This window comes from Xanthomonas sp. LMG 12460 (genome assembly GCF_009192895.1).
In the GTDB taxonomy this organism is placed as follows: domain Bacteria; phylum Pseudomonadota; class Gammaproteobacteria; order Xanthomonadales; family Xanthomonadaceae; genus Xanthomonas_A; species Xanthomonas_A sontii.
The window spans coordinates 1-50655 of record NZ_NKUH01000088.1 but is presented as its reverse complement, the minus strand read 5'-3'; the positions used below and the strand labels follow the sequence as shown (position 1 = coordinate 50655).

Annotated in this window: 44 protein-coding genes and 2 tRNA genes; 15 read left to right on the top strand and 31 right to left on the bottom strand. The window is 70.7% G+C overall.

Annotation, left to right across the window (positions count from 1 at the left end; translation table 11 throughout):
• Positions 1-158: 158 nt before the first annotated feature.
• The 4 genes from rlmB to CEK66_RS16740 form a co-directional block, all read right to left on the bottom strand.
• Positions 159-905: a 23S rRNA (guanosine(2251)-2'-O)-methyltransferase RlmB gene (gene rlmB / locus CEK66_RS16755; protein ID WP_017913459.1), complete on the bottom strand. Its 747-nt coding sequence runs from the start codon at positions 903-905 to the stop codon at positions 159-161.
• Positions 906-1246: 341 nt separating this feature from the next.
• On the bottom strand, positions 1247-1714 hold the full coding sequence (locus CEK66_RS16750) for a GFA family protein (protein WP_043092435.1): 468 nt from the start codon (positions 1712-1714) through the stop codon (positions 1247-1249).
• Between the two features lie 102 nt (positions 1715-1816).
• Positions 1817-4243, bottom strand: coding sequence for a ribonuclease R (gene rnr, locus CEK66_RS16745; RefSeq protein WP_152237647.1), 2427 nt, complete (start codon positions 4241-4243; stop codon positions 1817-1819).
• A gap of 138 nt (positions 4244-4381) precedes the next feature.
• A tRNA-Leu gene (locus tag CEK66_RS16740) sits at positions 4382-4466 on the bottom strand.
• Between the two features lie 352 nt (positions 4467-4818).
• Between CEK66_RS16740 and CEK66_RS16735 the strand changes: the two genes are divergently transcribed.
• Positions 4819-5268, top strand: coding sequence for a VirK family protein (locus CEK66_RS16735; protein ID WP_152237646.1), 450 nt, complete (start codon positions 4819-4821; stop codon positions 5266-5268).
• Between the two features lie 96 nt (positions 5269-5364).
• Positions 5365-5449, top strand: a tRNA-Leu gene (locus tag CEK66_RS16730).
• Between the two features lie 74 nt (positions 5450-5523).
• On the opposite strand, the gene CEK66_RS16725 is transcribed toward CEK66_RS16730, so the two are convergent.
• Positions 5524-5721 carry a hypothetical protein gene (locus CEK66_RS16725; RefSeq protein WP_010343993.1) on the bottom strand — a complete coding sequence of 66 codons (198 nt, stop codon included), beginning with the start codon at positions 5719-5721 and terminating at the stop codon, positions 5524-5526.
• 251 nt (positions 5722-5972) lie between these two features.
• Here CEK66_RS16725 and CEK66_RS16720 point away from each other — a divergent pair, with 251 nt between their 5' ends.
• Positions 5973-6320, top strand: a complete 348-nt coding sequence (locus tag CEK66_RS16720; RefSeq protein ID WP_017910998.1) for a helix-turn-helix transcriptional regulator — start codon at positions 5973-5975, stop codon at positions 6318-6320.
• 179 nt (positions 6321-6499) lie between these two features.
• Here CEK66_RS16720 and CEK66_RS16715 read toward each other — a convergent pair whose 3' ends face one another.
• The 5 genes from CEK66_RS16715 to CEK66_RS16695 form a co-directional block, all read right to left on the bottom strand.
• Entirely contained in the window at positions 6500-8032 is a 1533-nt protein-coding gene (locus CEK66_RS16715) for a GDSL-type esterase/lipase family protein (protein WP_152237645.1), read from the bottom strand.
• A gap of 244 nt (positions 8033-8276) precedes the next feature.
• The gene (locus CEK66_RS16710) at positions 8277-9854 is read right to left on the bottom strand and encodes a DHA2 family efflux MFS transporter permease subunit (protein WP_026144761.1); all 1578 of its coding nucleotides are present in this window, start codon (positions 9852-9854) and stop codon (positions 8277-8279) included.
• 8 nt (positions 9855-9862) lie between these two features.
• Entirely contained in the window at positions 9863-11044 is a 1182-nt protein-coding gene (locus CEK66_RS16705) for an efflux RND transporter periplasmic adaptor subunit (RefSeq protein WP_150410789.1), read from the bottom strand.
• Between the two features lie 10 nt (positions 11045-11054).
• Positions 11055-12542, bottom strand: a complete 1488-nt coding sequence (locus CEK66_RS16700; RefSeq protein ID WP_017910993.1) for an efflux transporter outer membrane subunit — start codon at positions 12540-12542, stop codon at positions 11055-11057.
• A gap of 10 nt (positions 12543-12552) precedes the next feature.
• Positions 12553-13002 carry a MarR family transcriptional regulator gene (locus CEK66_RS16695; RefSeq protein ID WP_026144760.1) on the bottom strand — a complete coding sequence of 150 codons (450 nt, stop codon included), beginning with the start codon at positions 13000-13002 and terminating at the stop codon, positions 12553-12555.
• 141 nt (positions 13003-13143) lie between these two features.
• On the opposite strand from CEK66_RS16695, the gene CEK66_RS16690 reads away from it, so the two are divergent.
• Both CEK66_RS16690 and parC read left to right on the top strand, forming a co-directional pair.
• A complete protein-coding gene (locus tag CEK66_RS16690) occupies positions 13144-14028 on the top strand; it encodes a helix-turn-helix transcriptional regulator (RefSeq protein WP_152237644.1) in 885 nt (294 codons plus the stop codon).
• Between the two features lie 57 nt (positions 14029-14085).
• Positions 14086-16329: a DNA topoisomerase IV subunit A gene (parC, locus tag CEK66_RS16685; RefSeq protein WP_017910990.1), complete on the top strand. Its 2244-nt coding sequence runs from the start codon at positions 14086-14088 to the stop codon at positions 16327-16329.
• Positions 16330-16660: 331 nt separating this feature from the next.
• Here the strand turns inward: parC and CEK66_RS16680 are convergent, their stop codons facing one another.
• From CEK66_RS16680 to bfr, 11 genes are all read right to left on the bottom strand, one after another.
• Positions 16661-17332 carry a TetR/AcrR family transcriptional regulator gene (locus CEK66_RS16680; RefSeq protein WP_152237643.1) on the bottom strand — a complete coding sequence of 224 codons (672 nt, stop codon included), beginning with the start codon at positions 17330-17332 and terminating at the stop codon, positions 16661-16663.
• 165 nt (positions 17333-17497) lie between these two features.
• Entirely contained in the window at positions 17498-18940 is a 1443-nt protein-coding gene (locus tag CEK66_RS16675) for an aldehyde dehydrogenase family protein (RefSeq protein ID WP_193312692.1), read from the bottom strand.
• Positions 18941-19065: 125 nt separating this feature from the next.
• On the bottom strand, positions 19066-20217 hold the full coding sequence (locus CEK66_RS16670; protein WP_152237642.1) for an MFS transporter: 1152 nt from the start codon (positions 20215-20217) through the stop codon (positions 19066-19068).
• 84 nt (positions 20218-20301) lie between these two features.
• Entirely contained in the window at positions 20302-20940 is a 639-nt protein-coding gene (locus CEK66_RS16665) for a hypothetical protein (RefSeq protein ID WP_152237641.1), read from the bottom strand.
• A gap of 3 nt (positions 20941-20943) precedes the next feature.
• A complete protein-coding gene (locus tag CEK66_RS16660; protein ID WP_152237640.1) occupies positions 20944-22392 on the bottom strand; it encodes an aminotransferase class III-fold pyridoxal phosphate-dependent enzyme in 1449 nt (482 codons plus the stop codon).
• A 49-nt stretch (positions 22393-22441) separates the two neighbouring features.
• On the bottom strand, positions 22442-23083 hold the full coding sequence (locus tag CEK66_RS16655; protein ID WP_152237639.1) for a class II aldolase/adducin family protein: 642 nt from the start codon (positions 23081-23083) through the stop codon (positions 22442-22444).
• Positions 23070-24713, bottom strand: a complete 1644-nt coding sequence (locus CEK66_RS16650) for an FGGY-family carbohydrate kinase (protein ID WP_152237638.1) — start codon at positions 24711-24713, stop codon at positions 23070-23072. Before CEK66_RS16650 ends, CEK66_RS16655 begins: the two co-directional genes overlap by 14 nt.
• A gap of 3 nt (positions 24714-24716) precedes the next feature.
• Positions 24717-25610: a TorF family putative porin gene (locus CEK66_RS16645; RefSeq protein WP_017910982.1), complete on the bottom strand. Its 894-nt coding sequence runs from the start codon at positions 25608-25610 to the stop codon at positions 24717-24719.
• Positions 25611-25727: 117 nt separating this feature from the next.
• The gene (locus CEK66_RS16640; protein WP_152237637.1) at positions 25728-26153 is read right to left on the bottom strand and encodes a DUF2147 domain-containing protein; all 426 of its coding nucleotides are present in this window, start codon (positions 26151-26153) and stop codon (positions 25728-25730) included.
• A 74-nt stretch (positions 26154-26227) separates the two neighbouring features.
• Positions 26228-26548 carry a hypothetical protein gene (locus tag CEK66_RS16635; RefSeq protein WP_152237636.1) on the bottom strand — a complete coding sequence of 107 codons (321 nt, stop codon included), beginning with the start codon at positions 26546-26548 and terminating at the stop codon, positions 26228-26230.
• A 188-nt stretch (positions 26549-26736) separates the two neighbouring features.
• A complete protein-coding gene (gene bfr, locus CEK66_RS16630; protein WP_043092467.1) occupies positions 26737-27228 on the bottom strand; it encodes a bacterioferritin in 492 nt (163 codons plus the stop codon).
• A gap of 192 nt (positions 27229-27420) precedes the next feature.
• Here bfr and CEK66_RS16625 point away from each other — a divergent pair, with 192 nt between their 5' ends.
• From CEK66_RS16625 to CEK66_RS16610, 4 genes are all read left to right on the top strand, one after another.
• Positions 27421-29805: a penicillin acylase family protein gene (locus CEK66_RS16625; protein WP_152237635.1), complete on the top strand. Its 2385-nt coding sequence runs from the start codon at positions 27421-27423 to the stop codon at positions 29803-29805.
• Between the two features lie 82 nt (positions 29806-29887).
• Positions 29888-30934, top strand: coding sequence for a right-handed parallel beta-helix repeat-containing protein (locus CEK66_RS16620; RefSeq protein WP_017910788.1), 1047 nt, complete (start codon positions 29888-29890; stop codon positions 30932-30934).
• A 290-nt stretch (positions 30935-31224) separates the two neighbouring features.
• Positions 31225-32301, top strand: a complete 1077-nt coding sequence (locus tag CEK66_RS16615) for a GGDEF domain-containing protein (protein ID WP_152237634.1) — start codon at positions 31225-31227, stop codon at positions 32299-32301.
• A gap of 275 nt (positions 32302-32576) precedes the next feature.
• Positions 32577-33662: a GGDEF domain-containing protein gene (locus CEK66_RS16610; RefSeq protein ID WP_152237633.1), complete on the top strand. Its 1086-nt coding sequence runs from the start codon at positions 32577-32579 to the stop codon at positions 33660-33662.
• Positions 33663-33739: 77 nt separating this feature from the next.
• Here CEK66_RS16610 and CEK66_RS16605 read toward each other — a convergent pair whose 3' ends face one another.
• From CEK66_RS16605 to map, 10 genes are all read right to left on the bottom strand, one after another.
• Positions 33740-34303: a LysE family transporter gene (locus CEK66_RS16605; protein WP_193312691.1), complete on the bottom strand. Its 564-nt coding sequence runs from the start codon at positions 34301-34303 to the stop codon at positions 33740-33742.
• Positions 34300-35991: an asparagine synthase B gene (gene asnB / locus CEK66_RS16600; RefSeq protein ID WP_152237631.1), complete on the bottom strand. Its 1692-nt coding sequence runs from the start codon at positions 35989-35991 to the stop codon at positions 34300-34302. Before asnB ends, CEK66_RS16605 begins: the two co-directional genes overlap by 4 nt.
• Positions 35992-36240: 249 nt before the next feature.
• On the bottom strand, positions 36241-37371 hold the full coding sequence (gene dapE, locus CEK66_RS16595) for a succinyl-diaminopimelate desuccinylase (protein ID WP_152237630.1): 1131 nt from the start codon (positions 37369-37371) through the stop codon (positions 36241-36243).
• A 162-nt stretch (positions 37372-37533) separates the two neighbouring features.
• Positions 37534-37992 carry a GNAT family N-acetyltransferase gene (locus CEK66_RS16590; protein ID WP_152237629.1) on the bottom strand — a complete coding sequence of 153 codons (459 nt, stop codon included), beginning with the start codon at positions 37990-37992 and terminating at the stop codon, positions 37534-37536.
• Positions 37989-38345 (bottom strand): arsenate reductase, encoded by a 357-nt coding sequence (locus tag CEK66_RS16585; protein WP_152237628.1) that lies wholly within the window; start codon positions 38343-38345, stop codon positions 37989-37991. Before CEK66_RS16585 ends, CEK66_RS16590 begins: the two co-directional genes overlap by 4 nt.
• A gap of 231 nt (positions 38346-38576) precedes the next feature.
• The gene (locus tag CEK66_RS16580) at positions 38577-39353 is read right to left on the bottom strand and encodes a hypothetical protein (protein ID WP_226978648.1); all 777 of its coding nucleotides are present in this window, start codon (positions 39351-39353) and stop codon (positions 38577-38579) included.
• A 337-nt stretch (positions 39354-39690) separates the two neighbouring features.
• A complete protein-coding gene (locus CEK66_RS16575; protein ID WP_152237627.1) occupies positions 39691-40560 on the bottom strand; it encodes a hypothetical protein in 870 nt (289 codons plus the stop codon).
• A gap of 1 nt (position 40561) precedes the next feature.
• Positions 40562-41557 carry a 2,3,4,5-tetrahydropyridine-2,6-dicarboxylate N-succinyltransferase gene (gene dapD / locus CEK66_RS16570; RefSeq protein WP_017917099.1) on the bottom strand — a complete coding sequence of 332 codons (996 nt, stop codon included), beginning with the start codon at positions 41555-41557 and terminating at the stop codon, positions 40562-40564.
• Positions 41557-44157: a [protein-PII] uridylyltransferase gene (locus tag CEK66_RS16565; protein WP_152237648.1), complete on the bottom strand. Its 2601-nt coding sequence runs from the start codon at positions 44155-44157 to the stop codon at positions 41557-41559. Before CEK66_RS16565 ends, dapD begins: the two co-directional genes overlap by 1 nt.
• 29 nt (positions 44158-44186) lie before the next feature.
• Positions 44187-44963: a type I methionyl aminopeptidase gene (map, locus tag CEK66_RS16560; protein WP_017911155.1), complete on the bottom strand. Its 777-nt coding sequence runs from the start codon at positions 44961-44963 to the stop codon at positions 44187-44189.
• A 226-nt stretch (positions 44964-45189) separates the two neighbouring features.
• Here map and CEK66_RS16555 point away from each other — a divergent pair, with 226 nt between their 5' ends.
• The 6 genes from CEK66_RS16555 to CEK66_RS16530 all read left to right on the top strand — a co-directional run.
• Positions 45190-45693: a spore coat U domain-containing protein gene (locus CEK66_RS16555; RefSeq protein ID WP_017912102.1), complete on the top strand. Its 504-nt coding sequence runs from the start codon at positions 45190-45192 to the stop codon at positions 45691-45693.
• Between the two features lie 14 nt (positions 45694-45707).
• The gene (locus tag CEK66_RS16550; protein WP_152237626.1) at positions 45708-46448 is read left to right on the top strand and encodes a fimbria/pilus periplasmic chaperone; all 741 of its coding nucleotides are present in this window, start codon (positions 45708-45710) and stop codon (positions 46446-46448) included.
• Positions 46399-48768 carry a fimbria/pilus outer membrane usher protein gene (locus tag CEK66_RS16545; RefSeq protein ID WP_152237625.1) on the top strand — a complete coding sequence of 790 codons (2370 nt, stop codon included), beginning with the start codon at positions 46399-46401 and terminating at the stop codon, positions 48766-48768. Before CEK66_RS16550 ends, CEK66_RS16545 begins: the two co-directional genes overlap by 50 nt.
• Positions 48765-49787: a spore coat U domain-containing protein gene (locus CEK66_RS16540; RefSeq protein ID WP_152237624.1), complete on the top strand. Its 1023-nt coding sequence runs from the start codon at positions 48765-48767 to the stop codon at positions 49785-49787. Before CEK66_RS16545 ends, CEK66_RS16540 begins: the two co-directional genes overlap by 4 nt.
• An 81-nt stretch (positions 49788-49868) precedes the next feature.
• The gene (locus CEK66_RS16535) at positions 49869-50189 is read left to right on the top strand and encodes a hypothetical protein (RefSeq protein ID WP_152237623.1); all 321 of its coding nucleotides are present in this window, start codon (positions 49869-49871) and stop codon (positions 50187-50189) included.
• Between the two features lie 29 nt (positions 50190-50218).
• A partial coding sequence (locus tag CEK66_RS16530; protein WP_226978647.1) for a fimbria/pilus periplasmic chaperone occupies positions 50219-50655 on the top strand: 437 nt, incomplete at its 3' end.

Sequence of the window (50655 nt, the reverse complement as noted above, 5' to 3'; positions counted from 1 at the left end):
ATGAGGGTACGGGCGAAGCCTGGGGAAACGTCGATTGCAGCGCCGGTTGAGGGTGAAGCGCGAAAGCTTGGTGTCGCACTGATGCGGCGAGGGGCTTCGCCCCCGGACCCTCACCCCAACCCCTCTCCCGGAGGGAGAGGGGCTTTTCGAAGGGGCGCTCAGCCCAGGCGCTGCCGTACCGCTTCGAACAGGGTCACGCCGGCGGCGACCGAGACATTGAGGCTCTCGATCTCGCCCGGCATCGGGATCCGCACCAGGCCATCGCAATGCTCGCGGGTCAGCCGGCGCAGGCCGTCGGACTCGCCGCCCAGCACCAGCGCCACGTTGCCGCGCAGGTCCTGCGCGTACAGCGAGGTCTCGGCCTCGCCGGCCAGGCCGTAGATCCACACGCCCTGCTTCTGCAGCTCGCGCAGGCAGCGCGCCAGGTTGGTCACCGCCACGATCGGCAGGCGGTCGGCGGCGCCGGCCGAGGTCTTGCGCACGGTGGCGTTGACCGGCGCCGATTTGTCCTTGGGAATCACCACCGCGGTCACCCCGGCCGCGGCGGCACTGCGCAGGCAGGCGCCGAGGTTGTGCGGATCCTGCACACCGTCCAGCACCAGCAGCAGCGCGCGGCCCTCGGCGGCGCTGACCAGGCCTTCCAGTTCGCTCTCGGCCCAGGTCCGCGCCGCGGCATAACGCGCGGCCACGCCCTGGTGCCGCACCGAGCCGCCGACGCCGTCCAGCGCCTGCGTGTTCACCCGCCGCACGTCGATGCCCTTGCGCCGCGCGTTCTCCTCGATCTCCTGCAGGCGCGGATTCTTGCTGCCCGCTTCCACCAGCACCTCGCGCACGTTGTCCGCGTCGTTCTCGATCGACGAGGCCACGGCATTGACGCCGACGATCCACTGGTTCTGCTTGCTCATGAGACGGGACTACGCGTAAGGAAAGCGGGCATGGTAGGGGTTGTGGCCGCTGGCGTCATGCCTTGGGGGCCGGGATTGGGGATTCGGGATTGGGGATTGGTAGAAGCGGCTTGGCCGTGACGTCGCACTTTCCTGCGATGCCCGGGGCCTGCGTGTCGCGACAGCAAGACCAACGACGCAGCGCCATCCAGACAAGGCGCGGCGCAGCCTTGTGGGAGGGACTTCAGTCCCGACGCGATGACGTCGGGAACACCGGCCAGCTGCCTGGCGCGACCGATTCCCGAGGTCGCCAGCGATCTCCCGACAACGCGCCGCGCGAGGTCGGCACTGTCAGTCACGGCTCAAGCCGGCCAGCGCTCGGTGTCGTGGTCCGGATGCTGGCGCGAGACGATATCGGCCAGAAAGGGCGCGGCGACCAGATCGCCCTCGGTGCGGACCGCCGACAGCCGATGCAGCGCATCCACGAACGGCAGCTTCGCTTCGATGCCGTACTGGATGGTCGGCGGCACGGCCTCCGGATGGTCGAAAGCGCCGGCCGCGATGGCGACACCATCCGGGGCCTCGTAGGTCAGAGGCGTGCCGCAGTCGGCGCAGAAGCCGCGCTGCACCAGATTGGACGAGGCGAAGCGCCTGGGCGTGCCGCGGGTCCAGGTCAGGTCCGCGCCACGGGTGGAGACCAGCGGCGCGTAGTAGGCGCCGAACGCCTTCTGACACATCCGGCAATGGCAGATCGAGGCGTCGTGCAGCCGCCCGCGCACGCGGAAACGCACCGCACCGCACTGGCAACCGCCGCTGTACTCCTGCTCCATATCCGCTCTCCGCTGCGAACCGCATCGCGCAGGTGGCTCCCGCACGACGCACGGGAAGCGCGATCGCGGCGGCCGCCGTTCGGTCGCCGCGACGCTGCGCCGTCAGTACTTCTTTTTCTTGCGCTTGGCCGGCTGCCCACGCGGCGGCGGCGGCGGCAACTCGTCGTGTACCGATTCGCCTTCTTCGACCAGGCGGAAGTCGATCTTGCGCTCTTCCATGCTCGCCTTCAGCACCAGGATGCGTACGCGGTCGCCCAGGCGGAACTCGCGCCCGCGGCGCTCGCCGGTCAGGGTCTTGCGGGTGGCGTCGAACTGGTAATAGTCCTGCGGCAACTGGGTCACGTGGATCAGGCCGTTGACCTTGGACTGGTCCAGTTCGACGAACAGGCCGAAGCTGGTGACGCCGCTGACCACGCCGTCGAACTGCCCGCCGACGTGCTTCTCCATCCACGCGGCGCGGTAGCGCTCGTCGACCTCGCGCTCGGCCTCGTCGGCGCGGCGCTCGCGCTCGGAGCACTGCAGCGCCAGCGCCGCCATCGCGCGCGGCGCGTACAGGTACTTGTCCGGCGCGCCGCGGGTCAGCGCGTACTTGATCGCGCGGTGCACCAGCAGGTCCGGATAGCGGCGGATCGGCGAGGTGAAGTGCGCGTACGCCTCCAGCGCCAGGCCGAAGTGGCCGGCGTTGTCGGGCGAGTACACCGCCATGCTCTGGCTGCGCAGCAGCACCGATTCCAGCAGCGCCGCGTCCGAGCGCTCGCGCACCTTCTTCAGCAGCTTGGTGTAGTCGCCCGGCACCACCTTGCTCCACGCCGGCAGGCTCAGCTTGAACTCCTTGAGGAACTCCAGCAGGTCGGCGTACTTGGATTCCGGCGGGCGCTCGTGCACGCGGAACGGCGCCGGAATGTGCGTTTCCAGCAGGTAGCGCGCCGCGGCCACGTTGGCGGCGATCATGCATTCCTCGATCAGCTTGTGCGCGTCGTTGCGCACCAGCATGCCGGCCTGGGTCACCTCGCCGGTGTTGTCGAGCACGAAGCGCACTTCCGCGGTCTCGAACTCGATCGCGCCGCGGCGCGCGCGCGCCTTGGCCAGGATCTGGTACAGCTGATGCAGCCGCTCCAGCTGCGGCAGCACCGCCGCCACGTCCTTGCGCACCTGCTCGTCTTTCTCGCCGACCGCCTGCCACACCTGTTCGTAGGTGAGCCGCGCGTGCGAGTTCATCACCGCCTCGTAGAAGCGCGCACCGGCCACCTCGCCCTGGCGGTCGATCTGCATGTCGCAGACGAAGCACATGCGGTCGACCTTGGGGTTGAGCGAGCAGATGCCGTTGGACAGCGTCTCCGGCAGCATCGGCACCACGAAACCGGGGAAATACACCGAGGTCGCGCGCTTGACCGCCTCGGTGTCCAGCGGCGTGCCCGGACGCACGTAGTGCGACACGTCGGCGATCGCCACCACCAGGCGGAACCCGTCGGCGTTGGACTCGCAGAACACCGCGTCGTCGAAGTCCTTGGCGTCGGCGCCGTCGATGGTCACCAGCGGCGTCTGCCGCAGGTCCACGCGGCCCTTGATCGCCGCCGGCTCCACCGTCAGCGGCACCGCCGCGGCTTCGTCCAGCACCTCTTGCGGGAACTCGTAGGGCAGCTCGTGGCCGTGGATCGCCGCTTCCACCAGCAGCGACGGGGTCAGCTTGTCGCCCAGCACGGCGATGATCTTGCCGATCGGCGGGCGCCGCGCGTCCGGCGCGGAGGTGAGTTCGCACACCACCAGTTGCCCGTCGCGGGCCTCGCCGACGGCTTCGGCGGGGATCTGCACGTTGCGCTGGATGCGCTTGTCGTCGGGCACCACGAAGGCGATGCCGGCTTCCAGGCTGAAGCGGCCGATCATCCGAGTCAGGCCGCGCTCGAGCACGCGCGCGATGCTGCCTTCGCGGCGGCCGCGGCGGTCGATGCCGGTGACGTTGGCCAGCGCGCGGTCGCCATGCAGCACCTTGCGCATTTCGTACGGCGGCAGGAACAGGTCGTCGCCGCCCTCGTCCGGGCGCAGGAAGCCGAATCCGTCCGGATTGGCGATCACCACGCCGGGGATCAGGTTGGTCTGCTGCAGCGGCGCGTAGCCGCCGCGGCGGTTCTGCACGACCTGGGCCTCGCGCAGCATCGCACCCAGGCGCTTGCTCAGCGCTTCCTTGCGGGTCGGCTCGGTCAGACCGAGCTGTTCGGCCAGTTCGTCCAGGGTCTGCGGACCGTCGCAGCGTTCGAGCAGTTGCAGGATCGCCTCGCGGCTGGCGATCGGCTGCGCATAGCGCTCGGCCTCGCGCGCGGCATACGGATCCTGGATCGGCGCGGCAGTGTCGGGCGCGGCCGCCGGCGGTGGCGACGGAGGGTGCAGCGGTTGCAGCGGCGGCTTGGGGCCACGGCGCAGGAAGCTGGGCATCCAGGCGGGCAGACGCGATTTCTTCGGCGTATCGGAGGTGGGCGCGTCGCCGGACGCGGATTTGCCGGGCTTGCCGGACTTGCTTTTGCGAGTTGTCATCCGCGCATGGTACTCCCATGCAGGTGGCGTCACCCGAACCGGGCGGCGCGCTGCGGCGAACGTGCGCCCCAGAAACGACGAAGCCCGCGTCAGCGGGCCGGTCGGTGCGAGAGTTCAGCGCTCTCGCGATCTTGCATGTGGTGCCCAGGAGAGGACTCGAACCTCCACGGTTTTACCCGCTAGTACCTGAAACTAGTGCGTCTACCAATTCCGCCACCTGGGCGCTGAAGGCCGCGAATTCTGCGGTGCCGCCGCGACCTTGTCAACGCCTATTTTTGCGCCGCTCTCGATTGCCGGCATCGATGACGCGATCCGACCGCGGCACGCAGCGGTGCGGCGCACGTGCCAACCGCCGCGCGGCTGTGCGCGCGCGCACGCTTCGGCGGTGCGCGGATTCGGCGGAAAACCGCATGCGCGATGCCGATTCCGACACAGCGTTGTCACAAGCGGACCCGCTTCGAAGATCCGGCGTGACCGCGGCGGGAGTTCGCGATTTTGTCGGTTGACCCGGATCGGCGCCTCGCTAGTTTGCATCCGGCAATCCGTCGCCCTCCCCCACGCTCCGGAGCATCCCCATGCACAGCCTGTCCGCTTCCCTGCTCGCCGCCGCCCTGTTCGCCAGCGCCACCAGCGCCTCCGCCGCCGGCGCCGACGACGCCACGCTCAATTCCCTCACCGAGATCCAGCGCGCCCTGGACAGCGGCGCCTCGGTCGCCGTGGCGATCGACCTGAGCCAGTGCACGCCCACCTCCGGCGGCGCCACGCCCAGCCAGACCCGCGGCGGCCTGCGCATCGGCGCCTACCGCGTCACCGCCGACGGCACCCTGTCCTTCGCCGACGAGCACGTGACCGTCGGCCGCGACGGCAAGCCGATCCAGCAGTTCCTGCGCTACCAGGTACATCCGGACAACAGCATCGACTTCACCATGTTCGTGTTCGCCCTGCCCAGCTACCAGCAGACCGGCAGCACCCTCGGCTACCGCTGCGCGATCAACCAGGGCCTGCGCTTCAACGTCGCCTACTGAGGTCGCCACCGACGCGTCCGCGACGGCGCTGCACTGCCGCCGTCGCAAAGCGCTTGACAGGGTCTGCTGCCACGCGCAGAATTCTCGTTCTGAGTTGCCCAGGTGGCGGAATTGGTAGACGCACTAGTTTCAGGTACTAGCGGGTAAAACCGTGGAGGTTCGAGTCCTCTCCTGGGCACCACGACCGACAGGTCGAGCAAGATCTCAAAACCCGCTTCGGCGGGTTTTTTGTTGGCTGCGCGCAGGCCGCGGCGCTCAGCGCTGCGGCGGACGCAACGGACCGATGTCCACGCGCACGCCCTTCACCCACACCGCCACCTTGTAGGCACGGTAGCCCGGGTTGTGGCGTTCGGCCGCACGCGCGGCCAGGTAGGCATTGGCGGCATGCACCAGCACCTGCAAGGACGGCTCCAGTTGCGCGACGCGCCGGAGTCTCACTTCGTAGGTGGCCATGCGCCCTCCCCCATGTACCGGCAGGCGCCGCGTCGTGCCGCGATCGGCCAATGCATGGCGGCGGCGCACCGCGGCGCCGACACCCTCGTGTCCACAACATCCATGTCCTGCATGCGCATCCTCGCGCGTCCGTGCATTCCGCACCGCACGAGTATTGAATCTCCGAACAATTGGAGTCAAGCGTGACTGTACGACAAGCCGGCGGATGCTCCATATCTTGGTAGGCCCGCCGTCCCCCAAGGCCCACCGCGATGAATAGCTTCGGCGAGCGTTTGCGCGAAGCCAGAAAAGCCGCCGGGCTCACCCAGGAGCAGTTGGGCTTCGCGCTGGACGTCACCAAGTCCTCGGTGTCGGCCTGGGAGAACGACCGCGAAACGCCGAGCTTCCGCCTGCTGCCGACGCTGCGCAGCGTGCTGAACCGCTCGCTCGACGAACTGGTGTGCGGCGTCGGTCCCGGCAAGCGTGTGCAGGACCTGCCCGCCGACTATCCGTTGCTGGCGCAGGACGCGCAGGAGCGCGCCCTGCTCGCGCGCTATCGCAACGCCTCGGTGCGGCGCCGCGAAGCCGTGCTGGAATTGCTCAAGCCGGACAACGGCTGAGTCACACTGGCGGCGCGTGTGGCGTTCGGGCATCGCCAGTAACGACGGGATGTCGTTCGCAGAAGCGGCTTCAGCCGCGACCAAACCCTACCGGCATGCCCGTCGCGGCTGAAGCCGCTCTTACGAGGACGACCACGCTTCTCGCTGAGGCGCGGCACGCGTGATGTTCGAGACGCTCTTCAGCCGCCGACGCCGAGCGTGCGCAGCGCCTCGCCCCAGATCGCGTAGCCCGCTTCGCTGGGATGGGTGCCATCGGGCATCAGCGCCACCGGCAGCGTGCCGTCCGGCTGCAGGAAGCGCGCGCCGATGTCGAGCCAGCGCACCTGCGGGTCGTGGGCGAAGCGCGCGGCCAGCAGGCGGTTGGTCTCCAGGATCGGCGCACGCTGCGGCGCATCGGCGGCGAAGCCGCGCGGGAAGATGCCCATCAGCACGATCCGGCTGCGCGGCAGGCGCCGCCGGATCTCGGCGACCACCGCCGCCACGCCGTCGGCGGTCTCCTGCGGCGTGTTGGTGCGCGCATGCTCGGTGCCGGCGAGGTTGTTGGTGCCGAGGTTGATCACCACCCAGCGCGGCGCCAGACCGTCGACCTCGCCCTGGCGCAGCCGCCACAGCACGTTCTGGGTGCGGTCCCAGCCGAAGCCCAGGTTCAGCACCCGCGCGTCGCCGAAGGCGCGCTGCCAGGCCTGCGCGCCGTTCACCCGGATCGCCTGCGGCGCGCCTGCCCAGAAATGGGTGATCGAGTCGCCGAGCATCACCACCTGCGGCTGCAACTGCCGCGCGGCGTCCAGCGCGGCATGGTGGCGGCCGTACCAGTCGTAGGAATCCTGCTCCAGCCAGGGCACCGCGATGCGCGCGGTGTCGACGTCGGTCATCGCGTCCAGCGGCACCCGCGGCGCCTCGTCGAGCAGCCGCGCCAGGGTCGGCTCGATGGCCTCGGCCATGCGCCGCTGCCCACGCGTGTCCGGATGCAGCGCGCCACTGCCGGGACGCTGCCGCGGATCGTAGAACAGGCTCGGGTCCAGCGTGCCGTCGACGCGCTGGAACACGGTGCCGATGTCCAGGTAGGCCACACGCGGATTGTCGCCGTAGCGCACCGCCAGCGCGCGGTTGACCTCGGCGTCGCGCGCACTCTTCTGCGCCGACAGTGCGCTGGGCAGCAGGCCGAGCAACAGGATGTGCGTGCGCGGCAGGCGCTGCTCCAGCGTGGCGACCACCGCATCGATCCCGCGCACCGTGTCCGCCGCGCTGTGCCCTTGGTGGCCGGTGTTGTTGGTGCCGATCAGCAGGACCGCGACCATGGGCCGCAGGCCGTCGATCTCGCCGTGCTGCAGACGCCACAGCACGTGTTCGGTGGCGTCGCCGCTGAAGCCGAGGTTGAGCGCGCCGCGGCTGCCGTAGAAGGTCTGCCAGGTCGACTGGAAGTCTTCGTCCGGTGCCTGCGCCTTCTCGTAGTTCTGGGTGATCGAATCGCCGATCAGCAGCAGCGGCGCATCCGGGTGCGCGCGTACTTGCGCCAACACCTGTTGGTGGCGCTCGGCCCACCAGGCTTCGTGCAGGCGATCGGCCGGGGTCACCGGCACTGGCGACGGCGCCGGCAGCGGCGCGGCCTGGACGTTGCCTGGGTGCGCACCGAGGCATAGCAGTACGAGGACGGCCGCGCGCGGAAGCGATGCGGCGAAGCGGGCGCCGAAGGCGCGGAGAAAGCGCTGCATGTGCGGGGCTGCCGAAGCCTGCGAAGAGCGGCATTCTGGTGCGCAGGCCGCGGCAGCGGCAAGTGTCCCCGCGCCTGAGCGCGACGCCGGACACGCATGCCACTTGGCATGCCCGGGTGCGGCGCGCCGGACGGCACGCCATCAGGCAATGGCGCGTGCAAGCGCTGCTATCGCACCACCATTGCAGCGGCACGGAACGGCACAGGGCGTGGTGCCGTCCGTGCCGACGTGCCGCCGTCGAGGCTCAGTGGCCGCCAGCCGCCGCCGCGCCACCGCCGCCGCCGAACGGCGGCTTGGCCAGCCACAGGAAGAAGATGATCCCGAGGAAGGTCCAGCCCAGCAGGTAGAAGATGTCGTTGAAGCCCATCTGCGAGGCCTGGTGGTTGATGGTGTTGTTGAGCAGCGCCGCGCCGTTCTGCAGGCTGCCGTTGCCCATCATCTGCACCTGTTCCTGCATGCCCGGCGTGTAGGTGGAGATGTGCTCGGTCAGGTGCGCATGGTGCAGCTGCGTGCGCTTGGCCCACAGGTAGGTGGTCAGCGACGCGGCGAAGCTGCCGCCCAGCGTGCGCAGGAACGTGGCCAGGCCGGAACCGGCGGCGATCTCGCGCCCGTCCAGGTCCGACAGCAGGATCTGCAGCACCGGCATGAAGAACAGCGCCACGCCCACGCCCATCAGCAACTGCACCCCGGCCACGTGCGGGAAATCCACCTGCAGGTTGAAGTCCGAGCGCATGAAGCTGGTGGTGGCCATGAAGATGAAGGCGATGCTGGCCAGCAGCCGCAGATCGAAGCGCGAGGCGTACTTGCCGACGAACGGGGTCATGATCACCGGCAGGATGCCGATCGGCGCGGTGGCCAGGCCGGCCCAGATCGCGGTGTAGCCCATGTCGCGCTGCAGCCACTGCGGGATCAGCAGCGACACGCTGAAGAACGCCGCATAGGCCACGATCAGCGCCATGGTGCCGGCGCGGAAGTTGCGGTGGCGGAACAGCCGCAGGTCGACGATCGGATCCTTGTCGGTCAGCTCCCAGATCAGGAACACCGCCAGCGCCACCGCCGAGATCGCGGCCAGCACGACGATCTTGGTCGAACTGAACCAGTCCTCGTCGTTGCCCAGGTCCAGCACCACCTGCAGGCAGCCGACGCCGATGATCAGGGTGATCAGGCCGACGTAGTCCATGCGCGGACGCTCGATCGGCTCGGGACGGTCGCGCAGCTGCGAGCCGACCACGGTCGCGGCGATGATGCCCAGCGGCACGTTGATCAGGAAGATCCATTCCCAGCTGTAGTTGTCGGTGATCCAGCCGCCGAGGATCGGCCCGGCGATGGGCGCGACCACGGTGATCATCGCCAGCAAGGCCAGCGCCTGGCCGCGCTTTTCGCGCGGGTAGATCGACACCAGCAGGCTCTGGGTGATCGGGTACATCGGGCCGCAGACGAAACCCTGCAGCGCGCGCGATACCACCAGCATGCCCATGCTCTGGGCCAGGCCGCACAGCAGCGAGGCCGCGGTGAAGGCCAGCGTGGCCCACACGAACAGCTTGGTCTCGCCGAAACGGCGGCTGAGGAAGCCGGTCAGCGGCAGCGCGATGGCGTTGCTGACCGCGAACGAGGTGATGACCCAGGTCGCCTGCTGCGAACTGGCGCCGAGGTTGCCGGCGATAGTGGGCAGCGAGACGTTGGCGATGGTGGTGTCGAGCACCTGCATGAACGAGGCCATCGCCAGGCCCACCGTGCACAACGCCACACTGGCCGGGCGGAACCCGGCGGCCGGTGCGCCCGGAACCCCGGGCGCGGCGGGAGCGGCAGCTTGGTTGGACATGACCGGGCTCAGTTCGCCTTGGCGGCGTCGGGCAGATTGGCGTGGATGATCTGCTTCACGGCCGCATCGGCCTGCTGCAGCTGCTGCGCATACACATCGGTATCCAGCAGCGTGCCGCTGGCCGGCTTGGTCGGCAGCACCGCGCCGTTCTGGTCATGCAGGTTGACGTCGGCCTTCATCGACAGACCGATGCGCAGCGGATGCTGCTCCAGTTGCTTGGCGTCGATGGCGATGCGCACCGGCACGCGCTGCACGATCTTGATCCAGTTGCCGCTGGCGTTCTGCGCCGGCAGCAGCGAGAACGCACTGCCGGTGCCGATGCCCAGGCTCTGCACGGTGCCGTGGTAGGTCACCGCGCTGCCGTACACGTCCGACTCCAGTTCCACCGGCTGGCCCAGGCGCATGTGCTTGAGCTGGGTTTCCTTGAAATTGGCGTCCACCCACACCTGGTTCAGCGGCACCACCGCCATCAACGCGGTGCCGGGCTGCACGCGCTGGCCGACCTGCACCGAGCGCCGTGCCACGTAGCCGGACACCGGCGCGACGATGGCGCTGCGGGCGTTGTTGAGGAAGGCCTGGCGCACCTGCGCGGCGGCGCCCTGCACGTCGGGCTGGTCGGCCACGCCGTTCTCGTCGATCAACGCGCGGTTGCGCGCCAGGGTCTCGCGCGAGCCGCTGACCGCGGCCTCGGCGGCGGCCAGCTGATCGCGGGCATGCGCCAGCTCTTCGGCGGAGATCGCACCGGTGGCGACCAGACTGGCGCGGCGGGCGACGTCGGCGCGGGCGCGCTGCAGGGTCACCTGCTGCGCGGACAGCTCGGCCTGGGCGCCCTCGACCGAGCGGTACAGACCGCGCACCTGGCGCACGGTACGCGCCAGATTGGCCTCGGCCTGCTGCAGGGCGACCTCGGTGTCGGCCGGGTCGAGCTTGACCAGCGGCTGGCCGCGCTCCACGCGCATGCCGTCGTCGGCGTCGATGCGCACCACGGTGCCGGCCACCATCGGGGTGATCTGCACCAGGTTGCCCTGCACGTAGGCGTCGTCGGTGTCCTCGTGCCAGCGGCCGACCAGGAAATACCAGATCGCCAGCGCGATCAGCACCAGCACCACTACCACGGCCAGGCCGCGCAGCAGCTTGCCGCGCCGGCTGGGAGCGGGAGCGGAGGAAGCGGGGGTCGTTGTCTGATTCATTGCAGCGATCTCAGGAATGCGAAGGTGCGGAAGAAGAAGAGCTCGGCGCATCGGCGGCGGAGGTGGCGTCGTAGCCGCCGCCCAGCGCCTGATTCAGGCGCACCGAGACCAGGATCTGATTGGATTGCAGCGACGCCAGGCGCTGCTGCGCGTCCAGCAACTGCTGTTGCGCGCTGAGCACGTCCAGGTAGTTGCCGATGCCGGCGCGGTAGCGCTGCTGCGACAGGTCGAAGGCGGCTTGCGCCGTCTGCAGCGCCTGCGCCTGCTGCTGCGCCTGCTCGGCCAGCGAACGCGCGGCGTTGACCTGGTCGGCCACCTCGCGCAGCGCCGCCACCAGGGTCTGGTTGTAGTTGGCCACCGCCAGGTCGTACTGCGCATCGCGCTCGGCCAGCTGACTGCGCAGCCGCCCGCTGTCGAACAGCGGCAGGCTCACGCCGGGGCTGAGCAGGCCCAGCACCGACGAACTCTTGAACAGGTCGCCCGGATTGGTGGCGGCGACGCCGCCCAGCAGGGTCAGATTGATGCTGGGATAGAACTGCGCCTTGGCCGCATGGATGCCCTGCGAGGCGGCTTCCACGCGCCAGCGCGCGGCGACCACGTCGGGCCGGCGGCCGAGCAGGTCGCTGGGCAGCACCGACGGCACCCGCGCGACCTGCGGGTCGAGCAGGCGCGGGCGCTCGATCTGCAGCCCGCGATCCGGGCCGCGGCCGAGCAAGGCCGCCAGGGCGGTGCGCGCTTCGTCGATCTGCTGCTGCGCCGCCGCCTGCTGCTGGCGCGCCGCCGGCACCCGCGCCTCGGCCTGGCGCAGTTGCAGGTTGTTGTCGATGCCGGCATCGCGGCGCTGCCGCACCAGCTTCAGGCTGTTCTCCGAGCGCGCCAGTTCGGCGCCGGCCAGGTCGTACAGATGCCAGGCGTAACCCAGTTGCGCATAGGCGCGGGCGACGCCGGCCGACAGGTCCAGGCGCGCGGCCTGCGCGTCGACCTCGGCCGCATGCGCCTGGTCCACCGCCGCCTCCCACGAGGCGCGCTTGCCGCCCCACAGGTCGAAGCCGTAGCTGAAGTTCAGCAGCGCCTGCTCGTTGTGGATGTACTTGCCGCCGATCTCGTCGCCGGCCAGGCCCTTGGGCAGTTGCAGGCCGGTGTAGCCGGCCGACAGCGACAGCTTGGCGCCGCGGTCGGCATCGGCCGCGCCGGCCTGCGCCTGCGCCAGGCGCAGCCGCGCATCGGCCGCGTCCAGGCTGGGCGTGCCCTGCAGGGCCTCGGCGATCAGCGCGTCGAGCTGCGGATCGCCCAGCGCCTTCCACCAGTCCTGCTGCGGCCACGGCGCCGGCGCCAGCGCGTCGGCGGCCAGGGTCTTGCCGATGTGCAGCTGGCGGTCGGCATCGAGCCGGCGCCCCTGCGGTTCCAGGCCACGGCTGCTGGCGCAGGCCGCCAGTGCCAGGGTGAGGGCCGCGACCGCGAACGGGCGCAGGCGGGAGGGAGAAGAAGACAGAGTCATGTGGGCGGGTTCAGGGCGAATTGAGGGAATCGCGGACGCGGACCAACAGCGAAAACAAGTGCTCGCGCTCGTCGGCGGACAAATCGCGCAAGGCATCGGCGATGACGTCGTCGCCGCGCTGCTTGAGCTGCTGCCACAGCGCCTGGCCTTCGTCGGTCAGCACCAGGCGCAACGCGCGGCGGTCCTGCGCGTGCGCCTCGCGGCGCACCCAGCCCAGGTCTTCCAGCTTGTCCAGCAGGCGCGTCACCGCGCTGGGGTTCTGGTCGATGGCCTGGGCCAGTTCGTTGGCGGTGCACGGCGCCATGTGGGCCAGGGCCTTCATGCCGATGTAGTGGCTGAAGCCCAGGTCCGGCTCCAGCCCGGCCATGGCGCGGTCGAGGCGGCGCATCAGGCCGTCACGCACCTGGCGCAGCAACAGGCCGAACGAGGGCTGGCCAGGAAAGGAGGGAGCGCAGTTCATGGTCGCCTATTATTTTCATTTAGAAATATATGTCAAGAAAATATCCCCAAGGAAACTAGATGCTGCGTTGCAGCGAAGGAACGCTGACGGCGAGCGCACTGTAGCGGCGCGCGGCCATGGCTCGGTATTACAATCTGGACAATGGATATCGAAATCGCGCCAATCCAGCCGGCCGACGCTCCGGCCAGCGTCGGCTCCGACAGCGCGCTGGACCCGCGCGCCATGGAGTGGTTCGAGCGCGCCGATGGCCCGCCCGCGCTGGCCTTCATCGCGCATTCGCCGGTGTCGCTGCGGCGCGAGGTGGACTGGCACCGCCACGTGCGCGGGCAATTGATCTATGTGGAGGACGGCGTGCTGAGCACCCGCACCGCGCACGGCCAGTGGTCGCTGCCGCCGGGCTGTGCCGGCTGGATGCCGCCGCAGGAACTGCACACGGTGCAGGTGTCCGGGCGGGTGCGCAGCTACCTGGTGCTGATCCGCCCCGACGTCTGCGCCGACCTGCCGCCGCGGACCTGCGTGATCGGCATGAACGGCCTGTTCCGGGAGGTGCTGCGACGGATGAGCCAGTGGGGGGTGGCGCCGGTGCTGGCGGCCGAGCAGCAGCGCCTGTGCGCGGTGCTGCTGGACGAGGTGCGCAACGCCCCGGTCGAGCATCTGCACCTGCCGATGCCGCGCGACCGCCGGCTGCTGCGCATCGCCACCCAGTTGCTGGAAACCCCCGCCGACGACCGCTCGCTGGCGCAATGGGCGCACTGGGCCGGGCTGTCGGCGCGCAGCCTGAGCCGCCACTTCCGCGACGAGACCGGCTTCGGCTTCGCCGGCTGGCGCCAGCAGGCGCGGCTGGCCGAGGCGCTGCGCCGGCTCAGCGACGGCGCCAGCGTCGCCGACACCGCCTTCCGGCTGGGCTACAGCAGCCCCAGCGCCTTCGTCACCGCCTTTCGCGGCCGCTTCGGCCATCCTCCGGCCCGTTACCTGGCCAGCGCCGGCGGCACGCGCGGCTTGGCATCGCCGGCCGCATCCGGATAATCGACCGGCTGACCTGCGGCGCCTGGCGCCGCGTTCCCCTATAGGTATTTCCTGCGCATGACCGATCTCGCCCGCCCCGCCTTCCATGGCTTCGAACAGCTGCCGCTTCGCGAATACGCCGAACGCGCCTACCTCGACTACTCCATGTACGTGGTGCTGGACCGCGCCCTGCCCTTCCTCGGCGACGGGCTCAAGCCGGTGCAGCGGCGCATCATCTATGCGATGAGCGAGCTGGGCCTGAACGCGACGGCCAAGCCGAAGAAGTCCGCGCGCACCGTCGGCGACGTGATCGGCAAATACCACCCGCACGGCGACAGCGCCTGCTACGAAGCGCTGGTGCTGATGGCGCAGCCGTTCTCCTACCGCTACCCGCTGATCGAAGGCCAGGGCAACTTCGGCTCCACCGACGACCCGAAGTCGTTCGCGGCGATGCGTTACACCGAGTCCAAGCTGACCCCGATCGCCGAAGTGCTGCTGGGCGAACTGGGCCAGGGCACGGTGGACTGGTCGCCGAACTTCGACGGCACCCTGGACGAGCCGACCTGGATGCCGGCGCGGCTGCCGCACCTGCTGCTCAACGGCACCACCGGCATCGCCGTGGGCATGGCCACCGACGTGCCGCCGCACAACCTCAACGAGATCGTCAGCGCGCTGATCCGCCTGCTCGACGACCCCGACGCCAGCGTCGCCGACCTGTGCGAACACGTGCGCGGCCCGGACTACCCGACCACCGCCGAGATCATCACCCCTGCCGCCGACCTGCGCACCATTTACGAAACCGGCCATGGCAGCGTACGCGCCCGCGCTACCTACCAGAAGGAAAACGCCAACATCGTGGTCACGGCGCTGCCGTACCAGGTGTCGCCGTCCAAGGTGATCGAGCAGATCGCGCAGCAGATGCGCGCCAAGAAGCTGCCGTGGCTGGAAGACATCCGCGACGAGTCCGACCACGCCAACCCGGTGCGGGTGGTGCTGGTGCCGCGTTCCAACCGGGTCGACGCCGAGCAGTTGATGGGCCACCTGTTCGCCACCACCGACCTGGAGCGCAGCTACCGGGTCAACCTCAACGTGATCGGCCTGGACGGCCGCCCGCAGGTCAAGAACCTCAAGACCCTGCTGGAGGAATGGCTGCGCTTCCGCAGCGACACCGTGGTGCGCCGCCTCAACCATCGGTTGGAGAAGGTCGAGCGCCGCCTGCACCTGTTGGAAGGCCTGCTGACCGCGTTCCTCAACCTGGATGAGGTGATCCGCATCATCCGCACCGAGGACGAGCCGAAGCCGGCACTGATCGCGCGCTTCGGGCTCAGCGAGGAACAGGCCGACTACATCCTGGAAACGCGCCTGCGCCAGCTGGCGCGGCTGGAGGAGATGAAGATCCGTGGCGAGCAGGACGCGCTGGCCAAGGAACGCGAGCAGCTGCAGGCGGTGCTGGCCAGCAAGACCAAGCTGAAGAAGCTGATCAAGGACGAGCTGATGGCCGACGCCAAGAAGTTCGGCGATGCGCGGCGCTCGCCGCTGGTGCAGCGTGGTGCGGCCCAGGCCATCGACGAGACCGAGCTGGTGCCGAGCGAGCCGATGACCGTGGTGATGTCGGAGAAGGGCTGGATCCGCGCGGCCAAGGGCCACGACGTGGATCCGGCGGCGCTGTCCTACCGCGATGGCGACGGCCTGCTGGCGGCGGTACGCGGGCGCAGCACGCAGCAGGTGGCGTTCCTGGATTCGGAAGGCCGTGCCTATTCGACCCTGGTCCACACCCTGCCCTCGGCGCGCGGCAACGGCGAGCCGCTGACCGGACGCTTCTCGCCTGCGGCCGGTGCCTCGTTCCAGGCCATCGCCAGCGGCGAGAACGACAGCCGTCTGGTGCTGGCGTCCTCGCACGGCTACGGCTTCGTCACCCGCTTCGAGAACCTGACCAGCCGCAACAAGGCCGGCAAGGCCATGCTCAACCTGACACCGAACGCCAAGGTGCTGCCGCCCGCGCCGGTGAGCGGCGCCGGCAGCGACCGCATCGTCGCGGTCACCAGCGCCGGCCACCTGCTGGCGTTCCCGGTCGCCGACCTGCCCGAGCTGGACAAGGGCAAGGGCAACAAGATCATCGACATCCCCAAGGCCAAGCTCAGCACCGAGCGGGTGGTGGCGATCGCCGCGGTGGCGCCGGGCAACACGCTGCTGGTGAAGAGCGGCCAACGCACCATGTCGCTGTCGTTCAAGGACCTGGACGCCTACCTCGGCGCCCGCGCCAGCCGCGGCGGGCTGCTGCCGCGCGGGTGGCAGAAGGTCGACGATCTGGCGGTGGAGTAAGCGCTTGGCGCCAAGCGCGGGATTCGGGATTCGGGATTCGGGATTCGGGATGGGAGTTTCGCGCCGGTGCAGCGTTTGCATACGGCGCGGCATCCCGCTTCTCTTAGGAGCGGCTTCTGCCGCGAGGCCTTACCGCTGAAGCGTCGCGGTTGAAGCGCAACAGCGACCACTGGCTGCACGCGCATCGCGTGCGAAGCCAAGCGTCCCCAATACCTGCACGTCACGAGGCTTTTGTGGGAGGGGCTTCAGCCCCGACGCGCATCACCTGCAGCGCGTCGGGGCTGAAGCCCCTCGCACAACGCGGCTGCCCGAGCGACCGAGTCCAAGTCGCCTAGCCTACTGTCGCAGCATCGCGCAACTGCTCGATATGGCTGGCGATCATCGCCGCCACCGTATCGGCCACCGCGCGCGCGCTCAGACGGGTGTCGAACAACAGTTCCACCGTGGCATAGATCAGGTCGACCACGATGCGGCTGACCAGGCGCAACTGGCGCGGGTCGGCGTCGGGGAAGGCCTCGCTGAGGAAGCGCACCTGGCCCTTGGTCACCTGCGCATGCGACTCCAGGCGCACCTGCTGCAGCGCCGGCACCGCGCGCAACGCGCGCAGCACCCAGACGCCGCCCTCTGTCGCCTTGGTGACGCGGTAGGTATCCAGCACCAACCCGGCCAGTGCGCGCTGCAACTCCTCGCGCGTGCCGCTCATCGCCTGCAGGGTGATCCACTTCGGGACGAGCTGGTTCTGCCGCTCCATCAGCCGCCGGCCCAGTTCCGACAGCAGCGCGTACTTGTTGGGGAAATAGCGGTACAGCGCCGGCGGCGTCAGCCCGGCACGCGCGCACACCAGGTTGGTGGACAGCCGCTCCACGCCGACGTCGCCGAGCAGTTGCGCGGTGACCGAGAGGATCTGTTCGTAGGTCTCGGTGGCGCGATGCTGGGCCGGCACCTTGTTCCCGGTCAGGCGCGGGCGGTGCGGGGCGGAGGGACGCGGCGTGTCGGCGGGCATGGGATCTCGATGGTGGTAAAGCAGCAGGCGCCGCAGTGGCGGCACGTCGCCAGCCTGACGGCACGCATCGCCGCGGCAATGGGTGCGCGGGCTGCGCCGCGACGTCGCGGCACGCGCCGACATCGCATCTTACCGCGCCCGCCGCTGGCACACCGGCAACGTCGCTCAGCGCCGTGCCAGCCAACCGCTGAGGCCGGCCGCCAAGCGCCGCTGCAACGTGGTGTACGGAGGAAAGAACGCCTTGACGATCGGCAGTCGGCCGCCGCGCAGCAGCGCGCGTTCGTGCGAGAAGGTGCGGAAGCCGTGCACGCCGTGCGCGCTGCCGAATCCCGAGGCGCCCACCCCGCCGAACGGCAAACCGCTGTGCACGAACTGCTGCAGGCAGTGGTTGACCACCGCGCTGCCGGAACTGGTGCGCGCCAGCACCTGGGCGATGCCGGCGCGATCGCGGCTCCACAGGTACAGCGCCAGCGGCTTGGGCGCGGCGTCGAGCCGGTCGAGCACCTCGTCGAGGCGCGCGAACTCGATCAGCGGCAGTACCGGACCGAAGATCTCTTCCTGCGCGATCCGCGCCTGCGCCGGCACCTGCGCCAGCAGCGTCGGCGCCACGTAGCAGCGCTCCGCGTCGTGCTCGCCACCGGCCAGCAACTGCGCGCCGCCGGCGCGCGCTTCGTCGATCAGCGCGGCCACCCGCGCGGCATGCGCCGGGTGGATCATGCGCGCCAGGTGCGGGCTGGAGGCGACCGCCTGCGCGTCGGCACCGTAGCGCTGCGCCAGCAGGGCGCGGCAGTGTGCGAGCAGGCGCGCGCTGACGTCGCGATGCACGAACAAGGTATCCGGCGCGATGCAGGTCTGTCCGGCATTGACCAGCTTGGCCCAGACGATCACCTCGGCGGCAAGACGCAGGTCGGCGCTGCGGTCGACGATGACCGGCGACTTGCCGCCCAGTTCCAGGGTCACCGGCGTCAGCTGCCGCGCCGCCGCGGCCATCACCTCACGGCCCACCGCCGCCGAACCGGTGAAGAACACATGGTCGAACGGACAGGCCAGCAAGGCCTGCGCAGTGGCCGCGCCGCCCTGCACCAGGGCCACTTCTTCCGGTGCGAATGCCTCGTCCAGCACCGCCTGCAGCACCGCGTTGACCTGCGGGGTGAATTCGGAGGGCTTGATCAGCGCCGTGTTGCCGGCGGCCAGTGCCGACACCAACGGCCCCAGCACGGCGGCCACCGGGTAGTTCCAGGGCCCGATGATCAGGCAGCGGCCCTTGGGCTGGAACGCGATGCGCGCGCGCGTACCCAGCGCAAGCAAGGTGGGCGAGACCTTGCGCGGACGCATCCAGCGCGGCAGCTGCGCGATGGCGGTGGCGATCTCGTCGACCACCGGCAGCAGCTCGGTCAATTCCACTTCCAGTGCGGGCTTGGCGAAATCGGCGGCGAAGGCGGCGATCAGCTTCTTCCGTCGCGCCAGCAAGGCATCGCGCAGCGCACGCAGATGCGCGCGCCGCGTGTTCGCCGAGGCGCCGCGCCAGGCCAGCGCGGTGGCCTGCTGCGCGGCGAACAGCGCCGCGACCGTCTCCGGTGGGGTGTCCAGCACGGGCTCAGACGCCATCGCCGCTCTCCTGCTTGGCGGACATCGGCCATCGCTCGGTGCCTGGCAATCTCCTGCCCTGCGCCATGCGCGGCCGACGGAAGCGCGTCATCGCCGCGGCCAGCATGCTCGCACGGCCACCACCATCAGCCAGCATGCGAGCCCGCCTCCACGACGGCCGGACGGCGCTGCCGTCGGCCGATCCACAACGCCAGCAGCGCCGCGGTCAGCGCAAAGCCCAGACCGACCAGCGGCACCGGCGCCGGATCGTCGGCGTGCAGCAGCAGCGACGCCAGTAACGGCCCGCAGGCCGACCCGATCAACTGCGCGGCCGGCACCAGCACCGCCACCCGCCCCTGCGCATCGGCGCGCAGCGCCAGGCCGACATGGAACGGCATCAGGAACATCCAGGCGAAGCCGAACGCAACGCACACCGCGGCAAAGCCCAGCGCCGCATTGCCCGGAACCCGGTACATCGCCGCGGCCACCAGGCACAGCGCCACGCTGCCCAGGGTCAGGGTCGCCGTCACCGACAGTCGCCGCACCCAGTAGATCGCCGCCAGGCCACCGACGATCTGCATGCCCAGCACCCACGAGGTCTGCAGTTGCGCCGCATGCGCGTCCAGCCCCGCGCGCAACGCCAGCGGCTCCAGGTACGCCCACAGCGCGCCGATCGCCGACATCTGCAGGAACGCCACCAGCAATGGCGCCAGCGTCGCCGGCGACCAGCGCAGCCTGGCGGTGGCGGTCGCCGCGCACTGCGTATTGGCGGCGCGAGCCAGGCTTGCCGGCACCGACAGTGCCGCCGCCAGCGGCAGCACCAGCAGGCAGGTCGCGGCCATGGCGACGAAACCGCCCTTCCAGCCGGCCGCCGGCAACACCCACAGCGCCAGCGCCGCCGCCAGCGCAATCTGCGCCAGCGCCTGCAGCACCATGAACACCGCGGTGATCCGGTCCGGTGTGGCCGCGCGCACGATGCTGACGGTGGCCACCCAGACCAGCAGGCCCTCGGCCAGGCCAGCGACGGCGCGCAGCGCGACGAACGCCGCATCGCCCTGTGCCTGTACCGTGGCCAGGTTCAGCAGCGCGGCCAGCAACGCCGCCACGACCGCCGTGGTGCGTTGCCAGGACACCGGCAGCAGCGCATCGCCCAGCGCCACGCCGATGCCCAGGGCGATGATCTCGCCCATCGCCACCACGCCCACGCCGGGCAGCGTGATCAGGTGCTGCTCGACCAGTGCGCCGAGCACGATCGGCTGCACGCCGAGGATCAGCAGCGCGATGGCGCCGATCGACAAGGCCGCGGCGAGCGGACGTGTCGCTTGGACGCCGGTTGATGCGAGGGAAGAAGGGGATGGCTTGGCGGTCATCGCGATGGACCCTCAGTAGCCTTTGCTCTCGGCCGGCAGTTCGCCCGCAGCGAAGGCCGCGGCAGCCCGCATCTGGTCCTTGCGCAGCCGCCCGTTGGCGATGCGCCGCACCCACCAGGGCAGCTCCCGCACCTGCCCGCCGGTGGCCGCGGCAAGCACATAGGCCTTGGCGCATTTCTCGAACAACTCCACGTTCAATGCCAGCCGCTGCGCGGTGATGCCAAGACACAGCGGTCGTCCGCCGAACAGCAGGACGCTGCCGACGCCCGGCGCGGCCGTCGCCAACGCGTCGAGCGCAGGAAACGGCGCCGGCATCGGCCCGATGTGCCGGGCCTGCTCGTCGAACACCTGCGGCAGCACGCCGCCGACGTCGGCCAGGCGCAGGCCGAACACGCCGGCCGACCAGGCGCTGGCGCCGACATCCGGACGCCGCGCATACACCTGCGCGTGCACCTGCGCCCATGCCGGCAGCGCCGGGTCGCGCCAGTCCAGCCACTGCGGCCGCTCCGCCTCGAGCGCGCCACAGCACATCGCCGTGCTGCCCGGACAGCGCAGCGCCAGCGCTGCCGCATCGTCGCCGAGCAGGCGCTTGGCCACGAGCCGCGCGCGGGTGTGCAGCCAGAGTGCTTCGATCTGCGGGACGGTGGGCATGCGCTACACCAGCTTGAACACGTCGTCGAAGCGGTTCAGCGCCTCGTCCACCACCGCATCGGTATCGGCGCGGCTGGTGTAGATGCGGCTGCCGGCCAGGGTGATCAGCCCGTGCGCCGAATACGCCGCGCCCATCTCTTCCATCATGTGCTTGCGCTCCTTGGCTTCGTTGCGCACGCGCCACAGCTTGTACAGGTTGCCGGTGTCCAGCAGCAGCACGCCGGAGGTCTGCAGGTGCACGATCGAGCCCATGTTGTAGACCACGTACGGCAGGCCGAGACGGCGGATGATCGCCTCCAGGCCCTGCCGCAGGCGATCGCCGGCGCGGCCGGCCTGGCCGGCGGCGTCGCTGCGTTGCGCTTCCAGCAAGGCGTGGTAACCGGCCACGCAGGACAGCGGATTGGCCGACAGCGTGCCACCGACGAAGGCGCGCCGCGCCGTGGTGCCGATACCGCCGACCAGGCTCATCATCACCTCGCGGCGGCCGCCGATCGCGCCGGCCATCGGATAGCCGCCGGCCAGGCATTTGCCGAGCACGGTGATGTCGGGCATGACCCCGAAGTAGCCCTGCGCACCGCCCGGGCCGAGCCGGAAGCCGGTGACCACTTCGTCGAAGATCAGCAGCGCGCCGAACTCGTCGCACAACTTGCGCACCTGCCGGTTGTAGTCGTGGTGCACCGGCCGCGTGCCGCTTTCCGGCCCCAGCGGTTCCAGCAGCACCGCCGCGGTGCCGCCGCGCAGGCGATTGAACTGCAGCTTGCGCCGCAATGCCTCCAGATCGTTGGGATGGCATTCCTGGGTGTAGGCGGTGGCGCCGCGCGGGATGCCGATCGCCTCCATGCGCCCGGTGCCCGGCAGGCGCATGCCGTACACCAACTGGTCGCTCCAGCCGTGGTAGGCGCCGCCGATCTTGATGATCCATTTCTTGCGGGTGTGGGTGCGAGCCAGGCGCACCGCGCCCATCACCGCCTCGGTGCCGGAGCCGAGCAGGCGCAGCATCTCCACCGCCGGCATGCTGGCGCAGACCAGTTCGGCCAGCTTGACCTCGTACGCGTGCAGCAGGCCGGTCACCGGGCCGCACTGGTCCAGCACCGCCTGCACGTGTTCGCGCAGCTCCGGCGGATTGGACCCGAGCAGGGTCGGGCCGCCGGCCTGCAGGAAGTCGATGTAGCGGTTGCCGTCCACGTCGGTCAGGTACGCGCCCTCGGCGCTGTGCATGGCCAGCGGGAACGGATGGTTGAACGCCAGGTTGTGCTGCACGCCACCGGGGATCACCTGCTTGGCCGCCTCGCCCAGGCGCCTGGAGCCCTGGCAGCGCGCGTCGAAATAGCGCATCACCTTGGCCATGCCGGCGGCGCCGATCGGCCGCATCGGCTGGTTCACCAGCGTATGGAAGCGCGCGTACAGCTGGTCCACATCGGGCCATTGCGAAATGGCGGGGGTCTGGCTCATGGTCGGTGCCGGGTTCGGGGGAACGGAAACGGAAAGCGCGTGCATGGGGTCAGGCCTCCAGTGCAGTGAGGACGGCACGCAACGGCAAGGCCAGGCCGGCGTCGTGCAGCGCGCGGCGTTCGATGCGGCGCGCCAGGTGATCGCACGCCAACTGCTCCAGCGCATCGACCGCCGCCACCGCCTGTTCCAGGCTGCGGCCGCAGCACAGCACGCCGTGGTTGCGCATCAGGTAGGCGTTGCTCGACGGCCGCAGCTGGCGCGCCAGCAACCAGGCCAGCAGCCCGGTGCCGGACGGGAAGTAGCCGACCATCGGCACGCGCGTGCCGATCGCTGCCTGCAATGCCGGATCCTCCACCGCCAGCGCCGCGCCTAGCAGCGCGCAGGCGCTGGCCACCGGCTGATGGGTGTGGATGCTGCAGGCCACGTCGGGCCGGCGGCGCAGCACCTGCGCATGCAGGCCGGTCTCCACCGACGGCGTGGCGGCGCCGTCCAGTTGCCGCAGGTCGGCCAGGCGCACCACACAGATGTCCTCGGCGCGCATCGTCAGGTAATCGATGGCCGACGGCGTCACCGCGAAGCGCTTGGCATCCAGGCGCAAGGCGACGTTGCCGCCGGTGCCGGCCAGATAGCCGCGCCGCGACAGGTCCACGCACAGCGCGACCACGCGCGCGCGTTGTTCATGGGCAAACATGCTGGGGAACCTCCGGCACGCACTCGGGAACGGGATTCATGCGGCGGTAGATCGGCGCGAGGGTGCGCTGCAATTCGCGGAACATCGCATAGCGGTCGTCGTACAGCGCGCGGGTGAGCGGCGACGGCTCGTACACCCGGCGCGCGCGTTGCAGCGCCGGCAGGTCGGCGAAGCGCAGCCGGCCCAGGCCGACGCCGGCGATGAAGGTGGCGCCGATCGCATTGGCCTGGATCGGGTTGTGCAGTTGCCGGATCGGCTGGCCGCTGACGTCGGCGATGATCTGGCACCACAGGTCCGACTGCGCGCCGCCGCCGACCGCGGCGATCACGCCGGGATCGCGGCCGAGCAGGCGCGCGAACGGCTCCATCATCCAGCGCGTGTTCAGCGCCACCCCTTCCATGAAGGCACGGATGATGTCCTCGCGGGTATGCATCAGCGACAGGTTGACCAAGCCGGCACGCAGGCTGTGGTCCTCGACCGGGGTACGCTCGCCGAACAGCCACGGCATGTACACCAGCCCGTTGGCGCCGGCCGGCACGCGCGCGGCGATGACGTTGAGCACCTCGTACACGTCCGGGCGTTCTTCGTCGCGCAGCAGTTCGTCGGGATGAAACAGGATGCGGTCGCGCAGGAACGACAGGTTGGCGCCGGCGGTGGACTGCAGCGCCGTGGCCAGGTAGCGCCCGCTCACTGCGCACGGCACCGCGGCGATGTTGCTGAACACGTCGGTCTTCATCCGCGGCACGTGCGCGCCCAGCCACGACGAGGTGCCCAGATACAGATGCGCGGCGTAGTCCTCGACCGCCGCGGCCACCGCCACCGCCGAGTTGTCGATGGCGCCGGCGATCACCCGGGTCTGCGGCGACAGCCCCAGCTGCGCCGCCACCTGCGGCAGCAACGGCCCCAGCACTTCGGTGGAGGCCACCAGCTCCGGCAGCTTGTCGCGCTCGATGCCGAGCAGCCGCAGCAGGCCGTCGTCGTAGCGGATGCGCATCGGGTCGCGGTTGTCGGTGACCCAGGTGGTGAGCACCGAATCGGCGGTGGCGCAGAAACGCCCGGTCAGGCGCAGGTTGAGATAGTCCAGCGCGTTGAGGAACTTGTGCGTGCGCTGGTAACGCTGCGGTTCGTGGTCGCGCAGGTAGGCGATATGGCCGGCGCAATCCTTGCCGCTGCCGGCCGGCGCGCCGCCGCTCAGGCGCAACCAGCGCAGCAGCTTCAGCGGCGCATAGCCGCGCACGTTGAGCCAACGACCGCGCAGGCGCCGCGCGATCGCGGCCTGCCCGCGCATGTCCAGCCACAGCATGGCATTGCCCAGCGCGCGGCCGTCGCGGTCCACGCACACGGTGCACTCGCCCTGGGTCGAGCAGCACACCGCGGTCACCCGCTGGCGCAACGCCTCGCCGCCTTGCAGCACCGCCGCCGCGGTGACCAGCAACGCGTTCCACCAGTCGCGCGGATCCTGCTCGGCGCAGACGCCATGCACGTGCAGCGGCACCGGTTCGAAGGCCCAGGCGATCACCTGGCCGTCCAGGGTGACCAGCGCGCACTTGCAGCCGGAGGTTCCCAGGTCCACCGCCAGCACCAGCGGCTGGTCGCCGCCCCGGTCGGCATCGAGCAGTTCGCTGCGCATCGGTCAGAACGTGTAGCCGATCGAGGCTACCAGGGTGTCGCCGTCGGTCTTGCGGATGCGCGCGCCGTCCTGCACCCAGTACAGCTCGTGCGCGTTGACCCGTGTGCTGACCCAGTCCAGGTTCCAGTCCAGGCCCCAGCGCTTGTGTGTGACGCCGATCTGGTAGTCGGCGAAGCTGCCCTCGCTGAAGTTGCGCAGCTTCTGGTAGCCGGCGTGCAGGCGCAGCGTGGTCGACGGCAATACCGACGGCAGCAGCGGCGTCTGGTAGTTGAGATCGCCCAGCAAGGTGCCACGCGAGTCGTGCTCGCCACGGGCGAAGCAGCGCAGCGCCGTCGTCGGGTCGGCCGCGAACTGCAGGATCTGCGCGCACACGCCGCCGGTATCGGCACCGCGGTAGGTCTTGGAGAACACGTACAGCAGGCGGCCCTCGACCGCGCCGTAGCCGAGTTCGAGCACGCCGAAATTGCTGTCGTAGTCGGTGCGGCGGATGTCCTCGGGCGTTCCGGTCTCCAGGTCGATCCGGTGCGGGGCCAGGAAGCTGGCGCCGGGGAAGCGCTCGGTGGCCAGGCCGACGCCGGCATGCCAGGCATCGGGATTGCCGAAACGGTAGCCGGCCGCCGCGGTGATGCCCAGCCCGTCGCCATCGAGGAACTGCTTCTTGCTGACCTTGGCCACCTCCAGCAGCGCGACGAAACCACTGGCGTGCACGAACTGGGTGGTCCACTTCAGCGATGGGCGCATCAGCGAGTCGGACACGCCGCGCGTGCGCTGCTCGCTCATCAGCTTGATCTGGTTCTGGAACTCGTAGTTGACCATGCCATCGGCGTCGGCCTGCTGGGCCTGCGCCTGGGCACAGCACGCGCCGTGCAGGGCCAGTGCGCCCGCGAGGGTCGCCATGAAGCGGACTGCAGTCATCTCAATCTCCCCTGTTCGCTGAGGAAGGTGGGACGCGCGGCGGCCGTCGCGGGCCCCGCACGTCGAGGGTGCCGGCGCGTTGCGCGCGCGGCGGGTGGATCACGTCGCGCAGACCGGCGTGCTGGGCAGCGTCTGCACGCGGGTGAAGCGTTCGGTCTCGCCGAGCACTTCCACCCCGACGAAGGCGCGCAGGTCCAGCGACTTGCCGCTGGCGCGCAGCGTGGCCTTGTAGCGCTTGCCGCTGCGCGGATCGAACGCCCAGCCGTCGCGCCAGGTATCGCCGTCCTCGCGCCCCAGACGCGCGATCTGCACACCGCAGGTATCGGTGGCGGTGCCGGCGTCCTTGTCCCAGACGATGCGTCCGCACAAGGCCGTGGCCGCATCCGCGCAGGGCGCGAACTCCACCACCGCGTCCTTGGCCGCGGTCAGCCACAACCCCTGCGCCGCGGCCGGCGCGGCGCACGCCGGCGCGGTCGCCAGCAGCCATCCCGCGACCACCACACCGACCGCGCCGTACCGCTTCATTCCCGGACTCGCCTGCATCGAACGCCCCCTCGCCATCGCGCAATTAAGTAGTGAAAACTACCGTATAGCGATCACTACCGTTTTGCAAGCATTGTCCGCAGGGCCTTTGCCGCGGACGTGGCGAGGCGCGCAAACGCCTGGATTTCAAGGGTTCGCGTGTGCAGCGAGATGCGTGCGACGGCCGATTTTTGCGGCATTGCAACAGCCATCGGCGAGGACGGCGACGACAGATCGGCTCGCCCGATCGCCATGGCGTCGCACTGCGAACCGAGCGAATGCGCCAGCCACGCCATCCAGCCACGCGGCCGCGCGCGGCCGAACCCGATCGGCGGCGTCAGGAAACGAGAAGGGCAGAAGGCGTGTCGGCAGTCGCTGCGGCCTTGCTGCAGCAGCAACCACCGCGACACCGCGATGCGCACTATCGCCCGCGAAGGTCGGCAGCGCCGGTGCGGGCCAGCGAGAGTTGTGGCGACCGGCACGATCGGCGGGTCAGAAGCGGCCGGCGATGGCACGGCCGCGATGGCGGGGATGGGTCCCGCTCAGTGCATCGGCGCCTCCCGAAAGTGGGAGGCGCACGGACGGATCAGGCGTCCTTGCCGGACACGTGCCCTTCGATCTTCGAGGTCTGGTACAGCGCCATGCCGATGCGCTTGATCAGGCCGAGCTGCTGTTCCAGCCACCAGGCATGGTCTTCCTCGGTGTCGCGCAGCTGCGCCAGCAGCACGTCGCGGCTGACGTAGTCGCCGTGCTGCTCGCACAGCTTCATGCCCGCGGCCAGGTTGGCGCGCACTTCGTACTCGACCTTCAGGTCCTTCTCCAGCATTTCCTCGACCGTGCGCCCGGGTTCGAAGGCATGCGGGCGCATGTCCGGGTCGCCCTCCAGGAACAGGATGCGCCGCAGCAGCGCATCGGCGTGCTCGGTCTCCTCTTCCATCTCGTGGTTGATGCGTTCGTACAGCGCCAGCAGGCCCTGGTCCTCGTAACGCCGCGAGTGGATGAAATACTGGTCGCGCGCGGCCAGTTCGCCGCGCAGCAGCTCCTTGAGGCATTGCACAACGTCGGGGTGTCCCTTCATGGGGCGGGCTCCGTGGGGTCGACTGAGGGCGCCATAGTGCCCGATGCCGCCGCGCCGCGTTCCAATCGGAATCATTCACATCCCGAGTCGCACCACCCACGATGCGTGACCCCGCGCACAGCGTGCCGCGCCTACGCGGGAACGACACGCAGTCGTGTCTAGAATCGAAGACTTGCCCACCGGAGAGAGACGATGCGCGGTCGATGGAAACGCCTGCTGCTGGGGACGCTGCTGCTGACGGCGGCCGTGGCGCTGGGCATCTGGCTGCTGCTGCGCGGCAGCCTGGCCACGCTCGACGGCAAGGCCCCGCTACAAGGCCTGCGCGCACCGGCAAGCATCCAGCGCGACGCGCTGGGCGTGGTCACCATCGATGCCGCCGACGAGGCCGATGCGATGCGCGCGCTCGGCTACGTGCACGCGCAGGAACGCTTCTTCGAGATGGACCTGCTGCGCCGCGCGGCCGCCGGCGAGCTGTCCGAACTGGTCGGCCCGCACGCGCTGGACGTGGACAAGGCACGGCGGGCGCATCGCCTGCGCGCGCGCAGCAGCGCGCAACTGGCCGCGTTCGCCGGCACGCACGCGGCGGCCTTGCAGGCCTACAGCGCCGGCGTCAACCAGGGCCTGCACGCGTTGCGGATACGGCCGTGGCCTTACCTGATGCTGTTCGCCGCGCCGCGCGATTGGCAGCCTGTGGATTCGGCGCTGGCCGGCCAGGCGATGTACTTCGACCTGCAGGGCAAGCAACTCGAGCGCAAGCTGGCCCTGTATCGCCTGCAGCAGCGCTTGCCGGCGCCGCTGTACGCCCTGCTGCGTCACGATGGCAGCAGTTGGGACGCGACACTGGACGGCAGCGTGCGCGGCGACGCGGAGCTGCCCTCCGCCGATCAGGTCGATCTGCGCCGCCTGGCGGGCGCGCCCGCCCCCGCCGCGACCGAGGCGGTCGCCACCAGCGCGCCCGGCAGCAACAACTGGGCGATCGCCGGCAGCCGCACCGCCGACGGCCGCGCCATCGTCGCCAACGACATGCATCTGGGCCTGCGCGCGCCCAGCCTGTGGTTCCGCGTGCGCCTGCGCTATGCCGATGCGCAGGCGCCGGGCGGCCACGTGGACGTGTCCGGATTCTCGCTGCCCGGCCTGCCGGCGGTGATCGTCGGCAGCAACGGTCACGTCGCCTGGGGGTTCACCAACAGCTATGCCGATACCGCCGACTGGTACCGGCTCACCCCGTGCGCCGCGGTGGCGCAGCCCGGCTGCACGCCGGTCTCCGTGCATCGCGAACGGATCAAGGTCTCGGGCGCCCCCGACACCGAACTGCAGGTCGAAGACACCGCCTATGGCCCGATCCTGCAACACGAACCCGACGGCAGCGCGCTGGCGTTGCGCTGGGCCGCGCAGTTGCCGGGTGCGCTGAATCTGGGGCTGGCCGACTTCGCCCGCGCCGACACCCTGCCCGATGCCTTCGCCCGTGCGCAGCACATCGCCACGCCCGCGCAGAACCTGGTGCTGGCCGACCGCGACGGCCACATCGGCTGGCGCGTGCTCGGCCCGCTGCCGCTGCGCGGTCCGCACTGCGCGGCCGATGCGGTGATGCACGACGTGCGTGCGACAGTGCCGGCGCAGGCGCGCTGCGCGCCATGGCCGCTGTCCACCAGCCAGTCGCCGCAACGCATCGATCCCGCCGACGGGCAATTGTGGACCGCCAATGCCCGCGTGGTCGGCGGCGCCGAACTGGCACCGCTCGGCGACGGCGGCTACGCGCTGGGCGCACGCGCACAGCAGATCCGCGACGACCTGCGCCTGCATCCGCACCTCGACGAACGGCAGTTGCTGGCGATCCAGCTCGACGACCGCGCCCTGTTCCTGCAGCGCTGGTGGGCGCTGCTGCAGCAACGCGATGCCGGTGCGGCGACGCCGGCGTTGCACGCCATCTCGCAAGCGGCCAAGCATTGGGAAGGCCGCGCCAGCACCGGATCGGTGAGCTATACCCTGGTGCGCGCCTGGCGCCTGGCGGTGCTGACCCGGATCCGCGACGGCCTGATCGCGCCGGCACCTACAGGATCGGACGCCGATGCCGCGCCCCCGGCGCTGCCGCAACTGGAAGGCGTGGCCTGGCCGCTGCTGCAGCAACAGCCGCTGCACCTGCTGCCGCGCCGCTACGGCAGCTGGCAGGCGCTGCTGGAAGACGCCGCCGCCGAGGTGCGCACGCACCTGCAGGCCGATGGCCCGCTGGACACGCGCCGCTGGGGCCAGGAGAACCGTGCGGCGATCTGCCATCCGCTGGCGCAGGGCCTGCCGGCGCCGCTGCGCGGCTGGCTATGCATGCCGGACACGCCGCTGCCCGGCGACGACGACATGCCGCGGGTGCAGCGCCCGGCCTTCGGCGCCTCCGAGCGCATGGTGGTGGCACCGGGTCACGAGGCCGACGGCATCGTGCACATGCCCGGCGGCCAGAGCGGCCACCCGCTGTCGCCGTTCTGGGGCGCCGGCCACGCCGACTGGGTGCAGGGCCGCGCCACAAAGTTCCTGCCCGGCCCGACCCGGTACACGCTGACATTAAGCCCGTCCGCACCACAATGACCCGCGATCGGCTCCGCGCCGGCGTCCGCCCGCATACGCCGGCCTGCCTTCCCCCTTCCCCCACTGCCGAGTCTGCCTACCGATGAAGCGCCCTCCCCTGCTCGCCCTGTTGCTGCCGCTCGCCGCGGCCGTGTCGTTTTCCGCCTGCGCCACGCCGGCTGCCGACGCGCCCGCGGCCGCCTCCGACTGCAGCGTGCGCGCCCAACCCGGCGACGATCTGCAGGCCGCGATCGACCGCGTCCCCAACGACGGCAAACCCGCCACCGTGTGCCTGAGCGCCGGCGAGTTCCCGGTCGGCAAGCTGATCTCGATCCAGCGCGACGGCCTGCGCCTGCGCGGCCAGGGCGACAGCACCGTGCTGCGCATGCGCGACCACGTGCAGCAACCCACCATCGTCATCGGCGACTACCAGAACGAGCGCCCCATGCGGCCGATCCGCGACGTGCGCGTGGAGCAGTTGCAGATCGTCGGCGGCACCATCGACAAGGAGTTCATGCCCGAACGCCCGTACCTGAGCAACAGCCTGGTGGTGGTGCGCAACGGCCAGAACATCCAGCTGACCCACCTGCGAGTGAGCAAGTGCCGCAGCGCCTGCCTGCTCAGCGAGTTCGACAGCCGCGACCTGCTGATCGCGCACAACGACGTGTCCGGCGCGACCTGGGACGGGGTGTCGTTCAACCGCACCGCCAAGGTCAAGCTGATCGACAACGTGATCCACGACAACGTCGCCGCCGGCATCACCACCGAGCATCTGGAAGACAGCGAGATCCGCGACAACCGCCTGGAGCGCAACGGCAGCCAGGGCGTGTACCTGGCCGACGCGCGGCGCAACCTGTTCGCGGGCAACCAGTTCATCGACAACAAGGGTGCGGGGCTCTACCTGACCTGCTCGATCCGCCAGCGCACGCCGCAGATCCTGTGCTGGGACAACAGCATGAGCCAGGACAACACCTTCGAGAACAACACCTTCCGCGGCAACCCCTACACCTACACCATCGGCGTGGACAGCGCGGCCAACTGCACCGGCCCGGAGTTCCGCCCCAACCTGTGGCGCAAGAGCAACCAGGCCGATGCCTCGGGCATCGACATCCAGCCCGAACGCTACGGCCACTGCGTGCGCTTCGAGTAAGCGCGCGCGGCCGCGGCGCCTGCGCACGCCACCCGGCCGGCCTTGGGCAGGTCGGCCGGGACGCGCCCGCCCGCGCGTGGCGGCAGAACCGGGGTGACCGGCAGGCCCGGTCGCGTCCAGGCGGGTGTCGCCCCCAAGGCGGGCGACACGCACGCCGCGACACATCCATTAAAGCTCTGCCTGCAGCGGCCGCTAACCGGTGACGACGCCCCAGCGACCGACGGACCGCGCTGGACCACCGACCGGCCGTGCCGCAGACGCTGGAGTGCCGCGGCGCTCTGGGAGAGCAGATGAACTACCACCTTCATGTCCGCCGCACCCTCGACACGCCGATCCTGGCGATCCAGGGCCTGACCCTGTGCGTCTGGCTGGCGCTGCTGCTGTGCAACCCCTACCTGAACCACCCACTGGACGCGCGCTACGCGCTGGCGTTCGCCGCCATGCTCGGCAGCGGCCTGGTCATGCGCATGGCCAGGCGGTCCTGGCAATGGCGGCTGGGCGCCTTCCTGTCGGTAATCGCGTTCGATGCCGCGTTCCGGCTGCAGTTGCACCACATGGGCGGCGCCGGCCTGGCCTGGATGCTGCCGGTGGCGGTGACCCTGAGCCTGGGCTACAGCGTGCTGTTCTGCCACGCGCGCGACTATCTGCTGGCGCTGGCCTGCACCTGGGCGATCATGCTCGGCTGGCACGACAGCCTGGTGCCGGCCTCCGCCGACCTGCCGCTGCTGGAGATCCTGGTGGCGGCGGTGACCATGGTCGGGTTCGCGTTGAACCGCATCTTCGTCACCACCATGCGCAGCAACCACGCACTGAAGGAAGGCTATCGGCGCCTGGCCGCGACCGACGCACTGACCGGCATCCCCAACCGGCGCGCGCTGATGGCCGACCTGCAGGCAGCGGTCGGCACCCAGCACGCCGTGCAGTTGGCCATGCTGGACATCGACGACTTCGAGCGGATCGGCGCCGAGCACGGCCACCACGTCGGCGATGCGGTACTGCAGGCGCTGGCGACGGAACTGGTGCGGCTGGACCCGCGTTGCCGCGTCGGCCGCCTCGGCGGCGAGGAGTTCGGCCTGCTGTTCGAGGGCGTGTCGCAGGACAAGGCGAGCGCACTGGTGCAGCGCCTGCAGCAGCGCATCCGCGGCCTGCGCGTGGACGGCGCCAGCTTCACCTGCAGCGTCGGCATGGCCTCGTTGCCGGCCGGCGGCGAACTGTCCGACCTGCTCGCCCGCGCCGACCGCGCGCTGTCCGCCGCCCGGCAGGCGGGCAACGGCAGCCTTCGCCTGGACGGCGCCACGCCGGTGTCGGCCGGCACGTCCGCGGCGTTCGCGGGCGATCCCGGTCTGCCGGCCGCCACGTCGCTGTAGCAGGCAGCACCAACAGCCCCCCCCCCCGCGGGGCGGCGCATGCCGCCGCCCCGCAGCGCACTCGCTCGTGGTGCACGCGCATCAAGCCCGACGCAGACAGCGCAGACGTCCACCCCGCTTCACCGCCGCTGCGTGCGGCACGAACAGGCTGAACCGCAGACGCTGCGGCCACTCAAGCCGCCACGCCGGCATGCCGATAAGCTGCCATCGATCCATCGCGTGCGCGTCGGCGTCCGCACATCACGAACCGGCCGGGACGCGCCGTTGGGCAGCACATGACGTACCCGGAGTACATCCGCCACCTGCTGGGCCGGTCGACCACGGCCATTCAAGCGCTGACCCTGTCGATCTGGGTCGCGACGCTGCTGTTCAATCCGTATCTGCAGCGACCATGGGGCCTGGTCAATTTGATCCTGCTGGCCGCGCTGCTCGGCGCCGCCGCCTGCACCCTGCTGGTCCGCCGCTTCTGGCACTGGCGCCTGAGCGGCGCGCTGTACGTGCTGCTGCTGTCGTGGGCGTATCAGATCGAGCTGCGGCAGATGGGCGTACATGGCGAATTCTGGTGGCTGCCGACCGCGGTCACCCTGTGCCTGGGCATCAATCTGTTGTTCCCGTTCACGCGCGACTACCTGCTGGCGCTGGCATACACCTGGACGATCATGCTGAGCGGTCGGGCGCTGCCACCGGCGGCCGCCAGCGACCCGATGCTGCTGGGGCTGCTGGTCGCCGCGGTGTCGCTGATCGGCCTGGCCATGAACCGCACCTTCGCGCGCAGCATGCTGATCACCTACCGCCTGAAGGAAGACTACCGGCGCATCTCCGAGACCGATGCGCTGACCGGGCTGGCCAACCGGCGCGCCCTGATGGCGCAACTGCATGCGCTGGCGGCCGAACGCGGTCGCCGCGGCACGCTGCAGTTCGCGATGCTGGACATCGACGATTTCAAGCAGGTCAACGACCGCCATGGCCACGATGTCGGCGATGCGGTATTGCTCGCCCTGGCCGCCGAACTGACCCGGCTCGGGCGCGGCTGCCGGGTCGGCCGGCTCGGCGGCGAGGAATTTGGCATCGTGCTCGACGGCATGAGCGACACCCAGACCGATGCCCTGCTGCAGCGGCTGCTGGAACGCGTGCGCCAGACCCGCGCCAAGGGCGTGGCCTTCACGTTCAGCGCCGGGGTCGCGCGCATGCACCCCGACGGCGACGTCTCGGATCTGCTCAAGCGTGCCGACCGTGCGCTGTATGCCGCCAAGCGCGACGGCAAGAGCCGGATCTGCCTGGACAGCGCCACAGGGCCAGCCCCCACGACGGCCATGCACGGCGTCCTCGACAGCGCAGCGCCGACGGCGGATCCGGCGTAGCGGGAGGCGCGCGGCACGCATGCATCGCCGGCGAACACACACGCTACCCGGGCAGCGCGACACGCCTGCGCTTGCGGCTACACCGCCCGCCACAGCAGGCGCAGGCCCAGGCCACTCATCAGCACCGCACTGAGCCGGTCCAGCGGCCGCCGCGCGCGCAGCCACCAGCGCCGCGGCGCGGGCGCGGACAGCAACCCGGCCACCAGCGCGAACCAGGCCGCATCGATGGCGAAGGCCAGCGATGGCAGCGCCACGTACTCGGCGGGCACGCGCTGCGCCGGCAGCAGCGCGGCGAACAGGCCGGCGAACACCAGCGCGGTCTGCGGGTTGCCGAGCTGGGTCAACAGGCCCATGACGAAGGCCGAGCGCACCGCCGGCACCTGCTGTTCCGGCGCGGTGGCGGCCAGCGACGCCGGCGTCCGCCACGCCCGCCAGGCCAGCCACAGCAGATAGGCGGCACCGGCGACCGACAGCGCGCGATGCAGCGCCGGCACCCGCTCCAGCAACGCCTGCAGGCCGAACAAGGCCGCCAACGCGAACAGCGCGCAGCCCACGCCCATGCCCAGTGCCGCGGCGAGCCCGGCCGCGCGCGAGCGCCCCGCGGCCAGCCGCGCCACCAGCAGGAAGCTGGCGCCGGTCACCCCAGCGCCTGCGCGTGCACCCCGGCCACCGCACGGCCGGAGGGATCGGCCATCGTCGCGAAGCTGGCATCCCAGGCGATCGCCGCCGGCGAGGAGCAGGCGATCGACTTGCCGCCGGGCACGGTCTCGGCCGCGGCCGGCGTCGGGAACACGCGCTCGAACAGGCTGCGGTAGTAATAGGCTTCCTTGGTCTGCGGCGGGTTCACCGGGAAGCGCTTGTCGGCCGCGGCCAGTTCGCGGTCACTGACCTGGGCCTCGGCATGCGCCTTCAGCCCATCGATCCAGCCGTAGCCGACGCCGTCGCTGAACTGCTCCTTCTGCCGCCACAGGATCGACTCGGGCAGATAGCCCTCGAAGGCTTCGCGCAGCACCGCCTTCTCGATGCGCTTGCTGCCGTCGGCGCGGGTGCCGGCCATCTTGTACTGGGCGTCCATGCGCATGGCCACGTCCAGAAACTCCACGTCCAGGAACGGCACGCGCGGCTCCACGCCCCAGGCCATCATCGACTTGTTGGCGCGCAGGCAATCGTAGTTGTACAGCGCGTCGAGCTTGCGGATCAGTTCTTCGTGGAATTCGCGCGCGTTCGGCGCCTTGTGGAAATACAGGTAGCCGCCGAAGATCTCGTCGCTGCCTTCGCCGGAGAGCACCATCTTCACCCCCATCGCCTTGATCCGCCGCGCCAGCAGGAACATCGGCGTGGAGGCGCGGATGGTGGTGACGTCGTAGGTCTCGATGTGCCGGATCACCTCCGGCAACGCGTCCAGGCCTTCCTCGAAGGTGTACTCGAAGCCGTGGTGCACCGTGCCCAGCGCCTCGGCGGCGATCGCCGCGGCGGCCAGATCCGGCGAGCCCTTCAGGCCGATCGCGAACGAGTGCAGGCGCGGCCACCATGCCTCGGCCTCGTCGTTCTCCTCGATGCGCTTGCGCGCGAAGCGCGCCGCCACCGCCGCCACCAGCGAGGAATCCAGTCCACCGGAGAGCAGCACGCCGTACGGCACGTCGGTCATCAACTGGCGATGCACGGCGCGCTCGAAGGCCTCGCGCAGTTCCTGCTTGCTCACCTCCACGCCCTGCACCGCCGCGTAGTCGCGCCACGGCTTGCGGTAGTACTGCACGAGTTCGCCGCTGGCGCTGTCGTAGTAGTGGCCCGGCGGGAACTGGGCGACGTCGGCGCAACTGTCGGCCAGCGACTTCATCTCCGAGGCCACCCGCAGCCGCCCTTGCGCGTCGTGGCCCCAGTACAGCGGGCACACGCCCATCGGATCGCGCGCGATCAGCACGCGGCCGGCGGCCTTGTCCCACAGCGCGAAAGCGAAGATGCCGTTGAGTCGGTTCAGCAGCGCGTCCGGCATGGTTTCGCGGTACAGCGCGTTGATCACCTCGCAGTCCGAGCCGGTCTGGAAGGCGTATGGCTGCACGAGCTGCTTCTTCAGTTCGCGATGGTTGTAGATCTCGCCGTTGACCGCCAGCGCCAGCTGCCCGTCGTCGGAAAGCAGCGGCTGCGAACCGCCGGCCGGGTCGACGATGGCCAGGCGCTCGTGGACCAGGATCGCGCCGTCGTCGACATACACGCCGCTCCAGTCCGGGCCGCGGTGGCGCTGCCGCTGCGAGCAGTCCAGCGCCTGCCGCCGCAGCGCCTGCAGGTCGTCGCCCGGTTGCAGGCCGAAGATGCCGAAGATCGAACACATGGGAAAGCTCCTGATCGTGGGGTGTTGGTTGCGGAGGGGAACACCCAGGCACAAAAAAACCCGCATCGGCCGATGCGGGTTTTCTGGTGGCTGGGCGTGGTGTTTCTGGTAGCGCCTAGTCGCAGACCCGCATCGGCCGCGCACGATTATTCGCCAGCGCATTATTGCGGCCGTTGGCGTTGCTCGAGCGGAGGGCGGACAGCGAGGTCATGGAACGACCGTAACCCGGCACGCGGGCCGGCGCAACTGTTACCGCAGCAACCGTTCGATCAGGCGCAGGTACAAATCCGGCAACGCCTCCAGGTCGGCCACGCGCACGTGCTCGTCGACCTGGTGGATGCTGGCGTTGACCGGGCCGACTTCGATGCACTGCGCGCCCAGCGGGGCGATGAAGCGTGCATCGGAGGTGCCGCCGCCGGTGCTCTCCTCCGGCGGCGCGCCGGCGACCTCGCCCAGCACCTCGCGTGCCACCCGGCGCAGCGTGCCTTCGGGGGTGTAGAACGGCTCGCCGCTGCGGTGCCAGCGCAGGTCGTAGTCCAGCCCATGGCGATCGAACAGCGCGGCGATCTCCGCTTCCAGCCGCGGCGCATCCCAGTGCGGGGTGTAGCGCAGGTTGAAGGCGACCTGCAGTTCGCCGGGGATCACGTTGTTGGCGCCGGTACCGGCATGCACGTTGGAGAGTTGCAGGCTGGTCGGCGGGAAGCTTTCGTAGCCGTCGTCCCAGTGCCGCGCGACCAGCTCGGCCAGCGCCGGCGCGGCCAGGTGGATCGGGTTGCGCGCCTTGTGCGGATAGGCCACGTGCCCCTGCACGCCGCGCACGCGCAGCGCACCGGAGAGGCTGCCGCGACGGCCGACCCGCAGCAGATCGCCGAGCCGCTCGGTGGACGAGGGTTCGCCGGTGATGCACCAGTCAATGCGCTCGTCACGCTCGGCGAACACGCGCGCCACATGGCGCACGCCGTCGATCGCATCGCCTTCCTCGTCGCTGGTCAGCAACAGCGCCAGCGTGCCCGGGTGCTGCGGCTGCGCGGCCACGAACCGCTCCGCGGCGACCACGAAGGCGGCCACGCTGCCTTTCATGTCGGCGGCGCCGCGCCCGTACAGCACGCCATCGCGGACCTGCGGCGCGAACGGATCGCTGCTCCAGGCCTCGCGCGGCCCCGGCGGCACCACGTCGGTATGCCCGAGCAGCGCCAGCACCGGACCGTCGCCGCCGCGATGGGTGGCCCACAGGTTGTCGACCTCGCCAAAGCGCAGCCGCTCGATGGCGAAACCGGCGCGCTGCAGCCGCTGCGCGATCAGGTCCTGGCAGCCGGCATCGTCGGGGGTGACCGACGGGCGGGCGATCAGGTCGCAGGCGAGTTCAAGGACATCGGACATGCAGGGACACCGTTGGAAAACACGAGGGAGACGCGATGCGGATCGGCGGCGGCAGCGTCGCGTGCCGACGGCGCACGGCGTGCAGTGTACGAGTGGGACTGGCGGATTCGAAACATCGGTCAGGATCGCCGGACGGGTGCGCGGTCGCGGCGCCGGTCGTCGCTACGGCGCGATGCCGGGCCAGCGCATGCACTGCACGCGCACCGCGAAAGCTTCGTTGCCAGGCATGCGCCCGCCGTGCGTGCCGGTTTCGACGAAACCGCAGACGCGGTAGAACGCGAGCGCCGCAGCATTGCCCTCCAGCAATTCCAGCGTCAAGCCAGCCGGGCTGGCCTCCTGCACCGCGGCCACCAGCGCCTGACCGACGCCGCGCCGGCGCGCGTCCGGATCCACGTACAGCCAGGCCAGTTCCTCGCCGTCGTCGGCGACGAAGCCGAGCACCTGACCCTGCGCTTCTGCGACCTGCACGCGGTAATCGAACAAGCCTTCGCGCTCGGCCGCGATCGGCAGCGGCAGGAACGCCTCCGCCAGCCCCGCCGCCTGCAGTTCTTCCAGGCGCGCGGCATCGTGGATGGCGCACAGGCGCGCCCAGTCGTCGGCCCGGTACGGGCGGATCTTCACGCCACCCCGAACCGCTGCTTGAAGCCATTGTCGGAGAAGCCCTGGCTGAGCTTGCCGTCGTCGGTCACCACCACCGGCCGCCGGATCAGTTGCGGATACTCGCGCAGCAGCAGCTTCCACTCGGCATCGGAGCCGGGTGTCTTCTTGTTGTCGGGCAACTGCCGCCAGGTGGTGGAGGACTTGTTGACCAGCGCGTCGAACCCACCGGCCTGGCCGGCCCAGTGCAGCAGGGTCTCCGGGGTCGGCTTGTGCTCGCGGTAATCGACGAAGGTGTAGGCCACGCCGAAGCGGTCCAGCCACTTGGTCGCCTTCTTGCAGGTGTCGCAGTTCTTCAATCCGTACAACGTCGTCATCGAAACATCCCTTCAAGCGAATGAAGCCGCTCTCCCACCGGGAGCGGGGTTGGGGTGAGGGTCGGTCGGCCCAGAACCGATCGCACTCCAAAGCACCGCGCACCGCCTTTCGGCGGGCGATGCCATCAGGAGACGAACCGGGCATGCCGTCATCGACAGGCAGCAGCGCGCGTGATCTTACCCGCCGCGCGCGCCATCGGCCTCCCAGGCGCAAGAAGACGCCGCCAGGCCTCACTGCACCGGCACGTCCTGGAGCTTGGCCGAGTCGATCCGCCAGCGCAGCTGCGCCGCCGAAGCCCCGTCCACACCGTTGACCCGGCGCAGGACGTAGTCGCCGCGGAAGCGTTGCCGCGTGCCGTCGGCCAGCGTCGCCTCCACGATGACCGGCACCGGCTGGTACACCGAACCGGCGGCGCCATCGCTGGCGCCCAGCGCGCCGATCGTCGCCTTCACCGCACGCGTCTGCGCGAAGCCGGCCTTGAAGGCCGCGTAGGACTGCCCCGGGCGCCCGTCCTCGCCCCACTGCTGCCAGGCCGTGGCGTAGTCGCGCGCATTGATCGCCGCGTAATAGCGCCGCACCACGTCGGCCGCGGCCTGCGGGCTGTCGGCGGCCGGGCCGCACCCGGCGGTGGCCGGTCCGTCGCGGCCGAGCAGCGCGCAGCTGCGGGCGATCTCGTCGTCGATCATGGCGCAGCTGTTGGCGGCATTGCAGGGCGGGTGCGTGGCCGGCGACACCGAGCGACAGGTGGCCGCACGCGCCGCCGCGGCGTCGGCGCCGATCTCGTCGGCGCAGGACAGCGGCGCGCCCGCCGCACCGGCAGTCCCCGTCGTCGTCGCAGGCGTTTGCGCAGGCGCAGGTGTCGCGGCCGGCGCCGGATTGGGCGCAGCGGCGGCCGCCGCAGGCGTGTCGCCCTGCTTGGGCGTCGTCGACGCCGGCGCGCCCTCACGGCCGCACCCGGACAGCGCGAACGCGGCCGTCATCCAGCAAGCCCATATGATCGTACGCATCGGTCTCTCCTGTTCGTTCGTGGCAGCGCGCCAGGCCTCTTCCGTTCCGCCCCCTGACGTGGCGGCAGTGGCGCAATCGCGTGCGCCAGCGTATCGGGCCACCCATGTACGCCGGGTATGCACAGCGCTCCCGACCGGCCGCGGGATCGTCCGGTTCAACCGACGGCCGGCCGTCCATCTCCTGCAACGTCGATCACCCAGGCGGAGGCGAGCGTCGACGCAACAGGGCACGGCAACGCTGCGGTGCAACCGGCACGCATTGTCCTCTACCCGCGGGCACGCGACGGAACCGCTCGAACAGGTTGCACGCTGCCGGCGTTACCCAGGCGCCAGGCGCTCAGAGCAGCCGTTCGGACACCACCCGGAACGCGACACGCGGCAGGCGAAAGGCCAATCCCTCCTCCAGCGCGACACCCAGCGCCTGCAGCCGCGGGCAGGTCAGCGCCCCGGTCAGCCGCAACGGCTGCAGCGTGGCCGGGTCCACCGGCAAGGCGATGCGGGTGCTGGCCCAGCGGCCGTCGCAGGTACGGGCGATGGCCTCGTCCTGGCAGGTGAGGAAGCGCAGCAGCGCCTCGCGCGTGGCGAACGCCGGCGTCCAGTCGGCATCGTGCCAGGCCTCGGCAGGCTGCCAGTGCAGTTGCAGCGCCGGCGCGCTGCCCTGCCCCGGCTCGATCTGCGTGTGGCCGCTGCCATCGGACTGCAGCGCGTGCACGAAGCGCGCGGCCAGGTGCGGCTGCATGGCGTCGCTGGCGGCGCGTGCGCCGGCCACGTAGGCCAATCCATCCATCACGTTGCGGTCGAACAGCACCACCGGCCCGGCGTTCACATCGTCCACGCGACGCAGGTACCACCGCCAGTTGCTCTGCAGCGGCGATGGCAGGAGCTTCCGCAGCGGTCCGGCCAGGGCCGGACCGAAATGGCCGTGGCGATAGCTGAGGATGGTGTACGGCGTGCGCCCGTGGTGGACGACATGGGCGTAGCCCGGCGGCGGTGGCGGGGCGCGACGCACGTCGACCCACCAGTTCAGATAGACCACCTCGCGCACGTCGCTCGCAAGCGCCGGCAGCGGCCAGCGTTGCGTCAACGCACGCCGCAGCCGGGTCCAGCCAGGCGCATGCAGCAGGCGCGGCAGCACGCGCCCGTACCAGGCGGCGGACGGGTGCCGGTAAGCCGCGGCCTCGGCCAGGTCCGGCACCGCCGCCGGCATCTCAGTCGGCCAGGCCGCGCAGCAGGTCGTTGACGCTGGTCTTGCTGCGGGTCTTGGCGTCGACCTGCTTGACGATCACCGCGCAGTACAGCGAGTGCGAGCCGTCCTTGGACGGCAACTGCCCGGACACCACCACGCTGTACGGCGGCACGTAGCCGTAGGAGATCTCGCCGGTGGCGCGGTTGTAGATGCGCGTGCTCTGGCCCAGGAACACGCCCATGCCGATCACGCTGTGGTGGCCGACCACCACGCCCTCCACCACTTCCGAGCGCGCGCCGATGAAGCAGTGGTCCTCGATGATGGTGGGGCTGGCCTGCAGCGGCTCGAGCACGCCGCCGATGCCGGCGCCGCCGGACAGGTGGCAGTGCTTGCCGATCTGCGCGCAGGAACCGACCGTGGCCCAGGTGTCGACCATGGTGCCCTCGCCCACGTGCGCACCGATGTTGGTGAAGCTCGGCATCAGCACCACGTCCTTGCCGAAGTAGCTGCCGCGGCGCGCCACCGCGCCCGGCACCACGCGCACCCCGGCCTTGCGGAATTCGGCTTCGTGATAGCCGGCGAAGCGCGCTTCCACCTTGTCCCAGAACGGCGCCGGCTGCGCTTCCACCACGGCCATCTCGTTGACCCGGAAGTACAGCAGCACCGCCTTCTTCAGCCACTCGTTGACCTTCCAGCCGCCGTGCCCGTCCGGCTCGGCGACACGGAACTCGCCGCTCTCCAGGCCATCGATGACGCGGTTGACCACCGGCCGGGTCGACCCCTCGATCTCGTCGAGCGTCAGCGTGGCGCGACGCTCGAAGGCGCTGTCGATGGTGAACTTCAGCTCGTCGGCGCTGGGCACGGCCACCGGCTTGGCGCGCAGCGGCTTCGGCGCGGGCTTGGCGGGCTTGCTCGCCACGGTCGGCGCCGCCGGCTTTGCGGCAACCGGCTTGGCCGTCTTCTTGGGGGCCGCCGTCTTGGCAGCGGGCTTCTTGGCGGCAGGCTTCTTGGTGGCCATCAGCGGGGGTCTCCAGGCGGGGTATCGGGGTCCAGGCAGGCCTGCAGCGCGGCCTGCAACGCCTGGCGGGCGGCGTCGGGCAACGGCAGGTTGTGCTCGTCGGTGATGTGGAACAGATCCTCGGCGCGCTCGCCAAAGGTGGCGATGCGCGCGTCGTGCACGCGCAGGTGCTGCCGGCGCAGCACCTGGGCCACGTCCGACAGCAGCCCGGGGCGGTCCGGCGCGACCAGGCTGAGCCGGGTCAGGCGGCCGTCGAGGCTTTCGCGGAATTCGATGCGCGGGGCGAAGCGGAAATGCCGCAGCTGGCGCGGCACCACCCGCCGCGCCGGGCGCAGCCGCGCCAGGTCGCCGGCCAGCGCCTCGCGCAGTCCGGCCTGCAACTGCGCGATGTCGCCGCTGGCGAAGGCGTCGGCCGGCATCACCTCGAAGGTGTCGAAGATCGCCCCGTGCGGGGCGTCGAGCACGCGCGCGCGATGGATGCCGTAGCCGAGCCGGTCCAGGGTCATCACGATCGCGGCGAACAGGCCGTCGCGGTCCGGCGAATACACGAACACTTCCAGCGCCGCGTCGTCGGGGGTGACCGGGCGCACCTTGACCAGGGTGCCACCGAGTTCCACCTCCATCAGCGAGGTCGCCTGCCAGGCCAGTTGCTCGGGACGGAAGCGCAGGAAGCTCTCGTCCGGCATGCCGGCGAACTGGCGGTCGATGATGGCGTCGTCGTGGCCCTGGATGTGCATCAGCGCGCGCGTGGCCTCGCGCGCCTCCTGCAGGCGCTCGGCCACCGGCAACGGATGCTCCAGGCCTTCGCGCAGGGCGCGGCGCGCGGCGAAGTACAGGTCGGCCAGCAGCCGGTCCTTCCACGCGTTCCACAGCTTGGGGCTGGTGCCGGCGATGTCGGCGCAGGTCAGCAGGTACAGATAGTCCAGCCGCTCGCGGTCGCCGACCAGGCTGGCGAAGCGATGGATCACCTCCGGATCGGCGATGTCCTGCTTCTGCGCGGTCACCGACATGCGCAGATGCTGCTCGACCAGCCAGGCGACCAGCTCGGTGTCGGCGGCGCTGAGCGCGTGCGCGGCGCAGAACGCGCGCGCATCCACCGCGCCCAGCTCCGAATGGTCGCCGCCGCGGCCCTTGGCGATGTCGTGGAACAGGCCGGCCAGCAGCAGCAGTTCCGGCTTGCGCAGCCGCGGCCAGACTTCGTGGGCGATGGAGAAGCGTTCGTCGGCGCGCGCGTTGGCGAACACCGCCATGTTCTTCAGCACCATCAGCGTGTGCTGGTCGACCGTGTACACGTGGAACAGGTCGAACTGCATGCGCCCGGACACCTGCGCGAACGCCGGGATCCACTGCCCGAGCACGCCCAGCCGCGCCATCCGGGTCAGCGTCTGCACCGCGCGCGGGCCGCGCAACAGCGCCAGGAAGCGCTCGCGCGCGGTCGGGCTGGCGCTGGCGTAGGCCGGCAGATGCGGCAGCGCCTCGGCCAGCGCGCGCGCGGTCAGCGAATGCAGGCCGCGGATCTCGCCGTGCGCGGCCCAGGTGGCGAACAGCGCGAACACCTGCACCGGATCGGCCTGCGGCCAGCGCTCGTCGTCGGCGGCCAGGTAGCCGCGGCGCAGCGAGAAGCCGCCGTCCAGCGGCTGCGGCTGCGCTTCGCCGTCGAACTGTTCCTCGAAGCGCTGCAGCAGCCGGTCGCTGAGCCGGCGCACGATCGCCGCGCTGCGATAGAAGCGCTGCATCATCTTTTCGACGCCCAGGCTCTCGACGTCGTCGGAGAAGCCCAGGCGCTGCGCCAGGGTCTTCTGGTAATCGAAGCGCAGGCGCTCTTCCGGACGGTTGGCGACCAAGTGCAGCCCGTAGCGCAAGCGCGCCAGTTCGCGGCGCTCGCGGCGCAGCGCGGCGGCCTCGTCGCCGCCGACATGGCCCAGCCCGATCAACGGCTCCAGATCGCGCACGCCGAACGCGCGCAGCGCCATCCAGCCCAGCGTATGCAGGTCGCGCAGGCCGCCGGGGCCGTCCTTGATGTCCGGCTCCAGGTTGTCGGCGGTGTCGCCGAAGCGCTGGTGGCGGGCCTGCAGTTCCTCGCGCTTGGCCATGAAGAATTCGCGCGGCGGCCACACCCGCTGCGGGGCGATGGCCGCCGCCAGCGCCGCCTTGGCGGCGGCGTCGGCCTGCAGCGGGCGCGCCTCGATCAGCGCGGTCAGCACGGTCTGGTCGGCGCAGGCCGCGGTGCACTGCGCGGCCGAGCGCACCGCATGGCTCACCGGCACGCCGGCGTCCCACAACAGCGGGAACAGCCGTGCCAGCGCCGGTTCACAGGCGGGATCGAGGTCGCCGAACACCAGCAGGTCGATGTCCGAGCGCGGGAACAGTTCGCCACGGCCATAGCCGCCGACCGCGAACAACGCCAGCCCGGCCTCGCGCGGCACGCAGCGGCTCCAGGCGTGGCGGATCAACTGGTCGAGCGCGCGCGCGCGAAGCGCCAGCAGGCGATCGATGTCATCGCCCTGGTCGAAACGCTTGCTCAGCCGCGCATCGGTCTGCGCCAGCAGTTGCCGGACCGCGGCGGCCCAACCGGCGTCGTCGACGCCGGCACCGGGCATGCCGGCATCGGCACCGGCCGGCAACAGGCTCACGGTTCGCCGAGGCCGCCCGGCGACAGGGTCAGGACCTCCACCCCATCCTCGGTGACGGCGACCATGTGCTCCCATTGCGCGGAGAGCTTGCGGTCCTTGGTCACCACGGTCCAGCCGTCCGGCAGCACGCGGGTGTAGCGCGTGCCCTCGTTGATCATCGGCTCGATGGTGAAGGTCATGCCCGGCTTCAGCACCAGGCCGTCGCCCGGCCGGCCGTAGTGCAGCACCTGCGGTTCGTCGTGGTAGACCTTGCCGATGCCGTGGCCGCAGTACTCGCGCACCACGCTGAAGCGCTCGCTCTCGGCGTACTGCTGGATGGCATGGCCGACGTCGCCGAGCGTGGCGCCCGGCTTCACCGCGCGGATGCCGCGCCACATCGCCTCGTAGGTGGCCTCGATCAGGCGCCGCGCCATCACCGACGGCGTGCCCGCGCAGTACATGCGGCTGGTGTCGCCATGCCAGCCGTCCTTGATCACGGTGACGTCGATGTTGACGATGTCGCCGTCCTTCAGGACCTTGCCCTCGCTGGGGATGCCGTGGCAGATGACGTTGTTCACCGACGTGCACACGGTCTTCGGAAAGCCGCGATAGCCGACGTTGGCCGGCACCGCCCCCTGCACCTTGACGATATGGTCGTGGCAGATGCGGTCCAGCTCGGCGGTGGTGACGCCGGGCTTCACGTACGGGCCGATCAGGTCCAGTACCTCGGCGGCCAGGCGGCCGGCCACGCGCATCTTCTCGATGTCCTGCGGAGTTTTCAGATTGACGGTCATGGTCGTCATTATCGCTCATCCCGGCGCTGGCTGAACGCGCCGGACGCGTTGCCGGGTTTTTGGCACGCCGGCGCGGTCGCCGCTGCCTTCATCGCACTGAACACGGCACCCTGTGGCGGTCATCCCATGTGAAAACTGGATAACGATCCATAAATATGTGAACTGGCGCGCATTTTGCACTGGCGGTGGCACCGGCGGTTGTCCGCCCTCACCGAAGAACCCTGCCATGTACCTCTTCCATCGCGTTCTCGCCTTCCTCGTGCTGTTCGCCGCCGGGACCGGCCTGGCCTGGGCCCAGTCCGACTCGCGCACCTTCAACGTCAAGATCCAGATCACCAGCGTCTGCGACATCCAGACCGCGCCCACCGACGTCGATTTCGGCAGCGTCAATTCCACCCAGACCGCGATCAACAGCACCGGCACCTTGAACGTGCGCTGCACCTCCGGCACGCCGTACAACATCGCGCTGAACGCCGGTTCCGGCTCCGGCGCCACGGTCACCACCCGCACCATGGGCAGCGCCGACGCCAGCAATACCGCACGCGTGCCGTACGCGCTGTACCGCAATGCCGCGCGCACCCAGAACTGGGGCTCGACCATCGGCACCGACACCCAGGCCGGCACCGGCAATGGTGCAGTGCAACCGATCACCGTCTACGGCCAGGTCGCCAGCACCAACTACCCTGCCGGTTCCTACAGCGACGTCGTCACCGCCACCGTCACCTGGTAACCGGAGCCGCCTGCATGCGTTCGCGACTGTCTTCCTTCCTGCGCCTGCCGGCGCTCGCCGCGCTGTGGCTGGCGGCGGCCGGCGCGGCTGTCGCGGCGAGCCTGCAGGTGGCGCCGACCTCGGTGTCGCTGCGTGCCGAGGAGACCGCGCAGGGCCTGTGGCTGAGCAACAGCGGCGACGTGCCGCTGCGCGCGCAGGTGCGCGTGTTCCGCTGGCAGCAGCGCGACGGCGAGGATGTGCTCGACCCCAGCGACCGCATCGCGCTCAGCCCGCCGATGCTGCAACTGGCGCCGCACGCGCGGCAACTGGTGCGGGTGATCCGCCTGGATCCCGCGCCCGCCGCCGGCGAGGACGCCTATCGCATCCTGGTCGACGAACTGCCCAGCCAGGATGCCGGCGGCAACGCCAGCGCCGGGCTGCAGTTCGTGCTGCGCTATTCGGTGCCGGTGTTCCTCAAGCCGGCGGTGGCGACCGCGCCGGCGCTGCGCGCGCGGGTGGTGGGCGAAGGCGAGAGCGCGGCCCTGGAAGTGCTCAACCAGGGCAACGGCCACGCGCAGTTGGTGGACCTGCAGTTCGTCGCCGGCGATGGCCGCCGCAGCGCCATCGCCGAGGGTCTGGCCGGCTACGTGCTGCCGGGCCAGCGCAAGCGCTGGCCGCTGCCGGCGGCGCTGGCGCAGACCCAGGGAACGTTCGAGGCAAGGATCAATGGCGAGCCGCGCGCGCAGTCGCTGGTCGTGGACGCCGCGGCGCCCTGAACTGCTGCTGGCGCTGTGGGCCGGCAGCGCCGCGCTCGCCGTCGCCCAGCCGCAGCCCCCGCCCCGGCCCGAGGCGACCGCTCCGGCGCAGGAGACCCTGTACCTGGAGGTCACCCTGAACCAGACCCGCCAGCCCGGCCTGTTCCAGTTCCAGCGCGACGGCGAGCAACTGCGCGCCAGCGCCGCCACCCTGCGCCAGCTCGGCCTGCGCGTGGACGGCAGCGACGCCAGCGCGGCGATCGCCCTGGGCGACCTGGACGGCGTGCGCTTCCGCTACGACGCCAGCCTGCAGCAGGTGACGATCGACGCGCCGGTGGCGCTGCTGGACGTCGCCACCACCCGCATCGACGCGCGCGGCGGCGTGCCGTCGCTGCCGGCGACCAGTTCACCCGGCGCCCTGCTCGACTACGACCTCTACGCCAGCCGCCAGGGCGGCGCCAGCAATCTCACCGCCAGTGGCGAGCTGCGCGTGTTCGGTCTGGGCCAGGGCCTGCTGCGGCAGTCCTTCGTCGGCCGCGTGTACCGCGAGCCGCAGCAGGACTGGCGTGCCCAGACGATCCGCCTGGACACGCAATGGCAGTGGTCGCTGCCCGAGCGCATGACCAGCGTGGTGCTGGGCGACACCTTCAGCAGCAGCACCAGTTGGAGCCGCACCGTGCGCCTGGGCGGCGTGCGGGTGGGCAGCGACTTCGGCCTGCAGCCGTATCGCGCGATCACCACGTTGCCGGAATTCCTCGGCGAAGTGGCGGTGCCGTCCAGCGTGGACCTGTACGTCAACGGCATCCGCCAGTACGGCGCGCAGCTGCCGGCCGGGCCGTTCCAGCTGTCCGCCGCGCCGGGCGTGGACGGCGCCGGCAATGCCCAGGTGGTGATCACCGACGCCTACGGCCGCACCCGCTCGCTGGCCTTTCCGTTCTATGCGACCCAGGATCTGCTGGCCAGCGGCCTGACCGACTGGTCGCTGGCGCTGGGCCGGGTGCGCGAGGCGTACGGCGTCGCCGATTTCGCCTATGCCGGCGACACCGTCGGCAGCGCCAGCTGGCGGCGCGGCCTCGGCCCGCGCTTCACCGCCGAGGCGCACGCCGAGGCCGGCGCCGGCGTGCGCAATGCCGGGGTCGGCGGCCTGTGGCTGTTGCCGCGCACCGGCGTGTTCGGCGCCTCGCTGGCGCACGGCGGTGCGGCCGGCCAGCAAGGCCTGCAGTACGCGCTGAGCTACCGCTGGAACAACGGCCGCTTCAACCTGGCGATGGATACCCAGCGCGCGCAGGCCGGCTACCGTGACGTGGCCGCGCGCTACGGCGCCGCGCCGCCGCGGATCAGCGAGCGCGCCCTGTTCGGCAGCACCTGGGACGGCGTCGGCAACATCGCCCTGAGCTACGTGCGCCTGGCCTACCCCGACAGCGGCGACCAACGCTACGCCAGCCTGTTCTGGACCCGTGCCCTGCCGCGGCAATCGTCCTTGAACCTGAGCATCAACCAGAACCTGGACCAGGCCCGCGACCGCAGCGTGTACCTGGGCTGGTCGATCGCGCTGGACGGCCGCCGCCAGGCCGGCGTGGCCATGCAACGCATCGGCGAACGCACCAGTGCGACGGCCGACCTCAGCCAGGCGGCAGCCGCCGACGGCGGCAGCGGCTGGCGGCTGCAGGCGCGCGGCGGGCAGGACGGCGGCGGCGGCCTGGCCGAGGCCAGTTGGCGTGGCGACAGCGCCCGCTACGCCGGCGGCATCGCCAGCGCCGGCGGCCAGCGCTACGCCTATGCGGAAGCGTCGGGCGGCGTGGCCTGGATCGGCGGCGGCTGGTTCCCTGGCCGCGATCTCGATCAGGCCTTCGCCCTGGTCTCCACCGGCGGCGTCGCCGACGTGCCGGTGCTGCTGGAGAACCGGCCGATCGGCCGCACCGATGCGCGCGGCTTCCTGCTGGTCACGCCGCTGCTGGCCTGGCAGCACAACCGGCTGTCGATCGATCCGATGCGCCTGCCGCCCGAGTTGCGGCCGGAGCAGGTCGACCAGATCGTGGTGCCGCGCGACCGCACCGGGGTGGTGGTGGCGTTCCCGATCCGCCGCAGCGACGGCGTGCTGGTGCAACTGCACGATGCCGCCGACGCACCGCTGCCGGTCGGCAGCCGGGTGCATGGACCGGGCGTCGACACCGTGGTCGGCTACGATGGCCAGGCCTATGTGGAAGGGCTCGCGCCCGGCCGCAACGACCTGGAGGTGGACATGCAAGGACGCCGCTGCCGGTTCCGGATCGAGCGCCCGACGCAGGCGCCGCCCACCCGGCTGGGTCCGCTGCGCTGCCTGCCGGAGCGCACGCCGTGAGCGCGCGCGCCTGGCGGATATGGCTGCCGGCGCTGCTGCTGGTGGCCGCGGCGCTGCTGCCGCAGCGCGCTGCCGCCACCACCACCTGTACCGCGCAGGCCACGGCGGTGAGCTTCGGCACCCTCTCCGACACCGCCGCCACCGACGCCACCGCACAGATCCTGGTGACCTGCCAGACCGGCGCGATCAGCGTGCTGGGCACGATCTACGTGCGCATGTGCCTGAACATCGGCGAGGGCGCGCAGGGTGCCGGCCTCGGCATCACCCCGCGGCGCATGCTCAACCCGCTCAACGACAGCCTCGGCTTCCAGCTCTACCGCGACAGCGCGCGCAGCCTGGTCTGGGGCAGCGCGCTGAGCGGTTCCACCCCACTGCAGGTGGACCTGACCTATTCGTCGCTGGCGACCGGCGGCAGCGGCAGCGGCACCTACACCGTCTACGCGCGGGTGCCGTTGCAGAGCGGCATCGCCACCGGGACCTACCAGAACAGCTTCAGCGGCGTGTACACCAACCTGCAGTACCGCTACGACGAGCCGTTGGTCGGCAACCCCGCGGTGATTCCCACCTCCTGCACCACCGGCGGCAAGGGCGGCGGCACCTCGGTGCAGTTCCCGTTCGTGGCCAGCGCCACCGCCGCACCGACCTGCACCATCGCCAGCATCGCCGACCTGGACTTCGGCACCCAGTCCGGCCTGATCGACAACCCGCTGAACTACACCACCGTGCTCAGCATGAACTGCCGCTACCGCACCGCCTGGCAGGTGAGCCTGGACAATGGCCAGAACGCCAGCGGCAACGTGCGCCGCATGCGCAGCGCCAGCGGCCAGTACCTGACCTATGAGCTGTACCGCGACGCTGCGCGCACCCAACGCTGGGGCAGCACCCTGAATACCGATACCCAGACCGGTACCGGGACCGGCAGCGCACAGGCGCTGACCCTGTACGGGCAGGTCCCGGCCCGGCAGACGCCCGCCCCGGGCAGCTACAGCGACGTGGTCAAGGTCACCGTCACCTACTGAGGCCTGAACGGCGCCAGCGTGCCGGTCAAGTTGTCGTGGCGAGGGCCGCTATTGGCTGTGTCCTCCCCGGAGTTCCGCTCGATGACTGCGCCGTTCCTGCGACCGCTGCTGCTGGCGAGCCTGTGCGTGGCCGGCGTCGACGCGGCGGCGCAACCCGCCGTCGGCACCGGCGGCGCGATGTTGCGGATCGGTATCCGTATCGAACGCAGTTGCGAGATCGGCGCCCCGGCGCGTCCGCAACCCGGGGCACTGCCGACGGTCGCCTGCAACCGCCCGCTGGCCTACCAGGTCAGCATCGACGGCACACCCGCGCCCGGCGCCGGCATGGCGTTGGCCTTGAGCCTGCCCGCCGCCGGCATCACGCCGCGCACGTCGGCGGGCTACGCCACGGTCGCGTTCTAGTGGGCCGCGCCCGCAGCGCGCGCGCGCGCTTGCTGCCAACGCTGCTGCTGGCGCTGGCCGGCAGTGCCGGCGCGGCCGGGGTCCGGATCAGCCCGACCCTGGTGCAACTGGCCCCCGGCGAGACCAGCACCGACATCTGGCTGAGCAATACCCAGGACCGCCATTGGCAGGCGCAGGTCACGGTGTACCGCTGGCGGCAGACCGACGGGATGGACGACCTGGAGAGCACCGACGAGATCCGCGCCAGCCCGCAGTCGATCGACATCCCGGCGCAGGGGCGGCAACTGCTGCGGCTGGTGCGTCCCGGACCGGCCAGCGCCGAGGAAAGCGCCTACCGCCTGGTGCTGGAGGAACGCCCCGCCCCAGCCGACCCGGCCGCACCGGCGCCCGCCACGCCGGCCCCACCCTTGCTGCTGCCCTATTCGACCCCCGTGTTCCTGAGCCCGGCGGACCCGGCAGGCGCTCC

What these genes read in the sequence shown, in the direction of transcription:
- rlmB (WP_017913459.1), bottom strand. Translation starts at nt 905, where the DNA reads ATGAGCAAGCAGAACCAGTGGATCGTCGGCGTCAATGCCGTGGCCTCG.
- CEK66_RS16750 (WP_043092435.1), bottom strand. Translation starts at nt 1,714, where the DNA reads ATGGAGCAGGAGTACAGCGGCGGTTGCCAGTGCGGTGCGGTGCGTTTC.
- rnr (WP_152237647.1), bottom strand. Translation starts at nt 4,243, where the DNA reads ATGACAACTCGCAAAAGCAAGTCCGGCAAGCCCGGCAAATCCGCGTCC.
- CEK66_RS16735 (WP_152237646.1), top strand. Translation starts at nt 4,819, where the DNA reads ATGCACAGCCTGTCCGCTTCCCTGCTCGCCGCCGCCCTGTTCGCCAGC.
- CEK66_RS16725 (WP_010343993.1), bottom strand. Translation starts at nt 5,721, where the DNA reads ATGGCCACCTACGAAGTGAGACTCCGGCGCGTCGCGCAACTGGAGCCG.
- CEK66_RS16720 (WP_017910998.1), top strand. Translation starts at nt 5,973, where the DNA reads ATGAATAGCTTCGGCGAGCGTTTGCGCGAAGCCAGAAAAGCCGCCGGG.
- CEK66_RS16715 (WP_152237645.1), bottom strand. Translation starts at nt 8,032, where the DNA reads ATGCAGCGCTTTCTCCGCGCCTTCGGCGCCCGCTTCGCCGCATCGCTT.
- CEK66_RS16710 (WP_026144761.1), bottom strand. Translation starts at nt 9,854, where the DNA reads ATGTCCAACCAAGCTGCCGCTCCCGCCGCGCCCGGGGTTCCGGGCGCA.
- CEK66_RS16705 (WP_150410789.1), bottom strand. Translation starts at nt 11,044, where the DNA reads ATGAATCAGACAACGACCCCCGCTTCCTCCGCTCCCGCTCCCAGCCGG.
- CEK66_RS16700 (WP_017910993.1), bottom strand. Translation starts at nt 12,542, where the DNA reads ATGACTCTGTCTTCTTCTCCCTCCCGCCTGCGCCCGTTCGCGGTCGCG.
- CEK66_RS16695 (WP_026144760.1), bottom strand. Translation starts at nt 13,002, where the DNA reads ATGAACTGCGCTCCCTCCTTTCCTGGCCAGCCCTCGTTCGGCCTGTTG.
- CEK66_RS16690 (WP_152237644.1), top strand. Translation starts at nt 13,144, where the DNA reads ATGGATATCGAAATCGCGCCAATCCAGCCGGCCGACGCTCCGGCCAGC.
- parC (WP_017910990.1), top strand. Translation starts at nt 14,086, where the DNA reads ATGACCGATCTCGCCCGCCCCGCCTTCCATGGCTTCGAACAGCTGCCG.
- CEK66_RS16680 (WP_152237643.1), bottom strand. Translation starts at nt 17,332, where the DNA reads ATGCCCGCCGACACGCCGCGTCCCTCCGCCCCGCACCGCCCGCGCCTG.
- CEK66_RS16675 (WP_193312692.1), bottom strand. Translation starts at nt 18,940, where the DNA reads ATGGCGTCTGAGCCCGTGCTGGACACCCCACCGGAGACGGTCGCGGCG.
- CEK66_RS16665 (WP_152237641.1), bottom strand. Translation starts at nt 20,940, where the DNA reads ATGCCCACCGTCCCGCAGATCGAAGCACTCTGGCTGCACACCCGCGCG.
- CEK66_RS16660 (WP_152237640.1), bottom strand. Translation starts at nt 22,392, where the DNA reads ATGAGCCAGACCCCCGCCATTTCGCAATGGCCCGATGTGGACCAGCTG.
- CEK66_RS16655 (WP_152237639.1), bottom strand. Translation starts at nt 23,083, where the DNA reads ATGTTTGCCCATGAACAACGCGCGCGCGTGGTCGCGCTGTGCGTGGAC.
- CEK66_RS16650 (WP_152237638.1), bottom strand. Translation starts at nt 24,713, where the DNA reads ATGCGCAGCGAACTGCTCGATGCCGACCGGGGCGGCGACCAGCCGCTG.
- CEK66_RS16645 (WP_017910982.1), bottom strand. Translation starts at nt 25,610, where the DNA reads ATGGCGACCCTCGCGGGCGCACTGGCCCTGCACGGCGCGTGCTGTGCC.
- CEK66_RS16640 (WP_152237637.1), bottom strand. Translation starts at nt 26,153, where the DNA reads ATGAAGCGGTACGGCGCGGTCGGTGTGGTGGTCGCGGGATGGCTGCTG.
- bfr (WP_043092467.1), bottom strand. Translation starts at nt 27,228, where the DNA reads ATGAAGGGACACCCCGACGTTGTGCAATGCCTCAAGGAGCTGCTGCGC.
- CEK66_RS16625 (WP_152237635.1), top strand. Translation starts at nt 27,421, where the DNA reads ATGCGCGGTCGATGGAAACGCCTGCTGCTGGGGACGCTGCTGCTGACG.
- CEK66_RS16620 (WP_017910788.1), top strand. Translation starts at nt 29,888, where the DNA reads ATGAAGCGCCCTCCCCTGCTCGCCCTGTTGCTGCCGCTCGCCGCGGCC.
- CEK66_RS16615 (WP_152237634.1), top strand. Translation starts at nt 31,225, where the DNA reads ATGAACTACCACCTTCATGTCCGCCGCACCCTCGACACGCCGATCCTG.
- CEK66_RS16610 (WP_152237633.1), top strand. Translation starts at nt 32,577, where the DNA reads ATGACGTACCCGGAGTACATCCGCCACCTGCTGGGCCGGTCGACCACG.
- asnB (WP_152237631.1), bottom strand. Translation starts at nt 35,991, where the DNA reads ATGTGTTCGATCTTCGGCATCTTCGGCCTGCAACCGGGCGACGACCTG.
- dapE (WP_152237630.1), bottom strand. Translation starts at nt 37,371, where the DNA reads ATGTCCGATGTCCTTGAACTCGCCTGCGACCTGATCGCCCGCCCGTCG.
- CEK66_RS16585 (WP_152237628.1), bottom strand. Translation starts at nt 38,345, where the DNA reads ATGACGACGTTGTACGGATTGAAGAACTGCGACACCTGCAAGAAGGCG.
- CEK66_RS16580 (WP_226978648.1), bottom strand. Translation starts at nt 39,353, where the DNA reads ATGCGTACGATCATATGGGCTTGCTGGATGACGGCCGCGTTCGCGCTG.
- CEK66_RS16575 (WP_152237627.1), bottom strand. Translation starts at nt 40,560, where the DNA reads ATGCCGGCGGCGGTGCCGGACCTGGCCGAGGCCGCGGCTTACCGGCAC.
- dapD (WP_017917099.1), bottom strand. Translation starts at nt 41,557, where the DNA reads ATGGCCACCAAGAAGCCTGCCGCCAAGAAGCCCGCTGCCAAGACGGCG.
- CEK66_RS16565 (WP_152237648.1), bottom strand. Translation starts at nt 44,157, where the DNA reads ATGCCCGGTGCCGGCGTCGACGACGCCGGTTGGGCCGCCGCGGTCCGG.
- map (WP_017911155.1), bottom strand. Translation starts at nt 44,963, where the DNA reads ATGACCGTCAATCTGAAAACTCCGCAGGACATCGAGAAGATGCGCGTG.
- CEK66_RS16555 (WP_017912102.1), top strand. Translation starts at nt 45,190, where the DNA reads ATGTACCTCTTCCATCGCGTTCTCGCCTTCCTCGTGCTGTTCGCCGCC.
- CEK66_RS16550 (WP_152237626.1), top strand. Translation starts at nt 45,708, where the DNA reads ATGCGTTCGCGACTGTCTTCCTTCCTGCGCCTGCCGGCGCTCGCCGCG.
- CEK66_RS16545 (WP_152237625.1), top strand. Translation starts at nt 46,399, where the DNA reads ATGGCGAGCCGCGCGCGCAGTCGCTGGTCGTGGACGCCGCGGCGCCCT.
- CEK66_RS16535 (WP_152237623.1), top strand. Translation starts at nt 49,869, where the DNA reads ATGACTGCGCCGTTCCTGCGACCGCTGCTGCTGGCGAGCCTGTGCGTG.